Annotated in this window: 41 protein-coding genes and 1 pseudogene (1 of these 42 running past the window's edge); 18 read left to right on the forward strand and 24 right to left on the reverse strand. The window is 32.2% G+C overall.

The features are described from left to right. On the reverse strand, nt 1-10,976 hold a 10,976-nt coding region (locus AB2B44_RS06000; RefSeq protein WP_369048666.1), incomplete at its 3' end, for a DUF4347 domain-containing protein. 491 nt (nt 10,977-11,467) lie between these two features. Next, nucleotides 11,468-12,115: a rhomboid family intramembrane serine protease gene (locus tag AB2B44_RS06005; RefSeq protein ID WP_369048667.1), complete on the reverse strand. Its 648-nt coding sequence runs from the start codon at nt 12,113-12,115 to the stop codon at nt 11,468-11,470. A 124-nt stretch (nt 12,116-12,239) separates the two neighbouring features. On the opposite strand from AB2B44_RS06005, the gene AB2B44_RS06010 reads away from it, so the two are divergent. Both AB2B44_RS06010 and AB2B44_RS06015 read left to right on the forward strand, forming a co-directional pair. Continuing rightward, entirely contained in the window at nt 12,240-13,127 is an 888-nt protein-coding gene (locus AB2B44_RS06010) for a lysophospholipid acyltransferase family protein (RefSeq protein WP_369048668.1), read from the forward strand. A gap of 169 nt (nt 13,128-13,296) precedes the next feature. After that, nucleotides 13,297-13,536 carry a hypothetical protein gene (locus AB2B44_RS06015; RefSeq protein WP_369048669.1) on the forward strand — a complete coding sequence of 80 codons (240 nt, stop codon included), beginning with the start codon at nt 13,297-13,299 and terminating at the stop codon, nt 13,534-13,536. A gap of 83 nt (nt 13,537-13,619) precedes the next feature. Here AB2B44_RS06015 and AB2B44_RS06020 read toward each other — a convergent pair whose 3' ends face one another. Together AB2B44_RS06020 and AB2B44_RS06025 are read right to left on the reverse strand one after the other, a co-directional pair. After that, nucleotides 13,620-15,128 (reverse strand): FMN-binding glutamate synthase family protein, encoded by a 1,509-nt coding sequence (locus AB2B44_RS06020; RefSeq protein ID WP_369048670.1) that lies wholly within the window; start codon nt 15,126-15,128, stop codon nt 13,620-13,622. Between the two features lie 152 nt (nt 15,129-15,280). After that, nucleotides 15,281-15,532, reverse strand: a complete 252-nt coding sequence (locus AB2B44_RS06025; RefSeq protein ID WP_369048671.1) for a type B 50S ribosomal protein L31 — start codon at nt 15,530-15,532, stop codon at nt 15,281-15,283. 202 nt (nt 15,533-15,734) lie between these two features. Here AB2B44_RS06025 and AB2B44_RS06030 point away from each other — a divergent pair, with 202 nt between their 5' ends. Together AB2B44_RS06030 and AB2B44_RS06035 are read left to right on the forward strand one after the other, a co-directional pair. Then, entirely contained in the window at nt 15,735-16,772 is a 1,038-nt protein-coding gene (locus AB2B44_RS06030; protein WP_369048672.1) for a glutaminyl-peptide cyclotransferase, read from the forward strand. A gap of 71 nt (nt 16,773-16,843) precedes the next feature. After that, nucleotides 16,844-18,352 carry a hypothetical protein gene (locus tag AB2B44_RS06035; RefSeq protein ID WP_369048673.1) on the forward strand — a complete coding sequence of 503 codons (1,509 nt, stop codon included), beginning with the start codon at nt 16,844-16,846 and terminating at the stop codon, nt 18,350-18,352. A gap of 28 nt (nt 18,353-18,380) precedes the next feature. Here AB2B44_RS06035 and AB2B44_RS06040 read toward each other — a convergent pair whose 3' ends face one another. The 4 genes from AB2B44_RS06040 to AB2B44_RS06055 form a co-directional block, all read right to left on the reverse strand. Next, entirely contained in the window at nt 18,381-18,995 is a 615-nt protein-coding gene (locus tag AB2B44_RS06040; protein WP_369048674.1) for a YceI family protein, read from the reverse strand. A gap of 5 nt (nt 18,996-19,000) precedes the next feature. Next, nucleotides 19,001-19,270, reverse strand: coding sequence for an acyl-CoA-binding protein (locus AB2B44_RS06045; RefSeq protein WP_369048675.1), 270 nt, complete (start codon nt 19,268-19,270; stop codon nt 19,001-19,003). Nucleotides 19,271-19,433: 163 nt separating this feature from the next. Beyond that, nucleotides 19,434-21,344 carry a molecular chaperone DnaK gene (dnaK, locus tag AB2B44_RS06050; RefSeq protein ID WP_369048676.1) on the reverse strand — a complete coding sequence of 637 codons (1,911 nt, stop codon included), beginning with the start codon at nt 21,342-21,344 and terminating at the stop codon, nt 19,434-19,436. Between the two features lie 138 nt (nt 21,345-21,482). After that, the gene (locus AB2B44_RS06055) at nt 21,483-22,079 is read right to left on the reverse strand and encodes an NUDIX hydrolase (protein ID WP_369048677.1); all 597 of its coding nucleotides are present in this window, start codon (nt 22,077-22,079) and stop codon (nt 21,483-21,485) included. 7 nt (nt 22,080-22,086) lie between these two features. Here AB2B44_RS06055 and pyrE point away from each other — a divergent pair, with 7 nt between their 5' ends. Both pyrE and AB2B44_RS06065 read left to right on the forward strand, forming a co-directional pair. Beyond that, nucleotides 22,087-22,728, forward strand: coding sequence for an orotate phosphoribosyltransferase (pyrE, locus tag AB2B44_RS06060; protein ID WP_369048678.1), 642 nt, complete (start codon nt 22,087-22,089; stop codon nt 22,726-22,728). A gap of 102 nt (nt 22,729-22,830) precedes the next feature. Next, a complete protein-coding gene (locus AB2B44_RS06065) occupies nt 22,831-23,220 on the forward strand; it encodes an SRPBCC family protein (RefSeq protein ID WP_369048679.1) in 390 nt (129 codons plus the stop codon). A gap of 14 nt (nt 23,221-23,234) precedes the next feature. On the opposite strand, the gene AB2B44_RS06070 is transcribed toward AB2B44_RS06065, so the two are convergent. Further along, nucleotides 23,235-23,966: a biotin--[acetyl-CoA-carboxylase] ligase gene (locus AB2B44_RS06070; protein ID WP_369048680.1), complete on the reverse strand. Its 732-nt coding sequence runs from the start codon at nt 23,964-23,966 to the stop codon at nt 23,235-23,237. A gap of 96 nt (nt 23,967-24,062) precedes the next feature. On the opposite strand from AB2B44_RS06070, the gene rsfS reads away from it, so the two are divergent. The 5 genes from rsfS to AB2B44_RS06095 all read left to right on the forward strand — a co-directional run bounded on the left by rsfS (nt 24,063) and on the right by AB2B44_RS06095 (nt 29,237). After that, nucleotides 24,063-24,431 (forward strand): ribosome silencing factor, encoded by a 369-nt coding sequence (rsfS, locus tag AB2B44_RS06075; RefSeq protein WP_369048681.1) that lies wholly within the window; start codon nt 24,063-24,065, stop codon nt 24,429-24,431. Between the two features lie 25 nt (nt 24,432-24,456). Continuing rightward, nucleotides 24,457-26,427, forward strand: a complete 1,971-nt coding sequence (ftsH, locus tag AB2B44_RS06080; RefSeq protein ID WP_369048682.1) for an ATP-dependent zinc metalloprotease FtsH — start codon at nt 24,457-24,459, stop codon at nt 26,425-26,427. Between the two features lie 15 nt (nt 26,428-26,442). Continuing rightward, nucleotides 26,443-27,033, forward strand: coding sequence for a hypothetical protein (locus tag AB2B44_RS06085; RefSeq protein WP_369048683.1), 591 nt, complete (start codon nt 26,443-26,445; stop codon nt 27,031-27,033). Between the two features lies 1 nt (nt 27,034). Then, nucleotides 27,035-27,829: a phosphatidate cytidylyltransferase gene (locus AB2B44_RS06090; RefSeq protein ID WP_369048684.1), complete on the forward strand. Its 795-nt coding sequence runs from the start codon at nt 27,035-27,037 to the stop codon at nt 27,827-27,829. 115 nt (nt 27,830-27,944) lie between these two features. Next, nucleotides 27,945-29,237 (forward strand): NAD(P)/FAD-dependent oxidoreductase, encoded by a 1,293-nt coding sequence (locus tag AB2B44_RS06095; RefSeq protein ID WP_369048685.1) that lies wholly within the window; start codon nt 27,945-27,947, stop codon nt 29,235-29,237. A 92-nt stretch (nt 29,238-29,329) separates the two neighbouring features. Here the strand turns inward: AB2B44_RS06095 and AB2B44_RS06100 are convergent, their stop codons facing one another. The 8 genes and pseudogenes from AB2B44_RS06100 to AB2B44_RS06135 all read right to left on the reverse strand — a co-directional run bounded on the left by AB2B44_RS06100 (nt 29,330) and on the right by AB2B44_RS06135 (nt 39,122). Further along, nucleotides 29,330-31,738: a glycoside hydrolase N-terminal domain-containing protein gene (locus AB2B44_RS06100; RefSeq protein ID WP_369048686.1), complete on the reverse strand. Its 2,409-nt coding sequence runs from the start codon at nt 31,736-31,738 to the stop codon at nt 29,330-29,332. Between the two features lie 371 nt (nt 31,739-32,109). After that, nucleotides 32,110-33,495, reverse strand: a complete 1,386-nt coding sequence (locus AB2B44_RS06105; RefSeq protein WP_369048687.1) for an alpha/beta hydrolase-fold protein — start codon at nt 33,493-33,495, stop codon at nt 32,110-32,112. A gap of 170 nt (nt 33,496-33,665) precedes the next feature. Beyond that, complete coding sequence (locus AB2B44_RS06110; protein WP_369048688.1) at nt 33,666-34,130, reverse strand: hypothetical protein; 465 nt, start codon at nt 34,128-34,130, stop codon at nt 33,666-33,668. A gap of 900 nt (nt 34,131-35,030) precedes the next feature. After that, a pseudogene (locus AB2B44_RS06115) lies at nt 35,031-35,825 on the reverse strand (site-specific DNA-methyltransferase); the annotation flags it as partial. Next, nucleotides 35,826-36,359, reverse strand: a complete 534-nt coding sequence (locus AB2B44_RS06120) for a hypothetical protein (RefSeq protein WP_369048689.1) — start codon at nt 36,357-36,359, stop codon at nt 35,826-35,828. Between the two features lie 6 nt (nt 36,360-36,365). Then, nucleotides 36,366-37,247, reverse strand: coding sequence for a DNA adenine methylase (locus AB2B44_RS06125; protein ID WP_369048690.1), 882 nt, complete (start codon nt 37,245-37,247; stop codon nt 36,366-36,368). Nucleotides 37,248-37,249: 2 nt separating this feature from the next. After that, entirely contained in the window at nt 37,250-37,534 is a 285-nt protein-coding gene (locus AB2B44_RS06130) for a helix-turn-helix domain-containing protein (RefSeq protein WP_369048691.1), read from the reverse strand. A gap of 217 nt (nt 37,535-37,751) precedes the next feature. After that, a complete protein-coding gene (locus tag AB2B44_RS06135) occupies nt 37,752-39,122 on the reverse strand; it encodes a tetratricopeptide repeat protein (protein ID WP_369048692.1) in 1,371 nt (456 codons plus the stop codon). Nucleotides 39,123-39,306: 184 nt separating this feature from the next. Between AB2B44_RS06135 and AB2B44_RS06140 the strand changes: the two genes are divergently transcribed. Both AB2B44_RS06140 and AB2B44_RS06145 read left to right on the forward strand, forming a co-directional pair. Beyond that, nucleotides 39,307-39,648 carry a DUF2853 family protein gene (locus AB2B44_RS06140; RefSeq protein WP_369048693.1) on the forward strand — a complete coding sequence of 114 codons (342 nt, stop codon included), beginning with the start codon at nt 39,307-39,309 and terminating at the stop codon, nt 39,646-39,648. Nucleotides 39,649-39,740: 92 nt separating this feature from the next. Next, the gene (locus tag AB2B44_RS06145) at nt 39,741-41,165 is read left to right on the forward strand and encodes an L-serine ammonia-lyase (RefSeq protein WP_369048694.1); all 1,425 of its coding nucleotides are present in this window, start codon (nt 39,741-39,743) and stop codon (nt 41,163-41,165) included. Between the two features lie 14 nt (nt 41,166-41,179). On the opposite strand, the gene yaaA is transcribed toward AB2B44_RS06145, so the two are convergent. Continuing rightward, nucleotides 41,180-41,938 carry a peroxide stress protein YaaA gene (gene yaaA / locus AB2B44_RS06150; protein ID WP_369048695.1) on the reverse strand — a complete coding sequence of 253 codons (759 nt, stop codon included), beginning with the start codon at nt 41,936-41,938 and terminating at the stop codon, nt 41,180-41,182. A 355-nt stretch (nt 41,939-42,293) separates the two neighbouring features. Here yaaA and rpsA point away from each other — a divergent pair, with 355 nt between their 5' ends. The 4 genes from rpsA to AB2B44_RS06170 all read left to right on the forward strand — a co-directional run bounded on the left by rpsA (nt 42,294) and on the right by AB2B44_RS06170 (nt 48,114). Further along, the gene (gene rpsA / locus AB2B44_RS06155) at nt 42,294-44,105 is read left to right on the forward strand and encodes a 30S ribosomal protein S1 (RefSeq protein ID WP_369048696.1); all 1,812 of its coding nucleotides are present in this window, start codon (nt 42,294-42,296) and stop codon (nt 44,103-44,105) included. Between the two features lie 178 nt (nt 44,106-44,283). Continuing rightward, nucleotides 44,284-45,675, forward strand: coding sequence for a phosphoglucosamine mutase (glmM, locus tag AB2B44_RS06160; RefSeq protein WP_369048697.1), 1,392 nt, complete (start codon nt 44,284-44,286; stop codon nt 45,673-45,675). Between the two features lie 50 nt (nt 45,676-45,725). Next, a complete protein-coding gene (locus tag AB2B44_RS06165) occupies nt 45,726-46,532 on the forward strand; it encodes a hypothetical protein (RefSeq protein WP_369048763.1) in 807 nt (268 codons plus the stop codon). A gap of 97 nt (nt 46,533-46,629) precedes the next feature. Then, on the forward strand, nt 46,630-48,114 hold the full coding sequence (locus tag AB2B44_RS06170) for an aminotransferase class V-fold PLP-dependent enzyme (RefSeq protein ID WP_369048698.1): 1,485 nt from the start codon (nt 46,630-46,632) through the stop codon (nt 48,112-48,114). 68 nt (nt 48,115-48,182) lie between these two features. Here the strand turns inward: AB2B44_RS06170 and AB2B44_RS06175 are convergent, their stop codons facing one another. The 6 genes from AB2B44_RS06175 to AB2B44_RS06200 are packed head-to-tail and all read right to left on the reverse strand — an operon-like array spanning nt 48,183 to nt 56,808. Beyond that, nucleotides 48,183-51,518: a glycoside hydrolase family 2 TIM barrel-domain containing protein gene (locus tag AB2B44_RS06175; RefSeq protein WP_369048699.1), complete on the reverse strand. Its 3,336-nt coding sequence runs from the start codon at nt 51,516-51,518 to the stop codon at nt 48,183-48,185. Between the two features lie 3 nt (nt 51,519-51,521). After that, nucleotides 51,522-52,076, reverse strand: a complete 555-nt coding sequence (locus tag AB2B44_RS06180) for a gluconate 2-dehydrogenase subunit 3 family protein (protein ID WP_369048700.1) — start codon at nt 52,074-52,076, stop codon at nt 51,522-51,524. A 1-nt stretch (nt 52,077) separates the two neighbouring features. Continuing rightward, the gene (locus AB2B44_RS06185) at nt 52,078-53,775 is read right to left on the reverse strand and encodes a GMC oxidoreductase (RefSeq protein WP_369048701.1); all 1,698 of its coding nucleotides are present in this window, start codon (nt 53,773-53,775) and stop codon (nt 52,078-52,080) included. Between the two features lie 33 nt (nt 53,776-53,808). Beyond that, nucleotides 53,809-54,825 carry a UDP-glucose--hexose-1-phosphate uridylyltransferase gene (locus AB2B44_RS06190; RefSeq protein WP_369048702.1) on the reverse strand — a complete coding sequence of 339 codons (1,017 nt, stop codon included), beginning with the start codon at nt 54,823-54,825 and terminating at the stop codon, nt 53,809-53,811. A 49-nt stretch (nt 54,826-54,874) separates the two neighbouring features. Continuing rightward, entirely contained in the window at nt 54,875-55,795 is a 921-nt protein-coding gene (locus AB2B44_RS06195) for an aldose 1-epimerase (protein WP_369048703.1), read from the reverse strand. An 11-nt stretch (nt 55,796-55,806) separates the two neighbouring features. Next, nucleotides 55,807-56,808, reverse strand: a complete 1,002-nt coding sequence (locus AB2B44_RS06200; RefSeq protein ID WP_369048704.1) for a GntR family transcriptional regulator — start codon at nt 56,806-56,808, stop codon at nt 55,807-55,809. Nucleotides 56,809-57,129: 321 nt separating this feature from the next. Here AB2B44_RS06200 and AB2B44_RS06205 point away from each other — a divergent pair, with 321 nt between their 5' ends. Then, nucleotides 57,130-57,671, forward strand: partial view of a SusC/RagA family TonB-linked outer membrane protein gene (locus AB2B44_RS06205; RefSeq protein ID WP_369048705.1) — the beginning only. It continues 2,593 nt past the right edge of the window; the window shows 542 of its 3,135 coding nt (coding positions 1-542); the start codon lies at nt 57,130-57,132; the stop codon falls past the right edge of the window.

The following is a 57,671-nucleotide window of genomic DNA, read 5'->3' on the forward strand; positions in this document are numbered from 1 at the left end:
TCCTCTGTGGTTGCTGTATCATCATTCGCTACAACATCGTTATTTTCTGTTGTTGAGGTCGGTGATGGCATTACTTCTATCGTTACCGTACTGGTATCACAGGCTTGTGGCGTACCATCATCACATATCTCATAAGTAAACGTATCTGTTCCGGTAAAGCCTGCTGGTGGGGTGTACGAATAAGAACCATCTTTATTAATAGCAACTGTACCGCCTTCTGCTGAAGCTGAGTCTGAATTTGCTAGATTTACCTTTTGCGTATTACCTTCTTCATCTTCATCATTGGTCAATACATTTCCTTGTACTGTAGTATCTACATAGGTATTGTTGATATCTGGTATCGCATCTGTTGTATTAGGACAATTTGGTGCTGTTACCGTTATTGTTTGATTATCACATCCAGTATAGCTTACAGTTAAGGTTACATCATTACCAGAAGAAACATTTTTTATTAAACCATTTGCCATATCTACCGTACCCATATTAGCTATTACAGTAGCCCCTGGTATTACATCAAAATGAACATCATATGTACCTATACCATCTCCTTTACAAACTGTACCTCCAATGGTAATCATAGGGTCGCTACAAGGGTCTTTACAATCTTTAGGACTTTCAACTGTTATTTCAGAAATACAATTACCTCCATTACTAGCTTTTATAATAACATCGGTACCTATTGTACCACTTACAGTTCCGTCTCCATTATTTGTTCCATTCGTAACACTTATATCAGCCCCTGAAGTTTCAGTATACTTAAAGGTAAAGGTATTTGCATCAGTGCCATCACAAATTGCTTGACCTACTTCTAAATCTGGAATAGTACAATCTGTAGGACAGTCTTGTAATGCTGAAACATTTATCTCTGTAGCACAATCTCCATCAACAGCCTTTATTAATAAATCCGTGCCAAAAGGAACACCTGTTATCGTTTTTCCAGTCATATCTACATTTCCAGCATTTGCGGTTACAGTTGTAGCATTGGTAATAAAATTAACACTATAGGTACCTGTTGCATCATCACACATTGAATCGCCGACAGTTAAAAGAGGTAAAACACACTCTGGCGAACAATATGAAATATCATAAATTGAAAAACCAGGATTTGTTCCATTTCCATAGTAAGGTGTCGTATCAGTATTTTTAATTGTGAACTCAATTTGTATTGAATCAATAGCTGAAGGAAAATACACTCCTACTACTCCATCCGCTGAATCAGCTCCTGCTACTGATACACTAGTAGGATCTGCAGTTACGGTATTATGAGAAATATGATGAATATGAGACCCTGATAAAATTGGATTTACCAAAACTCCATCCAAATACCCATTAACAGTTACAACCTCACTCATATTAGCTGTTGATGTACTTTCACCATCAATATCAAATAAATAGAAACTCACTCCTTTTATTGGATCTCCTGTTAATGCTCCTTCAATGTTAATTGTTGCCTTAATAGAACTACCATCTAAATCTTTTGCTAATGATGATAATACTAATTGATCATCACTAGAAGATTGATTACCTGTATAAAAAGAACCTACCACTGGCAATTGAACTGTTCCTGAATTATACATAGGTGCTCCAGTAATATTAAAATCAACTTTTACATTATCTTGTATGTAAGAATTAGCCGTATCGCCTTCGCCCCATTTTCCTGAGGACGTTGTATAATTTGACCAATCAAATACTGTAGAATCAATACATGCTTTTGCTGGTAACACAGTTACTTGTCCCATAACTGTACAACTATTTTCATCAGTTACCGTAACCTCATATGTTCCTGGAGCTACTCCTGTTGGTGACGCTACATTATATATATCTACACTAGTTTCTGGAGCTGTTTTTGTCCAACTGTATGTATAGTTAGAAACACTTCCAGTACCACCAGTTACTGTTGCTGTTAAAGTACCATTGCTTGCTCCTTGAGTAGTTTCAGGTGTTGCATCAACTTCTAAATCTAACGCTTCTGCAGGTTCTGTCACCTCTTTTGAAATCTTAACAGTACATTTATTAACATCTGTTACAGTTACTGTATATGTTCCTGCCGTTAAACCTTCTTGATTTTGTTGGTCTGCTACTACGCCAGTACCTGTCCATGAATAGGTATATGGCTCTACACCGCCACTTACTGTTAAATCTAATGCTCCTGAAGCATCACCCTTACATTTTACTGGGGACTCAGCTATACTAGCTTGTAATTTTGAAGGTTCGGTTAGCGTAACCGACTTAGAAACAGTACATCCGTTTGAGTTCGTTACAGTTAATTTATAAGTACCTGCTTTTAAATCTTTTAAATCTTCGACTGCTGAAGTAAATCCATCAGGCCCTGTCCATTTATACGATGGCGAAGAACCATTAGTTACTGTTATATTAATTGCTCCTGTTGAAGAACCTTTACACGCTATATTTGTAGAAGAATCTATAGCTACTGTCATGGTACAACTAAGGGCATTTACAGTGGTTTCAGCTGTTGTTGTACATCTATTCGAATCTGTTACTGTTACGGTATATGTTCCTGGTTCTAAATTTGAAACTGTTTGAGTAGTCGCACCTCCTGGACTCCATGAATAAGTATACGAACCTGCTCCTCCTGATGCATTAACTGTCACCTCTCCCTCTGTTCCACCTACTGTTGTTTGATGGCTTGACGTTGTAGCTGTAGCGGTTAAAGCTGTGGCAGGTTCGGTTAGCGTAACCGACTTAGAAACAGTACATCCGTTTGAGTTCGTTACAGTTAATTTATAAGTACCTGCTTTTAAATCTTTTAAATCTTCGACTGCTGAAGTAAATCCATCAGGCCCTGTCCATTTATACGATGGCGAAGAACCATTAGTTACTGTTATATTAATTGCTCCTGTTGAAGAACCTTTACACGCTATATTTGTAGAAGAATCTATAGCTACTGTCATGGTACAACTAAGGGCATTTACAGTGGTTTCAGCTGTTGTTGTACATCTATTCGAATCTGTTACTGTTACGGTATATGTTCCTGGAGCTAAATTTGAAACTGTTTGAGTAGTCGCGCCTCCTGGACTCCATAAATAAGTATACGAACCTGCTCCTCCAGATGCATTAACTGTCACCTCTCCCTCTGTTCCACCTACTGTTGTTTGATGGCTTGACGTTGTAGCTGTGGCGGTTAAATTAGATGTAAAGTCATTAATAGTTACCGAATCGGTTATAGTTTGAGAACACGAAGACACGCCTACTTTAGTAACTGTAATACTAGAGTATACCCCTGATTCTAAACCTGTGATTGTTATTTTTCCTGCAGCATCTGTAGTTGGGTTTGGTGATACGGTAGTTACAGCTCCACCATCTTTAACATAACTTACTTGGTAAGCTGTATTGGCTAGCATACCTCCTTGGGTAATTTCTATTTTACCATCATTAGCTGGGTTACAAGTAGTCGGTGAAACAGGTGTTGCTGTTAATGTATTATCTAATTCACAAGGGGCTACTGTTAACTTAGCACTTTCTTCTTCAGAACAACCACTCGAAGGATGTTTTACTACCACCTTATATATGCCATCATCATTTGAAGGTGTTGCGTTACTAATTGTTAAGGTTTTGGTGGTTTCTCCAGTTAACATCGTATAAATGGTGCCTCCATCGGTACTTTTATACCATTGATAGGTATATTCTGATTCATCTACAGGAGTAGTTGTATATGGATCTGTAGAAAAATCGGTTACTTTTGTTCCTGTAACATTTGCTGTAAAGATTACTGTACCATTATAGTCAGGGTTTTGATCGCTTATCGGAGCAATGTTATACTCCACATTTTCTCTAGAAGTCCCCACCTTATATGCTGTACTTGCGGGCACCCCTTTAACTGCCCCACTTGTACCTACTGGATAATCCGCGATATTAATACTACCATCTGTTTTTAAATCGGCAGCAGAATACGGATTATCTTGACTCTCTAAAGCATCAGGACAACCATCATTATCAGAATCTAAATCAAGATAATCTGGTGTACCATCGCCATCAGTATCTCTTGGTGAACTACAAGTTTTCATTGGTAAAAAGATAATAGCATATCGCTCAGAGCTTTCTGACAAAGTTCCATACCCATCTGTATTTAACTCAAGTGTTCCTGAAAATGACTCAAGCATAATCGATTTTCCTGGTACTGTTTGAAATATAACATCTTTTCTAATCCATTGACCGCTATCAAGGAGATTAGCTTCATCTTCAGTTATAGAATAATATCCTTTTATTATATCACCATCTGTAGTTTTTAAATCAAAATCTAACTGTTCATTTATTCGGTAACTTCCTGTACTATTATTTATATTATCATAAATGTAGAAAGACAATTGAATTTCACCATTTATATCGGCAACAATATTTTTTGGTGTATGAAACTTATATAGGAAAGATGAAGCTCCTCCTTTTGAATCATACCCATTAATAAACTCAAGCGGATCGGTTTTAGCTTCAGAAGGTATATTAGCTACAGCTGCATCTCCAACATAATTAACATCTGGATACTTACCTGCCACAGATTCTGTAACACTAATATCACCATTTGAAAATTCGAGATCAAAAGGCTCACACATACCTTCATCTAAATTTAAAATACCATCATTATCTGAATCTAAATCACCACAAGCTCCGTCACCAATACCATCATTATCTGAATCAACCCATAACGTACTATCTTTATTACACATATCACATTCATCAGATTGTACAGTATCGGTATAAGCAGAACCAACACCTTGCCCTGAAGCATTTACAAGAATGGGTCTTCCATCGGCAGTAACTGAACCATCTAATTGAAGTGATTGATTTAATTGATTAAATTTAAAACCTCCTGTTCCTTCTATAGCATCAGGACAGCCATCATTATCACTATCTAAATCTAAATGATTAGGAATACCATCTTTATCTGTATCATATCCGTCTGCACAAGCGGTAAAAATAACATCTCTAATAGCTATACCGCCACTTCTACCCTCTACATCACGAAAAACCACCTTTTGCACATCTGGTACTGGATTGGGGAGGGTTAAATAAAACGGTGCACTTCCATTTGGCACCAATACATTACGTGCTCTATATAACAATTCACCTAAGCCATTATAAAAATCAATAGCTCCTATTATTTTTATCGCTTGAGAATCCGTTAAATTATCTCCTCCATTATTATAAATAATAATTCTAGATACCTTCCAAGTATATTCATTATTTAAAAACTCTATTCTATCAATCTTTTCAGAACCTGTAACGGCAGTTGTAGCCATATACGTACCTTGGTTGTTATCAATAATATTCGCAGCGGCAGAAGCAGTAAATGATAGTGTTGCATCGATAATTTTAGCTGATGTAAACTTACGCGGACCAAAATTACAAGCAGGGCGTTCATCTGTATCTAAAATTCCATCATTATCATCATCAACATCACAAAAATCACCTATCCCATCACCATCTGAATCAACCCACACCGAACTATTTGGATTACACTTGTCACATTCATCTGACTGCTGGGTATCATCATAAGCAGTACCTCCACCTTGGCTTAAACCATTATTCGGTACCCCTGAACTAGTTACATCCCCTGTTACTATTTGTCCACTTTGATCCACGTCACTATATGTATAACCTCCTGTCCCCTCTATCGCATCGGGGCAACCATCATTATCAGAGTCTAGGTCTAAATAATCTGGCGTACCATCATTATCCGTATCGATTAACAGAGGTAAATCGATACAAGGATCTTCAAATTTTATTTTTTGAAGATTTGTGAATTTTCCAGTTGATGCAGTATATCCAAAATAAACATTGGTTTCTCCTCCAAATATTTCTGTAGCAATACCTCCTGAAGAAAAAGTATGTTCTCCTGCTAAAATACCATCTACTGTATATGAAATGGTTTGAGTATCTGCATCCCAATTAATAACAACATTTTTCCAGGTTCCATCTTCCAAATTCCCTAAATCAACAGGTGTACTTAAGTTAGTCTGATCTACCGTTCTCCAAATAGTTCCATGACCTTCATAAAGAGGTGGATCTACTGAAGATTCGTGAGAATTATTATATGAATCTAATTCTAATGCTAAACCATTACTAATCCCTTTAGCTCCAATACCAAGCCCATCAATTCCTGTAGCATTAATTCCTTCATTTTGAAATACAATAGCAATACCATCAGCTCCTGCAGAATCAGTACCTAAGTATGCTTTAAATGTCATGGTAAAGCTCTCTGCAAAATCAATTTTACCTTTAGACCATGCTTGTCCAGATTGGTATTGAGCATCTGGGGTTAATATCATCTCATCGTTTGTTACGTCAGAAGCCGATCCTCTTAGGTAAAAATAATCGCTAACAGACCCTGTAAATCCATTCTCTACACAGTCTAAAATACCATCATTATCATCATCTAAGTCACACGGATCACTTACACCATCTCCATCAACGTCATTATATTCTGGATTAGACGGATTACAAGAACTACAAATAGGCGATTGCGTACTTGAATCTTTCGACGTACCTACTCCTTGTGACCCTCCTCCATTAGGAACACCATTGTTATCTACCGTTCCTGAAATAATAACCCCATTGGCATCTATATCTGAATAATTATAATTCCCTGTACCTTCTAACGCGTCTGGACAACCATCGTTATCTGAATCTAAATCAAGGTAATCTGGTATACCATCTTCATCGGTATCAACTATCTCACATGTAACAGCTGGTTTTAAGCCAAAACCTACTACAGGGTTACCACTATATTGAGTTCTATTTGCCGTTGTTCCATCTGCAAAAGCTCCTCCTGGATTATGCCCTGTATGATATATTAAATCATTATTATCTAGAATTGCTGTTGAGAAATGTCCTCCAGAGTGTACCCAAATTACATGACCTTGATCAATTCCTAGTGCCAATTTAGGTAAAGAAGTATCTGCTACCGAAGTTGAACCAACGTCTCCATCTCCTACGGCATATAAATAGCCTGTAGAGGTAATAAAATTTAAAAAAGAGCGATTTCTATCATTTTCATTGGCTGATATAAATGTTACATCTGTCATATCACTTGCTCCTGTAGGATCTTTTAAAGTAGTCCATGTATTTTGCAATGTTGCTCCCCCTGTACCTAATTCTCCTCCATAATTAGCGCCTAAAACATATACTAATCCATTAGATCCTAACACATAATAACTTGGTCTATGAGAAATATCTTGACCAATAGAAACCTGTACTACACTTACTCCCTCAGGTAATGGATTAATCATAGGGGTTGCGTAATTTCTATTAGTCAACCCTGTACCATCACCTATAACTGATTGTACTCCCCATGTATAGAAAGTATTATTGTCTTCATTATAAGCGATTGCCGTAGAGCCATTATGGTCAAAATAATTGTATATACCCGTTAATGGCGTACTCGAATCTATCATCACTTGCCCCCATTCGTTTAGAGTAGGAGAAGCCCCTCTACCATACGCTTCTTTAAAACGAGATAAAATATATACTCTTCCTGTATTGGTAACAATCCAAGTAGACCCTATATCTGAATTTAATTCTCTAACTTGAGATGGGGTTACGCCTAACGGCATATTAACACTCAACATTGAAACTCCTCCGCCTAAAAATCCAATTTCCGACCTACCTCCATGTACATATAAACCATCTGTAGTAAGTACAACAAAGGCTCCTACATTATTACCTCCCGTAGTAACAGTCAACACATCTCCTGACAATGTAGGATAGTTTGTAGAATTAACTTGTACTGCCGTTGTTGCCACAGTATTATCGCTATTAGCTTGTGATCCTGCTAAATAGTACAGACAATCTGCCCCCATATAGGATGCACTGTGAAAAGAAGCATCCATGTAATTTGGATCATTATTAAAAATATACTCATCACATGTATACGCAGCATCTTTAGGCATACACCCTCCATTTTCATCTATATCTAAAATACCATCATTATCGTTATCTAAATCACAGGCATCACCAACACCATCACCGTCTACATCGTTATATTGCGGATTAGATGAATCACAAGAACTACAAATAGGTGATTGTACAGTTGAATCAACTGAAGTACCAACTCCTTGTGATAATCCCCCATTAGGTACACCATTGCTATTTACCGTTCCTGTAGCAATAGCCCAATTACCATCTAAATCTGAATAATCATAATTTCTTGTTCCTTCTATCGCATCAGGACAATTATCATTATCTGAATCGGCATCAAGATAATCTGGCATACCATCTCCATCGGTATCTCGTGATATACATCTTGTTAAATTATTAAACACGGCAATATAACCACCTTGCGATGCCGTTTTACTTTTCATTGTATATTGAACCTCAATAGACTTAACATTTTTTAAATTAGGGTGTACGGTTAAAATAGTACCTGGGTCTTCCTGAGGAGAACCACCTCTAACCCCCATAAATTGATTTCCTCCTAAATACGTAACAGTATTTCCCATAGTTACATCTGATTCCTTTAAATTATACAAAGTTCCATCAGACAATTTAATTATAACTGTTACAAGTTCATTATTAAAATACCCAGCATTGGTAGATGTTCCTCCATCAATATCACCAATTTGAAAACTAGATAAATCGATAGGGATACTAAAATTAAGCGTAGCAATTATAGGTGTATCTGGATTTTGATTATCATGAACCAACTTCCAAGCTGTAAAGGTTCCGTTACTACCTGTTGCTGTATAAGTACTACTATCAGATGTATTATCAATTTGTTGAGTAGCAGTAACCTGAACATCTCCAAAAGCATAAGAACCGTTACCTGGAACATTTGTATTAGGAACTGGCCAATTAAACACTTCTGATGTTTCACAATAACCTTCATCAGTATCTAAAATTCCATCATTGTCATTATCTAAATCACAATCATCTCCCACCCCATCTTTATCTATATCTTTAAATAAACTACTTGTTTCATTACACGAATCACATTCGGCAGATTGTACAGTCGAATCAACTGAAGTACCGACCCCTTGCGACAAGCCTCCGTTAGGAACACCATTACCATCGACTACTCCAGTAACAATAGATCCCTTACCATCTAAGTCTGCGTAAGTATAATCTCTTGTTCCCTCTAATGCATCTGGACAACCATCGTTATCAGAGTCTAGGTCTAAATAATCAGGAACGCCATCTCCATCGGTATCTGGCTTGATATTATATTCAGGTGTAGTTACCCAACCGTCTGGAATACATGGATTAAAATTTATTGAATGTTTTGATGGGTTGCCTGGATATTGTGTAGACCCCAACCTTATATCAAATTCACTTGTACCATAATAAAACCCTGAAGCTTGTATTTTAATAGTTCCTGTATCTATACCTGGTGTATTTACGCCATTCCCTACATACCCTCTTTCAAAAGGGGTTCCTGAGCTATAAGGAGTTTCATCAGTAGGCACATCTGTATAGGTTTCAGCAACTTTATTACTATAACTTATTGTTTCATAATTATCATTATCTACTGATGTTACAAAATAATTCATCTTAGCTGCAGGTGTAGTTGTTCCTGCCTCTACAAATTTAAAATTGAAATCAACATAACTATTTGTTGCGTCATGGTCTATCCACGGTTGAAATCCTTCATCATACCCTGCACCAGTATAATCAATCTCTTTAATTTGTATATTTGGTGAAGACATATTGGTAATTGTAATTATACAATCAACACCAGGCATTACACTCTTATATAAAAACTGGTCTCCAAGTTGTGGACTAAATGGGTCAGAGCCGTCGACACTATTAGGGCCTTGTGCCGCCCCAAAGAGAGGATAAGCCATGTCTTTACAATCTACAATAGCTGTTTCATCTGAATCTAAAATTCCATCATTATCATCATCTGAATCACAGGCATTTCCTATACCGTCACCATCGCTATCAAGATACCCTGGCGAATCAGGGTCACATGGATCCATAGGATCTATCCAAATTCTAAATCCAGAATTTGTACCATCAGCCGTTGAAGAAACTGTAAAATTAATAGCATTAGACACATTAGTTAACTGCCACACATAATCATTTTGATTATTAAAGTTGGAATCACTATTCGTGTTTTCAACTCCCCATTTATACGTGCTAGGATGCACATAAACTAAGCCTGAAGACAAAGTACCATTTAAAAAGGTATATTCTTGATTATTGTCACTCTGAAAAAAATCTGTTTTTCCAGGGTTAATTTTTCTACCATGTGCCACAGTTATCTTTGCACCAGCACCAACCTGCACAAAAAATGAAGACTTTCTATCACCTACATCTATTAAAGACCAAGTTATCGGCGCTCCTGTTGTCATTTGCCTAGTATCTACCCCTACTAACTTAATTTTAACACTACCCGAAGGCAACCCTAAATGACTACTGATATCGTCATAAGTTCCATTAGAGTAATCTGTTTGCTGCCCAGTAATTCCAGCAAACATATCTGGTGTAATCTCTTTCCCGTACTGTAAAGAATATTTATAATTGGTAAGCGCTATAACATTAACTGACTTACCCACTTCTAAATCCCAATCACCACCAACACCCGTTATATCATCTGATGCTGAAACAGAAATACCTAATGCAGATTCTAACGTTAAAACTGCTTGTTTCCCTCTTTCTCCCTTGGCAAACTCACACCCATAAATATTTAGATGCGTAATGTCTTTACCCGAAATGAGACTTGTTATAAAACGACTAAGAGAATCTCCTGAGAGCCATTTACCGTCTAACAATAACTCACCAGGCTTACCATGTGAAAAAAGCTGAAATACAGACAAATTTTGATTAACCTGTTTATCTTTTAATAAACCTTGTATGTTTTTTACATCTTTATCAACATACACAGAATTATCACACCCTTTTATTGTTTTGCTAAATCTATTTGTATTAGCAAAAAAATTTTGAGTACTAAGTAAAAGAAGAAATGTAATAACTACCGAAGAAAGTCTCTGCTTTTTAGCGAAGATATAATATTTGCCCCCCATAATTTTGTTTTTTTAGAAATGTAGTTTATTCGTTATTCTGACAATTTTTTTTAATAATTAATCCAATGTAAAGAAAAACTGGTAATTACGCAAACAAAAGTATATAAAAAAAATAAAAAAATCCCATACACAATGCATTATTTTTATATTTTTACCAATTTTCATTTATTTATTCTCTTGGTTTACCTATTGCTCTCATTCACTACGCAATACTTGTTTTACAGTAATTAAAAGCAATAGAGTAAACACATAATAATCGACTTTTAAAGGTTATGACACTTTTTTTTGATATAGTCACTGATTTTTATCATTTATAAATAAAAACAATTTTATTTTTTTTCTCATAAATAATTATTATTTAAAAAAACTTAAAATAAGGCTTTAGAAGTCTTTTTCTTGTTTTTAACATAGTTTATATTAGTTAAACTAAAAAGTATGTTAAAATAGCTCGATAAGAGTTTTAGTGTAATTGTGACAAAAACACAAAGTCATTAAGATGCTTTTTTTAGCTTATCACCAAAAATTAGCAAACCTATTATTGGCACAGCAAACAAAATTAACATCATTTTATTTTGCACAAATAATTGAGGATACAATAATAAGGTCAACGCAAAACCACCAATAGCACCTCCTAAGTGAGCAGAATGACCAATGTTACCCAGTTGGTTTTTCATTCCGTAGATAGAATACAATAAATAACCGACACCAAAAATATAACCCGGTATAGGAATAGGAATAGGCAACATAATCAATTTCATAGTTGGATTTAACATGATTGCCGAATAAATTATACCAGTAACCGCCCCCGAAGCTCCAACAGCACTATAATAAGGTTCTTTTTTATGATAGTATAATCCGTATAAACTTCCTGTAAACAGACTACCAAAATAAATAATTAAAAAATTACCTGCTCCTAAATTATTAGCCACTATATTACCAAACAAATACAAAGCATACATATTAAAAAAAAGATGCATATAATCTACATGCAAAAATGCCGAAGTAACCATTCTAATTTTTTCGCCATCCAGTATACTTTTTATTTGAAATTTGTACTTTTCTATAAAGCTAGAATCGCTAAATCCTTTTAACGAAACCACCACCGTAGCAACTATAATTAGTAAAACAATATGATTCATACGCTATTTAAAAAAAGAAAACTAAATTGAAGTAAGCTTTCTAGGTGTTTAATTTATTGAGTAAATCTACATAAACTTTATCAATTTTAAATAATTATGTAAGATATTTGCATCAAAAAAAACGATGCAATTTCTCAGTTACATAATTGTTTACCCATTAATCTGGCTTATCTCTATATTACCATTTAGAATTCTATATGGTTTGTCAGACCTGTTTTTTATACTATTATATTATGTAATTGGCTACAGAAAAAAAGTAGTATATGCTAATTTAAAATTGGCTTTTCCTGAAAAAAGTGAAGAAGAGCTAAAAAAACTAACCAAAAAAACCTTGCACCATTTTACCGACTTTATTTTTGAAAGTATAAAAACCTTTACCATTTCTAAAAACGCTATAAAAAAAAGATACAAATACAAAAATATAGAGGTATTAACCGCACTAGAGAAAGAAAATAGAGGGGTTATTTTTACAGGAATACATTACGCAAATTGGGAATGGGTAATTTACTTAGCCCAACTTACAACGTTGCTACCTGTTGGAGTTTACACAAAGGTAGAAAACAAGTATTACGAAAAAATGATAAAATCGTCTAGAACCAAATTTGGAGCTGTTTTAAGACGAACCTCTGACACGATAAAAGGAATTATCACTGACAAAAAAAATAAAATTAACGGACTTTACTTTATGCTCAGTGACCAATCGCCTCAACTAGACAAAGCCAAATACTGGACCACCTTTTTTGGTGTTGAAGTTCCTGTAATTGTAGGCCCTGAAATGTTAGCAAAAAAACACAATTTTATTGTGGTTAATTTTACTGTTTTTAGAGTTAAAAGAGGTTTTTATGAAGTAGAGCTCGAAACTATTACTACTGAACCTAAAAAATTTAACGATTTTGAAATTACTGATATTTATTTAAAAAAAGCAGAAGAACACATAAGAAAACAACCTGAATTTTATTTATGGACTCACAAACGGTTTAAACATAAAGACAAAAAACCACAACAACTTTAATATTTTTTAAAACAACTAACCTAGCTATCTCTCATATAATTATGATTTAATTTTTATCAAAAAAAGAGGAAAATTTTAATTATTTTTTAAGATAAAAATACAAAATTAGGTGTTATCATTGCATTTTATAATTATATACTATATATTTAGCCTAAAATCGCAATATAAAATGCAAACAGTAAATATTAAAGATTTAGTAAACGAAGCTATTGAGTTTGAAAATAATGCAAAAGAGTTTAAAACTAGAAACGATAAAATTATAGCTTCTCATAAGGCAAAAGAATTAATACTATCTATTAACGAAGTTTATAAAGAAACTAAAGAAACCGAATTGATGGATATTATGAAACGAATTACCGCAATAAAACAAAAACTAGAAAAAAGATTAAAAGGCAGGCTAACTCCTTAATTTTAAATAAATTAAAAAAGGCTGTCTGAAAAGGCAGCCTTTTTTTGTCAATACAAGTTCGTAATAGCTTTTTTAAAGCTATATTACGAAAAGTAAATTTTATCTAAAGAGGTAATGTCACCTGCTTTATTTCGTCTAAAAATATCTTTAGGTTCAACCTCTTGTATAGCATTTTTACCCATAGCCGCAATCATTTCTTTTACACTTGCTATTGTTTTATCGTGATAATTTTTAACTCTACTATTTTTATCTTCAACTACTAACGCCTCAACCAACTCTTCATTTTGAGTAGCCACACCAACAGGGCAAGTATCTAAATTACACTCTCGCGCTTGAATACAACCCAAACTCAACATAAAACTACGCGCCATACCAATAGCATCAGCCCCTAAAGCTAAATATTTAACAACATCAAAAGTATCAATAGCCTTACCACTTGCAATAATTTTTATTTGATCTTTTAACTTATATTTCTTTAACAATTTATACACAAAAGTTAATCCTTCTAACAATGGCGTTCCTACATAGTTAGAAAACTCTAACGGAGCTGCTCCTGTTCCGCCTTCACCACCGTCTACCGAAATAAAATCTGGATAATTATTTGCTTTAGAAAAAGCCTGAATCATAGATTCTATTTCATCATTATCTCCGACACAAAATTTAATCCCCACGGGCTTACCACCAGACAATACCCTTACTTTTTCAATAAAAGCAATCATTTCATCAAAATTAGAAAAAGCAGAATGACCTGGAGGAGAGTCTACCTCTGTAAATGGTTCTACAGCTCTAATTTTAGCGATTTCTTCAGTATTTTTCTTAGCAGGTAAAATACCTCCATGCCCAGGCTTAGCTCCTTGCGAAAATTTAATTTCTACCATTTTTACTTCAGGTCTAGTAGCATTAGCCTTAAAAATTTCTTCATCAAAAAAACGTTTACCATCAATACTTTTTCCTGCTCCAAAATATGCTGTTCCAACTTGAAAAATTAAATCTCCGCCTTGTAAATGGTAGGGCGAAATTCCGCCTTCACCCGTGTTATGAGCAAAATTACCCATTTTTGCACCTTGATTTAATGCCATCACAGCATTTTTACTTAGCGAACCAAACGACATCGCAGATGTATTAATAATTGAAGCATTATATTTTTGCGTACACTTATCTGAACCAAAAATTATTCTCTCTCCTTTTACGTGCTTATGATCTGTTGGAAAAAGTGAATGTTTTACAAACTCATACCCTTTGGCATATACATTATGCTGAGTACCAAACGGCAAAGTTTCTATTTCTTTTTTAGCCCGTTGATATACTATACTTCGTTTTTCACGATTAATAGGAGTTCCATTTAAATCATCTTCGATAAAATATTGCTGAATTTTTTCACGCTCATCTTCAAAAAACCACCGTAAACGAGCTACTAATGGATAGCTTCTTAGCAATGAGTGATTGGTTTGCATGCTATCATAAAGAGCAATTAAAGATAAAACACCACTTATAGAAACTAAAATTATAGTACCTGTATCAGGTATAAAATATACTAAAATTCCAAATAACGCTGTAATTGTAAGTAAAATAGCCAATATAACATTTCTCATTTCTAAATTTGTTTTTATCAATAGTTAAAAGTACAAAATTAGCTACAATCAAATAAAAATATACTTACACAAATTTAATTTTTAAAAAAATTAACCACAAAAAAAGCTCCACATATGTTGGAGCTTTTAAATCATTAAAATTCTAAAAAAAATTATTTTTTGAATTTAGCGTATTTATTTTTAAACTTATCGATACGACCCGCTGTATCTACTAATTTAGATTTACCAGTATAAAACGGATGTGAAGTTCTAGAAATTTCTAATTTAATTAATGGATATTCAACACCTTCTACTTCTAAGGTTTCTTTTGTGTTAGCAGTAGATTTTGTTAAAAATACATCACCGTTAGACATATCTTTAAAAGCTACCATTCTATAATTTTCTGGATGTATTCCTTTTTTCATCTTAAATCACTTTTAAATTTTATTATCTTTATTTTTTTAGTGTAAAGTTGGTAAGGTTTTACACCAACAAACAACTTTTGTTGTTCGAGGGTGCAAATTTAACCCTTTTTTTTTATTTCCAAACAAATAATTTATTTTATTTGTACCCTAAAAGAACAATTATTTTGTTCGTAGTATCTTTTTTTATTTAATAACTTTTAAAATGCGTATCTACAACCTGTGCGTTGCTTTGTTAATAGCAACAATTATAACTTCTTGCAAAACAGAATATAAATTTAAACTTACTACCACAAAAAAAGTAACTTTAGGCGAAAAAGCACAAGCCTCTTTAGTTGAAGAAAACGGGGTATCTATAGACTCTGTTAAGTTTTTCTTTAACGGAAAACCGATTATTTCAAATGGCAATACTGCTGAAATAAACACAGCTAATTTTGGAGTAGGTAAGTATTCAATTACCGCGATTGCTTTTTACCCTAACAAAGCAAAAAAAATAAATAACTCTATTGAAATAGTTGCTAATAAGGCCCCTACTGTTTACACTTACAAAATTGTTAATTCATATCCTCACGACACCAAAGCCTATACGCAAGGACTAGAATATAAAGATGGGTTTTTATACGAAACAACAGGAAGAAGAGGACAATCATCGTTACGAAAAGTAGTAATTAAAACTGGCAAGGTACTTCAAAAAGAAGATTTAGACAGTCGCTATTTTGGAGAAGGAATGACTATTTTTAACAATAAAATATACTGGTTAACCTGGCAAGCCGGTAAAGGATTTGTATACGATTTTAACACCTTTAAACAAGAAAAAGAATTTCCTTATCAAAAAAGTATTGAAGGTTGGGGGTTAACACACAACGATACCGAGTTAATAAAATCTGACGGCACCAATAAAATTTGGTTTTTAGACCCTGAAACCCTTAAAGAAAAAAGAGCTATTCAGGTATACACAAACAAATATTCAATTGCTGAGCTAAACGAACTTGAACTTATTAACGGAAAAATTTACGCTAACAAATGGCAACAAAATGCTATTGTTATTATAGACCCTGCTACGGGGGTTGTAGAAGGGGTTGCTGACTTATCTGGATTAAAAAAATTAGTAAAACAAACTCAAAAATTAGAGCCTCAAGACGATGTGTTAAACGGAATAGCCTACGATAGTGCAAACAACCGATTATTTGTTACAGGAAAACACTGGAACACTCTTTTTGAAATTGAGTTGCTAAAAAAATAATAATCAATTAAATTTAAAGTTATATTTTAGAGACAATTATTCATTAAAATATAACTTTAAATCAAACAACAATGCGTAACCTTTTAGTAATTATTTTACTAATTTTTGGTCTTTATTCAATTAGTTCTTGCAGAAAAGATTTTAGCACCATACCAAGCTTTGGACAACTCCAATTTTCTAAAGACACCGTTTTTTTAGACACTATTTTTAGCAATATTGGCTCTGCCACTTATAACTTAAAGGTCTACAACAACAGTAATAAAGCTATTACAATACCCACTGTTAAATTAAAAAACGGAAGCCAATCATACTACCGATTAAATGTAGATGGAATTGCAGGAAATACATTCGAAAACATCGATGTTCTTGCTCATGATAGTTTATATATTTTTATAGAAACCACCATAAACTACAACAATGTTTCTAACCCTCTTTACGTTGATAAAATTTTATTTGACAATGGTAATAATGAGCAAGAAGTAAATTTAGTGACTTTAGTGCAAGATGCTGTTTTTTTATACCCTGATAAAGACCCAATTACAATGAAAATAGACAGCTTAACCTTAGATGGTGAACCAACAAATATTCAAGGGCGCTTTTTAAAAAATAACGAATTGGTTTTTACTAAAGATAAACCCTATGTAGTCTACGGATATATTGCTGTGCCCAAAGGAAAAACAATGCAAGTACAAGCAGGTACAAAAATATATTTTCATAACAATTCGGGTTTAATTATCGATAAAGGCGCAACGCTAAAAACCAATGGAACTCTAGAAGAAAAAGTTGTTTTTGAAGGTGATCGATTAGAACATTATTTTAATAACATAGCAGGGCAATGGGGAACCATTTGGATGCGACCAGGAAGCGTGAATAACCAACTAAAAAACACTCAAATTAAAAACGGAATTATTGGTGTTTTAGTAGATAGCATTAGCAATGCAACCACCCCTACTTTAACCTTAGAAAACACAGAAATATACAACAATGCTACCTATGGCATTTTAGGTAGAAATACCCATATAAAAGGAAAAAATGTTGTTATTGGTAATGCTGGACAAGCTTCTTTAGCCTGTTTAATGGGCGGAACTTATAACTTTACACATGCCACCTTTGCCAATTATTGGAACACTGGTTATAGACAATTACCAACGGTATTAATCAATAACCATTTTTCGTACACTAACAATAACGGAGAAACAACAACCAAAGCATACGACTTAACTGAAGCAAGTTTTACAAATTGTATTATTGCAGGAAATAATGACGTTGAATTTATACTCGATAGTGCTAAAGGAACAGAATTTAATTATTCCTTGAAAAACTGCATGATTAAATTTAACGATGTCAATAATACTTTTACCAACAACAACGAGTTAAATTTTGATAATAGCAACTATGAAAACATTATCTTAAACGGAACAACCGATTTTAAAAACAGCCGAAACAATGAGTTTATCATTGGTCAAAAAAGCGATGCTATAAATCACGCTTTACCAACCTCTGTAAATGAAGATATTTTAGGTATTAGCAGAGGGGAAAAACCCGATATTGGAGCCTATCAACATATAAATTTTGAATAACCCCTCTCCTAACAACTTGTTTTTTTTATTAAAATTTTGAAGAAATAGTAATCGCAACTTCATCCCAAGTTTTTGAAACACCATCGGCACCTTTATGTAAATCTTTACACGCCTCATTTAAAGATTGTAGTGCTTTTTCTGCTTTCCAATCCGATATTTTCATGGTTGCTTCTAATTTAAATTCGTTCTCAGAAATAGTATAAGCAAAAGGTAATTTATGGGTAACACCATTCATGGTAATATCTGCATATCCAGTGGCGTCATTTTCTAAAACCAATTTTCCTGTTAATAATGATGTATTTTCCATTATACCAAAAAAGAACTCTTTAAGTTTCGAATCTCTACTGGCTTCATTCGTAAAAATACTACTTACAGGAATAGAAAATTCGGCTCCATTTACAGCTTCTTTAATAGTAGCACCCTCGCCACCAGCAGTAATAGTTACCTTTTTAAACTCGCCTTTAACAGGTATTTTTTCAGTAGTTTTATACGCTGTCCAATTAATCGAGTTTTGAGCATTTTTTAACGAAAAAGCTAACGCTTTTTTCTCTGGTTGCTTTGTTTCTTTTTTATTTTCTGATTTACAACTAATTACTAATAAGCTAATAGTAAAAACAGCGAATAACACAAATACTTTTTTCATAATGATTATTTTATTATTTTATTGACTAGGTTAATATATTCTTTTTTTGCTTGTTCTTTACTCATCCCTCTCATTTGTATCCATGCATTAAATTTAAAGGCACTTCTAACATCATAATTGGTATTAAACGAAGAGTTATCTCCAGCAGTAGCCTGTTTATAATACGCGTATAACTGAAGCATGGTGTCTGGAGGAAGTGAAACTTTAGTATTCGATGCTTTTTCAAACGCTTTGTTAAAAGCCACATCTAAACTATTTACAGTATTTTTTTTCATTAAAAAACCATTGCTATTCTAAATACCTACAGGTAGGTGTTTATAGGTCGAACAAATTTAGTAATAAATTTGTTTTTTTATAAAATAGATAATTAAAAAATTAAATTATAAAACAAAAAAGACTGTTAAATAACAGTCTTTTTTGTTTTGAATTAAGCAAGTTTTATTTTACTTCTTCAAAGTCTACATCTTCAACATTATCTCCTTGCGTATCATTAGCACTTGCATCAGCAGAACTTTGTTGTGGTTCTCCAGCACCAGCCTGAGCTTCTTGTTGTGCTTTATACATTTCTTCTGAAGCAACTTTCCAAGCCTCGTTTATCTTTTCCATTGCCGTATCAATTTGTGCAATATCTTTAGATTCATGTGCTTTTTTCAAATCTGCTAAAGCGGTTTCAATAGGTTCTTTTTTATCAGCAGAAAGCTTGTCGCCAAATTCTTTTAATTGTTTTTCTGTTTGAAAAATCATAGCATCTGCACCATTAATTTTATCAGCAGTTTCTTTTGCAGCTTTATCGGCTTCAGCATTAGCTTCGGCATCTTGACGCATTTTTTCAATTTCTTCTTCGGTTAATCCTGAAGAAGCCTCAATACGAATATTTTGCGACTTACCTGTAGCTTTATCGGCTGCTGAAACATTAATAATTCCGTTAGCATCAATATCAAAAGTTACTTCAATTTGAGGTATACCTCTTGGTGCTGGTGGAATACCATCTAAATGAAAACGACCAATAGTTTTATTATCTGCCGCCATAGCTCGTTCACCTTGTAAAACATGAATTTCTACAGACGGTTGATTATCAGCAGCAGTAGAAAATACTTGCGATTTTTTTGTTGGTATGGTTGTATTAGCGTCAATTAATTTGGTAAACACATTTCCCATAGTTTCAATACCTAACGATAAAGGAGTAACGTCTAATAACAATACATCTTTTACATCACCTGTTAAAACACCACCTTGAATAGCAGCTCCTAAAGCTACCACTTCGTCTGGATTAACCCCTTTACTAGGTGCTTTACCAAAGAATTTTTCAACAGCATCTTGTACCGCTGGAATACGTGTTGACCCCCCTACTAAAACTACCTCATCAATATCTGAAATGCTTAAATCAGCATTTTTTAAAGCGGTAGAACAAGGCTCAATCGTTCTTTTTACTAAATCGTCTATTAATTGCTCAAATTTAGCTCTACTTAAAGTACGAACTAAGTGTTTTGGTCCGCTTGCAGTAGCTGTAATATACGGTAGGTTAATTTCGGTTGATGTTGTGCTCGATAATTCAATTTTTGCTTTTTCAGCAGCTTCTTTTAACCGTTGCAAAGCCATTGGATCTTGACGTAAGTCCATATTTTCATCAGCTTTAAACTCTTCTGCTAACCAATTAATTATTTTTTCATCTACATCATCTCCTCCAAGGTGAGTATCTCCGTCAGTAGCTAGTACTTCAAAAACGCCGTCACCTAATTCTAAGATAGAAACATCGTGTGTACCCCCACCAAAATCAAATACTACAATTTTTTTATCGTCGTTAGATTTATCTAACCCATATGCTAATGCAGCTGCAGTTGGCTCGTTAATAATTCTACGAACTTTTAATCCTGCAATTTCACCAGCCTCTTTCGTTGCTTGTCTTTGTGCATCATTAAAGTATGCAGGTACAGTAATTACTGCTTCTGAAACTCCTTGACCTAAATAATCTTCAGCAGTTTTTTTCATTTTTTGTAACACCATTGCAGAAATTTCTTGTGGTGTATATAAACGACCATCAATATCTACACGAGGTGTATCGTTGTCTCCTTTAACAACTTTATAAGGTACTCGCTCTATTTCTTTAGTTACTTCAGAAAACTTATTCCCCATAAAACGTTTAATCGAATAAACTGTTTTTGTTGGGTTTGTAACTGCTTGACGTTTTGCAGGATCACCTACTTTACGCTCTCCGCCTTCTACAAACGCAACCACCGAGGGTGTTGTTCTTTTTCCTTCAGAATTCGGAATAACCACTGGCTCGTTTCCTTCCATCACAGAAACACAAGAGTTGGTAGTACCTAAATCTATTCCTATAATTTTACTCATAATATTTATTTTTCTAGTTTTTAATTCAACTTTATAGCTACTTAATTGTCAAAGTGTATGCCAACAGGTATTTTTAAAAGATTTGGCAGTAATTACATTTTAAATGCCAAAATTAATGACAGGATGACAGCGTAAGGTTTATTTTTTTTGATATTCTTGATATACCATTATAATATTGGCATACGTATTTTTTAAAGCATTTTTTATAGCTCGTTTATTTTTAAAAACAGCTTTAGTAATACCCTCCTCTGTTTGTGGCGTTAATTTTTGATTATATGTTGTATGCATTAAATACCAACTTGTTTTTTTTAATATTAGTTTTGTTCCTACATCAAAAACATGATACGTACACATCAAAAATTTAATTACAGTAAGATTAGCAACACCAGATTCTTCTTCAACTTCTCTAATGGCTGCATTTTTTATTTTTTCACCTTTTTCTATCTTTCCTTTCGGAAACTCCCATTTACCAGAACGATAAATAAATAAAATTTCACCTTCTGAATTTTCTACTAAGCCTCCTGCCGCTTTAACAAGTTTAAATGCTTTTTTAAATTGCTTCCAAGCACTAGAAACATCCAAAGTATATAACCAGACACCATCTATAGATTCATTTTTTAATTTATACACAATTTCAGCTATCGAAACTTGGTCAAAATGATAAATGGGATATTTATTTTTTTGCTCAGAATCTGTTATAATAATTGGCTTATTTTTTACAAAAACTTTATACATTTGTAAAATGAATTTAAACAAAGATACTTCAAAAAAAACAGCTGAGCTACTTTTGCAAATAAAGGCTATAAAACTTAGCATCGCCTCGCCATATACTTGGGCTTCGGGATGGAAATCCCCTATTTATTGCGACAATAGAATTACGTTATCTTACCCGCCTGTAAGAAATTTTTTAAAAGAAGAATTAGCAAAATTAGTAGAAGAAAAACATGGTAAACCTGATGTAATTGTTGGGGTGGCTACTGGAGCAATTGCAATTGGTGCATTAGTTGCTCAGGATTTAGGAGTATCGTTTGCCTATGTACGTCCAAAACCTAAAGGTCACGGAATAAAAAACCAAATTGAAGGTCATATTGAAAGCGGTCAAAACGTGGTAGTTATTGAAGATTTAATAAGCACAGGTAAAAGCAGTTTACAAGCCGTGAAAGTTTTAAAAGAAGCTCATGTAAATGTTAAAGGAATGGTAGCTATTTTTTCATATGGATTTGACGTTGCTAAAGAAAATTTTAAATCGGAAAACGTAGAACTAACTACTTTAACAAATTACGACTTTTTATTAGAGCAAGCTTTAGAAAGCAACTATATTGATAGTAAAGAATTGTCAACCTTAAAAGACTGGAGATCAAACCCTAGCAACTGGGGAAACTAAACAACAATTATACATCTTAAAATTTATTACCTTACAAAAGGTAACAAACAGAATTGGGTAATTGTTTTAAAAAAGATAAATATTTAATGTAATTTTATTAGGGTGAATATAAACGGAACAGCTATAATAGTAGAAAAATCTAAACAACAAATGTTTGAATTTTTAACTGATTTAAATAATTTCAAACAATTAATGCCCGACTCTACTGAAAAATTTGAAGTTGAAGGTGATTCATTTGTTTTTGCTTTAAAGGGAATGCCTGAGATTCGTTTAACAAAAAAAGAAGTTACCCCTTATTCGAATATAACTTTAGGGGCTGCTAGTAGCAAATTAGACTTTATGTTAGCTGCAGATATTGAAGAAATTAACGAATCGTCTTGTCAAATTCAACTTAATTTCGATGGTAATTTTAACCCAATGATGGCTATGATGGTAAAAAAACCACTAACTAGTTTTATTAATACGCTAACAGAAAACCTAAAAAAACTTTAGCCTATTTTTTAATTTTATTCGAAAGAAACCTCTTTAACCCCAAAGGTTACAATAGATTTATTTTCTAATTCTATTTCAAGTTTGCCCATTTCAGATACTCCTATTATTTTACCCAAAAACAACCTGTTTTGATTATCTTTAAACAAACTAACTATGTTTTTTTTGTATAGTTGGGCTAAATAAGCTTGTTTTAAAATTGTAAACTCACCTTCAATTAAAAGCGTTATATTTTTTTTCAGGTAAAACAACAAATCCTTTAAAAGTAAATCTAAATCTACATTTTTTTGTATTTCTTTTTTTATTGAAGTAACTTTTGTTAATGTTGAAGAAAACACTGTTTGGTTGACATTAAGACCTATACCTATAATACTAGAAAAAACAGTACTACTTTGAATACTATTTTCAATTAAAACGCCACATATTTTCTGCTCTTCTGACAAAATGTCGTTAGGCCATTTTATAGCCAAATTGGGTAATTTATATTTTTTTAACGTTTCAAAAATACTTAAACTCACAGCATAATTTAAATAAAACTGATATTGTACCTCTAAGTTTTGAAAGCTATAAAAACAGCTGAACAACAGGTTTTTATTAGCCTCAGAGAGCCATTGAGTATGCATTTGCCCTCGCCCATTAAGTTGTTGTTTGGCTACAACTGTGGTAAAGTTTTTTAGCGACGTATTTTGAGCCAACTCTTTTAAAAAAGAGTTTGTAGAATCAATGGCATCAAGTTTGATTATTTCCAAGTCTAAATGTTTATGTAAGTTTGTGTAAACAAGTATCAATATTACATAAATTAATTGCAAAAAAGTAATAACTTTGCTAAAATTTAAATTTTTTTAATGACCAAAAAAAAAGCAAGTACAGACGACCTACTCGCTGTAATTATAAAGGGGATTGATGATGTAAAAGGTGAAAACATCCTACTACTAGATTTAAGAGAAATCGAAAACACTGTATGTGATTATTTTGTAGTATGCTCTGGAAATTCGAACACCCAAGTAAAAGCCATTTCAGGAGCAGTACAAAAAACCGTAAGCAAGACTTTGAAAGATAAACCATGGCATGTTGAAGGAGAAGCAAATGCTGAATGGGTTTTAATAGACTACGTAAATATTGTGGTTCATATTTTTCAGAAACAATCTCGCGAATTTTATGATATAGAAAGTTTATGGGGAGATGCGATAATAACCGAAATAAGTCCCGCTTAAACCTTAATTTTTTGATAATACGATAATGACAAATAACAATAATAACGACAAGAAAAAAACCACCTTTAAGTTTAATTTTTATTGGGTTTATGGGGCTATTTTTATGCTCATTTTAGCGTTCCAATTTTTTGGCTCAGGAGATTTAGCGTCTAGAAATCTTTCTAAAAACGAGTTTACCAAAATTTTAGAAAAAAACGACATCAAATATGTTCTTGTAAAAAATAATGTAGCCCAAGTTTTTTTAACAGAAGATGCGCTAAAAAAAGACGATTATAAAAAACAAGTAAATTCACCATTTTACAGAGAAGGTTCTCCTTTGTTTACCTATCGTTTTGGTGATACACAAAATTTTGAAAAAGACGTAAAAGCCACCAAAGAAAAACTTAATTTAAGTGTTGACATTCAATATATGGATCCTACTAGTTTTATGGATACCATACTTAATTTTCTCCCTATAATTCTATTAATTGGCGTTTGGTTATATTTTATGCGACGAATGTCAGGAGCTGGAGGCTCGGGAGGTCCTGGAGGTCAAATTTTCAACATAGGAAAATCAAAAGCAAAACTATTTGATAAAGACACTAAAGTAAAAACAACTTTTGAAAATGTAGCCGGTTTAGAAGGCGCAAAAGAGGAGGTTCAAGAAATAGTTGATTTTTTAAAAAATCCAAAAAAATATACTTCCTTAGGGGGTAAAATACCAAAAGGAGCCTTATTAGTTGGTCCTCCTGGAACAGGTAAAACACTTTTAGCAAAAGCAGTTGCTGGTGAAGCTGATGTTCCATTTTTCTCATTATCAGGATCTGATTTTGTAGAAATGTTTGTAGGGGTTGGTGCCTCACGTGTACGAGACTTATTTAAACAAGCACAACAAAAATCACCCTCTATTATTTTTATTGATGAAATTGATGCTATTGGTAGAGCTAGAGGAAAAAACAGTATGACAGGTGGAAACGATGAGCGCGAAAACACCTTAAACCAATTGTTAACCGAAATGGATGGTTTTGGTACCGACACAAATGTAATTGTTTTGGCTGCCACCAACCGGGCAGATGTATTAGACAGCGCCCTTATGCGTGCTGGACGTTTTGACCGTCAAATCTATGTTGACTTACCTAATATTGTTGAGCGTGAAGAAATTTTTAAAGTACACATAAAGTCTTTAAAACTAGCCAGTGACGTTAATATCAAGTTTTTAGCACAACAAACCCCTGGTTTTTCTGGTGCTGACATTGCCAATATGTGTAACGAAGCAGCTTTAATTGCTGCCAGAAACAATAAAAAAGCGATTCATCATCAAGACTTTTTAGATGCTGTTGATAGAATTGTAGGCGGTTTAGAAAAGAAAAACAAAGTTATTACTCCTAAAGAAAAAGAAACAATTGCATTTCACGAGGCGGGTCATGCAACGGTTAGTTGGATGTTAGAACATGCAGCACCTTTAGTAAAGGTAACAATCGTACCTAGAGGACAATCATTAGGCGCCGCTTGGTATTTACCTGCTGAAAGAATGATTGTACAAACCGATCAAATGCTAGACGAAATGTGTGCCACTTTAGGAGGTCGGGCGGCAGAAAAAATAATTTTCAATAAAATTTCTACAGGAGCCCTAAACGATTTAGAAAAAGTAACCAAACAAGCTCGAGCTATGGTTACTATTTACGGATTAAATGAAGAAGTAGGTAATATTACCTATTACGATTCGTCAGGTAACGATGCTTTTGTAAAGCCGTATAGTGAAGAAACTGCAAAGCGAATAGATATAGAAATTACTAAAATGATTGAAGAGCAGTACAAAAGAGCATTAGACTTATTAACGCTTCATAAAGAAAAGCTAACAACCTTAGCCCAATTATTACTAGAAAAAGAAGTTATTTTTAAAGACGATTTAGAAAAAATATTTGGTAAAAGACCTTTTGAAAAAGAAGAAGAGGAAATTAAAGACCAAAAAAATAACACAACTACAACAAAAGAAGAAGCAACTGTAGAAGAATAATATCTTTAATTTTAAATGAATTTTTTAAAAAAATTATTTAACCTATCAATAACATCATCTAAAGACGATGAAATAAAAGAGCAAGTTGTTAATTTGTCTTTGGAAGATTCTTTTGTACATAATTTTATAAAAAAGGGCGGTAAATTTTTATATGCTACCAAAACAGAAGAGGTTATTACTAATATTAAAAACATTCTAATCGAAAACAATTGGAATAAAATAACCTGTACCGATATTGACTTACTAAAGTTTTTAAGAAATATTGATGTAGCCATTGGAACTAATTTTAAAACAGCTAACCCTTTTTTTACCACCTGCGAACATTTAATTGCTAGTAATGGAGATATTTTGTTTTCGTCAAATCAATTAAAAAGCGACAAGCTTCCTGAGCTTTCTAAAGATTTTATAGTATATGCCACAACTAGTCAGCTCGTTAAAAATAATGGGCAAGCATTAACAGGTATTAAAACCAATTTTAAAGGCAACATTCCTACCAATATTAGTGCTATTAGAAATTATTCAATAAAAAATGATGACGATAATTTCTTAAATAACGGAAGTAGTAATTCAAAAAACTTATATTTGTTGCTGTTTGAAGATTTATAGTATGAGCAACTTTATAAAAAGAATTACCTCTGGAATTATTTACGTTCTTCTTTTTATTTCGTTTGTTTTAATTTCTAAAGAAACCTACATTATTTTAATAAGCGTTTTTGGCTTTCTATGCATTTGGGAGTTCTCAAAAATGATTTATTTAAAAAACATTGTTCCCTACATACTATTACCTATTGTAATGGTTTATTTTTACTATTATGGTTCCGATAAAAATAATTTACTTTTATTAGGCATTACGTTATTGTGCTCTGTTAGGTTAATTTATCATTTATTTTCTGAAAATAATACTTACCCTAAAACGTTTATCAGTAAATTAGATTTATGTATCCGATATATTATTTTTCCAATATCATTTCTAATTTTACTTCCATTTACAAATAATCAATACAACGGCACATTTGTAATTTTTATTTTAATTATTTTATGGGTAAATGATAGTTTTGCCTTTTTAGTGGGTAAAAATTTTGGTAAGCATAAGTTATTTGAGCGTATTTCACCAAAAAAAACAATTGAAGGTTTTGTTGGAGGAGCAGTTTTTTCTGTAATCACAGCTAGTATTATAGCAAAATACACGACCACTTTTTCTACACTCAATTGGATTTTTATTGCTTTAATTGTGGTGATTTTTGGTACTTTGGGCGATTTAGTTGAAAGTAAATTTAAACGTCAAGCCAAAATAAAAGATAGCGGAAATATTATGCCTGGGCATGGTGGCATATTAGATCGTTTAGATAGTTTACTTTTTTCGTCTCCTTTTATTTATCTATACATCCATTATTTAATGTAACCCGCAACAATTAGCTTTTTATAATTTAACACTAATATAAAAGACAAATTTTAGTAAACTTACTTGTACTTTTAACTAAATTTGTACTTTCTTAAAACTAAAAATACCGCATTTTATGAATATACCGCAAATAAGTATTCCAAGAGTTGTTATTATTGGCGGAGGCTTTGCTGGGTTAGCCCTTGCAAAAGGACTAGAAAATAAAGAAATTCAAGTAGTTTTACTAGACAAACATAATTACCATACATTTCAACCCTTATTATATCAAGTGGCAACTGGAGGGTTAGAACCAGACTCTATTGCTTTTCCTATTAGAAAATTATTTAACAACCTAAAATATTACCATTTTAGATTGGCAGAAGTAACTAAAATTAACCCCGATAAAAATGAGGTTATTACTAATATTGGAAACTTAACCTATGATTATTTAGTAGTTGCATCAGGATCTAAAACTAATTTTTTTGGAAACAAAAACATCCAAAAATATGCTATGGAAATGAAAAGCATTCCACAAGCACTTAATATTCGAAGTTTAGTTTTAGAAAATTTTGAAGCCGCTTTATTAACCTCTAATTTAGAAGAACGAAATGCTTTAATGAATTTTATTATCGTTGGTGGTGGTCCAACAGGAGTAGAATTAGCGGGTGCCCTTGCCGAAATGAAAAAAGGTATTTTACCTAAAGACTACCCTGATTTAGACATTAGAGATATGCAAATCAATGTAATTCAAGGTACCGACAGATTAATTGATGCCATGAGTAAAAAATCTTCAAAAAAGGCCGAAGATTTTTTATTGAATTTAGGTGTTAATGTATGGAAAAATCTTCTCGTAACAAATTATGATGGTAATACTGTAACCACCAATTCAACCGAAACGTTTAAAACCGCTACCGTAATTTGGGCTGCTGGGGTACAAGGCGAAACAATAAATGGGCTTAAAGAACAGTGTATTGTAGAAAGAGCAAACAGAATTAAAGTAGACACCTATAACAAAATAGAAGGATATAAAAATATTTTTGCCATTGGTGATGTAGCGCTTATGTGTTCAGAAAAAAGCCCCAAAGGACATCCAATGATGGCTCAACCAGCCTTACAACAAGGTAAATTACTAGCCAAAAACTTGTTAGCTGAAATTAAAGGAAAACAAAAAAAACCATTTATTTATAAAGACAAAGGTTCTATGGCAACTATTGGTAGAAATAAAGCAGTGGTTGATTTACCAAGATGGAAATTTCAAGGTGTTTTTGCGTGGTTTGTTTGGATGTTTGTTCATTTATTTTCACTAATTGGCTTTAGAAATAAAGTAATTGTTTTTATGAACTGGATTTACAATTACATCCGTTTTGACAGAGAAACCAGATTAATTATTCGACCTTACAAAAATAAAAATAGCGAATCTTTTAAATAACAACAACGTATTTTAAATAAAAAAACTTCCGACACTTTAAAGTGTCGGAAGTTTTTTTATGATTAATCAATTTTGATTCGTTAATATGTAAATTATCCTTTTAACGGAAAATACTCTTTACCTTTTTCTGTATTTAAAAGTATCTCTTTTCCTTTGTAATCAAGCTTACAAAGCCCTCCGTTTTTTGAAAACACTCTAACATAAGTTAAGTTATTTGACTCCCATTTTAAATCAATTACAAAACCTCCTCTAGCACATAACCCAGTCACTTCTCCATCTTTCCAATCTTTAGGTAAAGCTGGCAACAATCTAATTTCTCCTGATTGACTTTGAATTAACATTTCTGCTATACCTGCTGTTGATCCAAAATTAGCATCCATTTGAAAGGGTGGATGTCTTGCAAATAAATTTGGAAAAATTTTCTTATTTAAAATACTATTTAAAAAGTTTTCTGCTTTTTCACCATCTCTTAGTCTTGCATATTCATTAATTAACCAAGCGGCACTCCAACCTGTATGCCCACCACCATGTGAAATTCTATAATCTAACGATTTTCTTACAGCTTCAGCAAATTTAGGCGTTTTATCAAGATCTATTTGGTATCCTGGGTACAATGCAAATAAATGCGAAATATGTCTATGACCAGGTTCACGTTCTTTAAATTCTTCTCTCCACTCCATTAAACGACCATCTGTTCCTATTTTAGGCTTCGCTAATTTTTTTTGAGCCTCAATAACTTTTTGTACATACGAGTCATGAATTCCTAATACATCTGATGCGTCTATAAAATTTTTAAAAAGCTGCCAAATAACTTCTTGGTCATGTGCTGGCCCCATTGATATTTGACAAACCGTTCCGTCGGGTGCTATAAAAGTATTTTCTGGCGATACTGACGGCCCTGATATTAATTCTCCTGTTTTAGGGTCTGGTATTAACCAACCCATATAAAACTCTGTTGATTGCTTTAAAATTGGATATCTTTTCTTAAGAAATTCTTTATCTAAAGTAAAGTAATAATGCTCCATAATATGCGTGGTTAACCATGCCCCTCCAGTAACATGCATTCCCCAACTAGGATTTTGCCCAGGTGAAGTAAACCCCCAAACATTCGTCGTTGGGTGAACTACCCAACCATCAAGATGATATTGTTCTCGCGCGGTTCTATTACCTGGTTTTCGTAACTCTTCCGTAAAATCAAATAAAGGCAAGTGCATCTCTGATAAATTCGTAACTTCTGCTGGCCAATAATTCATCTCTACATTAACATCTGTATGATAATCACTATCCCATGCCGTTAATATCTTATTTGCCCAAATACCCTGTAAGTTAGCAGGTAATGAACCCGGTCTTGATGAAGAAATTAATAAATAACGTCCGTATTGAAAAAATAACTCTGTTAAATGTAAGTCAGGTTTTTTGTTGTCAAATTGCTTAACCCTTAAATCAGTTGGTATGGTATCAGCTAAATTTTTTGTTAATTTAAATGCTACACGATTAAAATATTGTTGATATTCTGCTTCGTGTTTTTTTAACAATTCTTCATACGGTATTTTTTCCCCTTTTTCTAAAGTTGTTTTTGTAATTTCTTTATACGGTCTACCTTTGTATGTAGGGTATTTTAAAAGATAATCAGTAGAAGCTGTTAATAAAAGAACAACTTCATCGGCATTTTTAACAATTAAACTTGAATCAACATATTTTACCGTTCCGTTTTTATTAATAGCAGACAAACGTGCCATATATTCTAATCCATCACCACCTTTTCCATCAAATAGCTTTCCTTGCATAATCAACTGATCTTTTGCTGCTTTTGTTTTGAATCTTTCAGGTCTAGTTAACGTGCTTTTAAAAGAAATCATTCCAGGTTTATCAGCAGATATTTTTATAACTAGCAAATTATCGGGTTCACTTGCAAAAATTTCTCTTTTGTACTTAACACCATCTTGAGTATAAGTAACTTTAGCAACCGCATCTTCCAAATCTAATTCACGATAGTAATTTTCATAAGGTTGTTTTTTTTCAAAATCAATCCATAAATCGCCTAAGGTTTGGTAGCAACCAAAAGGAACCATACCTTTTTTACTCCCCCCTGTACCAGGACCTTTACAAATTTGTGTTTTTTTAGTAAGTTCGGAAGCTTCTTTATATTTTCCTTCAAAAAGAAATTTACGAATTTTTGCTTGTGCTGGAAATGCCTCTGGATTGTTATCATTACTCGGGCTCCCTGACCACACTGTTTTTTCGTTTAATTGAATTCGTTCGTAGTTAACACCTCCAAAAACCATTGCACCTAAAGTACCATTTCCTACTGGCAAGGCTTTTAACCATTCAATGTCATCTTTATTTCTATTAAAACTTGCATCTGGTTTCTTTGGATTTGCTGGCTGTTTATACCACAATTTTAAAGGAGGAAGTTGTTGTTGCTGTTTTGTTGCTCGAATACTAGAGCACCCAAAAACAGATACAGATAATGTTAAGAAAATAATAATTACTTTTTTCATCTTTGTGAGTTATTTTTGAATATATATAGTAAGCATGAATATAAACGTAAAAAATACATTTTATCGCGCCACAAGATACATAATAATTCGATAACTATAATAACTAAATTTTAAACCTCTGTAATTTTTAAAAAAAAGAGGCAAGATGCCGTGAAATAAGTACAAAACTTTTTTATTTCGGTTTCAACTTATACAATTTTAAATAGTTTGTTCTTTTTGGCCGTAATACTGTTTTTTATGATACAACAAAGCGCTAAACGTATTTGGTTTAGCACATAACTTTGAAAGACACACCAATCTGAAAATTCTTGCGAATTTTCAGAAGTAGGCGAAAACAAGCAATTACTTATAATCATTACTACCAGTATTTTTCACATATTTATTTTTTTTAATTTGTTTTCAATTTCTTTTGCTTTTTTCAAGTTTATAGAAAAACCTTCTTGATAATTATTTATATATTCCTGAATAGCTTTCAATCCATTTTTTATTTCAGAACCACTTTCTAAAGCTATATTTGCAATTTTTAAGTTGAAATACGATGAAAATTCAGGTGATTTTTTTTTCCATTTTTCTGCAAATGCAATTGCCTTTTTAGGTTGGTTCATTTTTTTATAAAGCAAATCTATTGGTCTTCTGTAATAAAAGAAATTTGTAATTTCTTTATAATGTTTTTCAAGATTTACAGACCAATAATCTAATGCCTTATCATAACTTTTTACATACTCATAAAATTGAGCATATGTTGCGTAAAATTCTTTAGATATTCCCAAATGTTTTATTTCAAAATCCTGAACAGCCTTAATATCAGAGTCATTTTGAGTCATTGCTTGCATTAAACTTAAATCATCTTGATTAACTTTAAAGTCTATTCCATAAATAGTCTTCATTTTTTTAGAATGTTCTTCTATGAAAGTTAGTGGACTTATATTTTTAGAGATTAAAGAATCAATTAATTTGTCGTTCCAATCATTGTAGTGTTTGTACTCTGAAAACATATGAGAAATTCCATTATTAAGGCCTTTTCCTGCAATTCCACTATGGTCGGCATCGTATAAAACATGTTTTGCTATGATGTTCGTATTTATATTTTTTTTGAACAAACTATCCAATTGCATTCCCGATTTCAATCTTGGAGTAGCGTCTCTTGTTCCTGAAGCTACAAAATAAAAAATTGGTTTTTTGATTGTTTGTTTTGTGAACCGAATATATTCTTCCAATTGTGTTCCAAAAAGATTTTGACTTAAAGCGACAAAACCCTCAAAAGGTTGTTCTTTTTGGGTTATTACTTTTGCACAAAATGTTGCTGAATTGGAGTGTCCAATTAAAACGTTAAAGCCTGAAGAAGGGTATGTTGTATTTATTTTAGGAACGAGTTCTTGATTTAAAAAATTAAAAAACTTTAAACTGTTCTTTTCAAACTCTCCTGTTTCCCAATTAATTCCTAAATCTTTATTTCTGTTTTTATGAAAAATACCTATGATAATTGATTTTGGAATAACTTCAAAATCCATTAAAATTTTCGATTCAAAAACTGTTGGTTCAAACATCCACTTACCATCTAAAACGTAGATTATCGGATATTTTTTATTTTTAGAATAATCTGTAGGTAAAAATATTTTTATCTTTCTATAATCTCCAATATTAGTTGAGTAAATCGAATCTACTATATATTTATTTTTTTGAATTTCTAATTTTTTATTCTGTGAATAAATAATCAGATTAATAGTTAAAAATAATATTAAAATTGTGTTTTTCATTTAAGTTTGCAATGTTTTTTTTAATTACTGTAAACGGTCTCGTATAACTGCCAGTACGGTTAAATATAGCAATTGTTTTTTAGATTAAGAACTAGTTTTAGCAATCCCAAGTGGATTCTAACATAGTCGAATTCACCATAATTTCGATTATAGATTGTAGTATAACGTTATTATTCAATTTCTATATTCAAAACAGGTTTTTTTAATCTAAAATCGTCAGCTTTTATTAATTCAATTTCTACGATGCTTTCAGATGCTATGCTTTGATTTTTATTTTCAATTAAATATCCGTTAACATAAATATCATTTTTCTCATTCAATCCAAAAAAAGCATTCAACTCTTTTTGCGATTTGAATTTAAATTCGTGATTGACATTCGCACTTATAATTCCTGCGCTTTTTTTGCTTTTAACAAATAAGGTTGTAGCTCCTAATTTTCTTTCTTTGAATATTTTTAGTTCAAAAACCTTGTCAGAAGATATTTTGTTCAATAAATTAACGCTACCAATTAAAGTGTCGTTTATTATTAAAATTGGCTTTTCAGTTTTCATTATGTTTATTTCCGAATGCTGGTTTTGAGCAAAAATTGAAAATCCTATTGTTAAAATTAAGAAAAGTGTTAATATATATTTCATTCCGTTTTTATAATGCTTTACAACAAAATACTAAATGTAGTTCTGCTTTGAAAGAGTAAATATAATAAATTTGAATAATCAATACTAGTGATATGTACTAGGGTGTTGATTGTTAATCACCTGTATTGATTCGACAATAGGTTGCCTTTGACAACCGTTATCTGTCAAATTTATTATATTGGGAGTTTGAAAAGTAGCGCCAAATTACATTTAGCATACGTTGTAAATAGTTTAGGCTCGATGCCCGCCAAAGAGGAGGTTTTTTTTATATAAAAAAATGTTGTAATTTGGTTTAACGCTTGCTCGCTATTGCGTTTTATACATTGTTCTCTGCTGGCTTTCTTCGTCCGTTGTTTTATCGTGAAAACTCTTTGCAATTGCAGGAACGAGGATTGTAATGTGCTTGAACTATGCGTCGGCTAAGCGTTCAATTTTTTCCTTTGTTGTAACTGCCGGCAATGATTTTCTAAACAATTCAGCATTTACTTTTTCATTTTTGTTAAATATATTATTTGGTTTTATTTCAATTCCTGCTTTACCATTTAGAGTGAAATTTGTTTTTAAATTCACTTCATAATAAAATTCGATTCGTGAATTTTCTTTCCCTTTAATTTTTGATTTGTGTTTTAATTCGATTTTTTCAATCTCTCCGTAATGCCCAGTCAGTTTTTTAGGCTTACTTCTTGCTCCTTCATACAAATAGAGCCATTTGGCATCTAATATTTCCGTTGGAAAATCTTTTACATTATTGCTTTGACCAACTGCATGAAAATAAAATTTATTCGTTTTGGATAGCTTTGAAAGTTCCTTTTTTCTACAAAATCCCAACGCTACTTTCTCTTTTGGCTTAGGCTCATTTTTTAAGAGTTTTTCGAATTGATATTTAGTTATAAATCCACTAATTTTTTTACGATAAGTTTCAGCAATTTCAGGGTTTTCAATTTCAGTTTTTCGTTTCTTGCTAATCTCTAAATATTCTTTTTCTTGATCAATTCCTACAAATCTTCTATTTGCTAAATTTGCAGCTATTCCCGTTGTGCTGCTCCCTGTAAATGGGTCTAAAATCCAAGCATTAGGTTTTGTAGAAGCCAATATTAAACGAGTTAAAACGGAAAGCGGTTTTTGTGTTGGATGTTTTTTACAAGACTTTTCCCATTTGGCAATGGCAGGCAAAGTCCAAACATCACGCATTTGCTTATCTCCATTAAGTTTCTTCATTAATTCGTAATTGTAATAATGAGGAACTTTTTTAGACTTTCTTGCCCAGATGATTTGTTCAGTAGAGTAGGTAAAGTACCTACACGAAAAATTGGGTGGCGGATTTGTTTTTTGCCAAGTGATAATATTCAAAATCTTAAAATCAAGTTCGGTAAGCAATTGTCCAATACTAAAAATGTTGTGCATTGTTCCACTTATCCAAATGGTAGCATCTTCTTTCATTAACTCCCTAACTTGTTTAAGCCACTTTCGATTAAATTTGTTTACATTATCAAAACCTTTTGATTTATCCCATTTTCCTTTGTTTACAGAAACAATTTTTCCATTTTGGATCGATAAGCCGTCATTTGATAAAAAGTAAGGTGGGTCTGCAAAAACCATATCAAATTTATGTTTGATATTTGGCATAATATCCATACAATCTCCTTGTGCCAAGTAGAAATTTTTATCTGTGGATATGTGGTATGGTTTAATCATTTATTCTGGCAATCCTAACCATTTCAATGGAATTTTGTTAAATAGATAATGGCAATTCATACTATTAATATATTCAAGAGTGTCTTTGTAACAGGCTTGTTTAAACCAGTCATTTAGGACGTAAACATATTCTACTTTCCAATCTAAAGTCTGTACAAGTTTTGAGTATTGCTTTCTTTTAAAGTCACAAGTTTGTAGTTTTTCATCCACCGATCCACTGACTTCCTGAAACTTAATCTCAATAATGAATAACGTGTCTCTCACAATTACTAATAATCCATTATCAGGCAAGAGTCGTTTTGAAAGATAATCTCTCCAATCTATTTTGTATTCCTCAAGAAATCTATAAAACTCATGTTTTTTAAAACATCTTGCTACTTTTTCTCCGTTGTAAGTAACGATTACTCCTGACTTGTTTTTAGTTGGAATAACATCGTACCCATCTATAGCATCTAATACTGTTACAAAATCAACACGTTCTTCAAATACTAAACCAGTTTTGGTATGACCTCCACCTTTTCCTCCTTTTATCATATTAGTTTAATTAGTTATCAATAATTCGGTTAATTTTCCTCTTTTTTCAGGGTTGGCATTAATACTTCTTCTTGCATTCACTCTATGTATGTTGAAGTTAGCATATAGATCATCAAAGAAGTTATTATTGGGGTCTTTTCCTTTAACATCAGAGTTGCTTAATATCCAACTATAATTTTCATTGTTCAACCTTTCACAAAACTGAGCTAAACGAATTTGTTCGTTGTCGCAAAATTCATCTTTTGAGTAAGAATTAAAACTTGAAGTTTCACTCAATGGTTTGTATGGTGGATCAAAGTAAAAGAATGTATTTTCGTTAGCGAACTCAAGAGTTTGAGAAAAATCTCCATTCAGAATAGTTACATTTTGTAGTGCATTGGAAACCAATTTTAAGTTTTCGACATTACAAATTTGAGGCCTTTTATAGCTTCCCATAGGTACATTAAACTCATTTTTTCGATTAACTCTGTAAAGTCCGTTAAAACAAGTTCTATTCAAAAATATAAACAAAGCACTTTGTTCAGTTTGCTCTAAATTTCTTTGATTGAAGAGTGTTCTTTTGGTGTAATAATATTCCTTTTTTTCTTCTTGGTTGTCGGATAAATTGTGGAGCTCAAATTCCCATTCAGCTAGTATTTTGATTAGATTCTCTACTTCGTTCTGAATTGTTAAATAGCAGTTTGTGAGATCTGTATTTACATCATTGATTACAGCATGTTCAAGGTTAGGAAAATTGTCAAGCATCCAAAACAGCATAGCACCACTTCCAACAAATGGCTCAATAAATGTAAATGGTTGTTCAATAATATTTAGCGGTAATTGTTCTCGAATTTGGTCAATTAATTGGGTTTTACCACCTGCCCATTTTAAAAAAGGTTTTGCTCTCATTTTTATATTTTTAATGATTTTAGTGCTTTTTGCATTCCTTTGAGAGCAAAAGGTTCGTTTTCTACCGCATTTAATAATTTATCGTGTACCCAAAGGATAAGAAGTTTTTCTTCCGAGATTTTATAAAAGTCTGCAATTTTTTGTACTTGTTCACGTTGGATATTTCGTTCTCCTCTTTCAATTTTACTCATCATAGCTGTGTCAATATCCAAGACATAAGCAACTTGTCTAAGCAAAATATTTTTACTTTCTCGAATTCTGCGAAGTTCGTAACCTAATTTTTTCATTTTACCTCAAATGACTTGTCAATAATTGTCAAATATAGTCAAATTATTCAAATGTAGCATTGGATAAAAAGCAATGTGTGATAGCACTCTTTGTTTTTTCGGATCGAGTTTTAGCTTACAGAGAACGGTGAGCTATCACAAATTTGAATATTTTATACCTTTAAGAAAAACACCTAAACCCTTTATACACTAAAACCAAACAGCTACAATATAATTATCACTCCATGGCTTTTTTATAATCAGCAATTATTTTTTGTATTTCTTTATGTTCAAATACCGTTGGGTACAGCTCTTTTACGATGGTATGGTATTCAAAATCAATTTTTATTGCTTTTTTAAAATGCGCTATGCTATATTTTTCTTTATGTAAAATCATAAACAACCCACATAAACGATATTCTATTTCTGCAAATTCTTTATAGGTTTGTTCTGCTTTAATTAAAACTTTTAAAGAATCGTTAAAGTCTCCTATAAACAACAACACATCGGCAAGCGCAATGTAAATTTCAATAGCCACATCTTCCAAATCTAGACATTTATAAAAAGCTTTTACGGCTTCTTCATAAAAATTTAATTTTAGGTTAATATCGGCATATTTACGCCAGTACAACACATTAGCATCATCAATTTCTAATGCCTTACCAATATAATATAATGCCTTTTGATAATCTTCTTGTTTATAATACAGATGGGTTAACAAAATCCACCCCCTATCTAACAAAGGATCTTCGTGTACTGCTTTTCTATAATATTGAATAGCGCTATCTGCCATATCTAATTTTTCAAAGCACTCCCCTATTCTCACATATGCAAAAGCTGTTGGATCGTCTAACTCTAATGTTATCATATAATGATCTATCGCTTCTTGATAGCGTTCGAGCTGTTCTAGTGTTTTGGCTTTTTCTAAATATCCTCCAATAAAACAATCATCTATAAGTATTGCATAATCAAAAGACACTAAGGCTTCTTTATACATATTTAAGATAAAGTATTGTCTTCCTAGCTGATGCCATGCTACCTCAGAGTATGGGTTTTTATCGATATAAGCATTTAAAAATAGTATTGCCTCTTCATGACTGCCCTCCATATCAAAACAATACACAACGTTATAGAGCGATGAGTAGTCTTCATAATCAACATCAATACACTTTGCAAAATTTAAACGAGCATTTTCAAAATCGTCTAAATACAGATACTCCATACCAATCATAGACCAAATATCTGCAGGATCTTCGACATACTTAAGCGACTCTTTTAATATTTCAATAGACTCTTGATGCTTGTTTTTTTTAGACATAATAATTGCTTTTTGAATAAAAACCTCATCATTATGAGGCTCAATAGCCTCAATTTCAGAAAGAAGCTTAATGGCTTTTTTTAATTTGTCTTCAAAAATTAATAATTCTACTTGTAAAAGTTTTAGAACTACAGAAGTAGGGTGTTGTTGTAATCCTAAATTCACTGCTTTTTGCGCCAAAGAATGTTTTCCGGTATCTAAATAGTGTTGTATAATTTCTTCAAACTCAACTGAATCAAAAAAATACACGCTATTTGTTTTAAGCATTGATTCAAATTTTGATAAAGACATAGGCATCAATTTACATTTACTCTTTAAATGTACTAAGTCTGGATACACAATTTACAAAAAAAATATTTGTTTTTAACAAATTAATTAACAAAAACTTCTCTTTGATATTAATTAATTATTTCTTTATATTTGAAGAATATATTTTTGAAACAAAAAAAATAACCATATTTAAAAACAAAAAATCATGAGTAAATTCGACGAGAAAGTAGCATTATACAAAAAGTTTATGGACGACAGAAACTTACGCTCAAATACTGATTTATTAACTGCAGTAACTAAAGGTTTAGGTCCTTCTATATACAAAAAAGATGCTGAAACTGTTTCTGGTTCTGATCCTAAAGAATTAGAAACTGTAAAAAAGAATTTTTTAATTAAAAAATTAGGCTTAAAAGACAGTAATGAATTAGACGAAGCTATTGCTGAGGTTATTGAAAAAATTGGCAAATCTGAAAGAAATAAGTACAGAGCTGTTGTTTATTACATGTTAGTTAAAAAATTCGATAAAGAATCGATTTACGGAATGTAAAAAACTTTCTCAAAAAAAAAATAAAAAATCTCGTATTGATTGTGTATCAATACGAGATTTTAGTATTTTAGTTCATACATAAAACTATACTCATGTCTCAATTTATTAGTGTTTTTGATATGTTGAAAATTGGTGTTGGACCATCAAGTTCACACACCCTAGGCCCATGGAGAGCAGCCGAACAATGGATCAAAAAATTAAAAGAAACACAATTATTTAATACTATTGATGGTATTAAAATTGATTTATACGGCTCTTTATCTTTAACAGGAAAAGGACACGCTACTGATTTAGCCGTTATGCTAGGGTTAAGTGGTGCCGATCCAGAATACACTCCTGTTGAAAACTTAGGCAATATCATCAACCAAATCAAACAAACCAACAAACTACATTTTAACGCAGAAAAATTCATTCTGTTTTCTATCGATAACGTTGTTTTTAATAAAGATTTTTTACCTTTTCATGCTAACGGACTTACCTTTAGAGGTTTTTGTAAAGGCAAAGAAGTATCAACAGAAACATACTATTCTATCGGGGGTGGATTTATTATTCAAGAAGAAGATAACCTATCCGAAGAAATTGAAATCAGCAAACAAAACTTTCCTTTTCCTATTAATAAAGCTGAGCAATTAGAAACCTATTGCGAAAAAGAAAATTGCTTAATCTCTGACATCGTACTAAAAAATGAGTTAGAATTAAAAACTTTAGACGAAATAGATACTGAACTTGGCAGAATATGGAACACCATGCTAGAATGCGCATACATAGGATGCCACACAGAAGGAAAACTACCTGGAGGATTAAATGTAAAACGAAGAGCTTTTGATTCTCATAAAAAATTAATTAAAAATGCAACTTACAACAATCCTACTGAATGGGTTTCTGCTATTAGAAACACCGAAGTAAAGTTTAGAGAAATATTAAAATGGGTAAGTTGTTTTGCTTTATCGGTTAATGAAGTAAACGCCTCTCTAGGAAGAGTTGTAACTGCCCCCACGAATGGTAGCGCAGGTGTTATCCCTGCAGTTTTAATGTATTATTTAGTTATAGAAAACCATGAGGCTAATTTTGAGCATATTAAAAAATTCTTATTAGTAGCAGGTGTAATTGGAAGTGTTTTTAAAAAAAATGCAACAATTTCTGCAGCCATGGGTGGCTGTCAAGCTGAAATTGGAGTTTCTTCAGCGATGGCAGCAGCAGCATTAACCGAACTATTAGGCGGCACTGCCTCGCAAAGTTTAGTTGCTGCAGAAATAGCTATGGAACATCATTTAGGTCTTACTTGCGATCCTATTCAAGGGTTAGTTCAAGTTCCTTGTATTGAACGCAATGCTATGGGAGCTATTAAAGCGATTCATGCTGCTGAATTGGCTTTAGAAACCAATCCAAAAGAATCACTAGTTTCGTTAGATAAAGTAATTGATACCATGTGGAAAACAGCTAAAGATATGAACCGAAATTATAAAGAAACCTCAGAAGGCGGATTAGCGGTTACCGTTGGGTTAGCTGACTGCTAATCTTATGTTTTACCTTACCTAATAAATACCAATTCGGTTTCTGTAGACATTTCAGTAGAAAAACCATACCCTTCAACGTTAAATCCTTTTAACTCTTGAAGGGTTTTTATATTATTATCAATAATATAACGCACCATAAGGCCACGTGCTTTTTTGGCAAAAGTCATAATAACCTTATACTGCCCATTTTTTAAATCTTTAAATACAGGTGTAATCATGGGTACTTTTAGTCTTTTTTTATCCAATACCTTAAAGTACTCTAAACTTGCCAAGTTAATAAACAACTCATCATCATCCATTTCATCATTTAAAGCATCCGTAAGGGTAGTACCCCAAAACTTATACAAATTTTCTGCCTTACCAACCTTTAAACGAGTACCCATTTCTAAACGATAAGGCTGTATTAAATCTAAAGGCTTTAACACCCCATACAAACCCGATAAAATTCGTAAACTATTTTGTAAAATGGGTAATTTTTCTTCAGGTAATGTATTTACAGCCAACCCTCTATATACTTCACCTGTAAAGGCATATACTGCTTGTTTTGCATTTTGTGATGTAAATGGTAATTGCCAACTTTGATTTCGTTCGTAATTTAAATCAGCTAAATCATTAGAAATTTTCATTAGCTCTGATAATTTTTTACGCGAAAGGGTTTTTAATTTTTTATTTAGTTTTTCTGATTTATCTAAAAACTGAGGCTCCGTATATAAACTTGTCGGCACTTTTGATTCAAAATCTAACGATTTAGCAGGCGAAATAATAATTTTCATAAAATGATTTTAAAAAATTTAAAACGATAAATGTACAAATCATTATAAAAGTTTTCAAATTATGCACTATTAAAAAACTATTGATACTATCTAATTTTTATGCTTTGCTTTCATAAAAACAACAATTTTATCTCTTAAAAACACATCTCACTATTTTTTAACGTGACTAACCAATTGTTTTTAAAGCATCTAATACTTTAAATTTATTTTATTTAAAAAAAATTCGTATCTTTGCACGCCTTTTAACGAGAGCAGATTTAAAAAGGATTATTTAAAATTAATAGTTTAATTTCTCTTAAGTGTTAATATCGTTAAAAATCTGATTAACAATTAAGATACAAAGTATTTTTTCAGAATGTCTGAACAAACACAAAACGCAGATACTAAAGAAGCAGTAATTGCACAAACTGAACCGGTAAAAGAAGCTACCAACACTCAAGAATTTTTAGATAACTTTAACTGGCACAAATACGAAGAAGGTATTGATGAAGTTGACGACGCTAAATTAAAAGAATTTGAAACAGCCTTAGAAGGTACCGTTGGATTCGTAAACGAACGCGATGTTATTGAAGGTGAAGTAGTTCGTATAACCGATAGAGATGCCATCATTGATATCAATTCAAAATCAGAAGGTGTTATTTCGTTAAACGAATTTCGTTACAACCCTAACTTATCAGTTGGTGACAAAGTAGAGGTATTAGTAGACAAAAGAGAAGACAGTTCTGGGCAATTAGTATTATCGCATAAAAAAGCGAGAGTAATAAAAGCTTGGGATCGCGTAAACAACGCCCACGAAACTGGTGAAATCGTTAACGGTTTTGTAAAATGTAGAACTCGTGGCGGTATGATTGTTGACGTATTTGGTATCGAAGCATTTTTACCAGGTTCTCAAATAGATGTTAAACCGATTAGAGATTACGATCAATATGTAGAAAAAACAATGGAATTTAAAGTGGTGAAAATTAACCATGAATTTAAAAACGTTGTAGTTTCTCATAAAGCATTAATAGAAGCTGATTTAGAAGACCAAAAGAAAGAAATTATTGGTCAATTAGAAAAAGGACAAGTATTAGAAGGTGTTGTTAAAAACATTACTTCATATGGTGTATTTGTTGATTTAGGAGGTGTTGATGGATTAATTCATATTACCGATTTATCTTGGTCTCGCATTAACCACCCGAATGAAGTGGTTGAGTTAGATCAAAAATTAAACGTAGTAATTTTAGATTTTGATGATAATAAATCAAGAATTCAATTAGGATTAAAACAATTATCAGCTCATCCTTGGGAAGCTTTAGATGCTAACTTAAAAGTTGGCGACAAAGTAAAAGGAAAAGTAGTTGTTTTAGCTGATTACGGTGCGTTTGTAGAAGTTGAAGAAGGTGTTGAAGGGTTAATTCACGTATCAGAAATGTCTTGGTCAACACACTTACGATCTGCACAAGACTTTGTTAAAGTTGGTGATGAAATAGAAGCACAAATTTTAACTTTAGACCGTGATGAACGTAAAATGTCATTAGGTATAAAACAATTACACCCAGACCCTTGGACCGATATTACCAGTAAATACCCTGTAGATTCTGTTCACACAGGTACTGTACGTAACTACACAAATTTTGGGGTATTTGTAGAATTAGAAGAAGGTATTGACGGATTAATTTATATTTCTGATTTATCTTGGACTAAAAAAATAAAACACCCATCAGATTTTGTAACTGTTGGTGATAAATTAGAAGTTAAGGTATTAGAATTAGACGTAGAAAACCGTAAGTTAAACTTAGGACACAAACAAACTCAAGAAAACCCTTGGGATGTTTACGAACAAACTTACGCTATTGACTCTATTCACGAAGGAACCATAAAAGAAAAGAACGATAAAGGCGCTACTGTTGTATTTGCAGATGGTGTAGAAGCATTTGCCCCTAGCCGTTTATTAGAAAAAGAAGATGGTTCTAAATTAGGTAAAGGCGATACAGACCAATTTAAAGTAATCGAATTTAATAAAGATTACCGTCGAATTGTAGTATCACACACAGCAATCTTTAAAGCTCAAGAAGAAAACAATGTTAAAGCCGCTACTAAAAAAGCTGCTGAAGCAGAAAAAACAACATTGGGTGATATTGAAGGTTTAGCTGAATTAAAAAAGAAAATGGACGCAGAAAAATAATTGCAACAAACCCATTGAAACGCAAAAAGTCGCTACTTACGTAGCGACTTTTTTTTATTAATTCTCTAAAAAAAAAGAAATTGAAAAGTACAATTCCATTTTATTAACTATACCATAAAAACATTTTTTAAACCCAAAAGATTCAAGTATTTTTGTAATTCATCAACCTTAGTAATAAATGACTCTTATAAAATCAATTTCTGGAATTAGAGGAACCATTGGAGGCACCGTAAATGACAACCTTACACCTATAGATGCCGTAAAATTTGCCGCAGCCTATGGTTCTTTTATCAAAAAACACAATTCAAACAAAAAAATAACAATCGTTATTGGTAGAGATGCTCGTATATCTGGCAAAATGATAAGTAGCTTAGTTGCAAACACATTAGTGAGTTTAGGTATCGATGTTATTGATTTAGGGTTATCAACTACCCCAACTGTTGAAGTTGCTGTTCCTTTAGAAAAAGCAGATGGAGGCATTATTTTAACCGCATCACATAATCCTAAACAATGGAATGCTTTAAAATTATTAAACAATAAAGGAGAGTTTTTAAATGGTGCCGATGGAAATGAAATTTTAAAAATTGCCGAAAAAGAAACTAGCATTGAGTTTAGCGAAGTTGACGATTTAGGAAGCTATACAAAAAAGAAAAATTATATCGAAAAGCACATAAAAGAAGTATTAGCTCTAGATTTAGTAGACGAACAAGCCATTAAAAAAGCTAATTTTAAAGTGGTGGTTGATGGCGTTAATTCTACTGGAGGCATAGCAATTCCTGCTTTACTAAAAAAATTAGATGTCGAGTGTATTGAATTGTACTGCGAACCCAACGGTCACTTCCCTCATAATCCTGAGCCTTTAAAAGAGCATTTAACCGATATTTCTGAATTAGTTGTTAAAGAAAAAGCTGACTTTGGTATTGTAGTTGACCCTGATGTAGACCGCTTAGCTTTAATTTGTGAAGATGGGTCTATGTTTGGAGAAGAATACACCTTAGTTGCTTGTGCTGATTATGTATTAGATAAAATGAACGGAGGCAATACCACCTCTAACCTATCTTCTTCTAGAGCCTTACGCGATATAACTCAAAAATATGGCGGAACCTATTCTGCAAGTGCTGTAGGCGAAGTAAATGTAGTACAACAAATGAAAGAATCTAATGCTGTAATTGGAGGAGAAGGTAACGGAGGTATTATTTATCCTGCCGCACACTATGGTAGAGACTCATTGGTTGGTGTTGCTTTATTTTTATCGCATTTAGCACATAAAAAAATATCGTGTAAAGCCTTAAGAAATTCGTACCCAAACTATTTTATGAGTAAAAATAAAATTCAGCTTACCCCTCAAATTAATGTAGATGATGTATTAAAAAAAATAGCAACTAAATACAAAGAAGAGCAAGTTACTACTATAGACGGGGTAAAAATAGATTTTGAAAACCAATGGGTACATTTACGTAAATCAAATACTGAACCTATTATTAGAATTTATACCGAAGCTACTTCGCAAAAAGATGCCGATAATTTAGCTACCCGATTTATAACAGAAATTGAAAATATAATAAGCTAATTTTTAAATCATTGAAAACAAAAATAACACTTATTATTGCAATACTCTTTATCGGTGTTTTATCAGTAAAAGCACAAGAAAAAGAGCTTTATCGAAAAAATAAAATAACCAACAAAAATAAGTTTTTTGTGTATTGGGGTTGGAACTGGGCTAACTACTCAAACTCAGATATTAACTTTAAAGGTGAAAATTATAATTTCACTTTATACAACGTTGAAGCCGCCGATCGACCTACCAAATTTTCTTTTAACGATTATTTTAATCCTACTCGGGTTACCATACCACAAACAAATTACAGAATAGGTTATTTTTTTAAAGAAAACTATACTATTTCTATTGGAGTAGACCATATGAAATATGTAATGAAGCAAAATCAAACAGTAAAAATAAACGGAAATATTAATGTAGGTAGTAAATATGATGGGATATATAAAAATGATGATATTACGCTATCAGAAGATTTTTTAACCTTTGAACATACCGATGGGCTAAATTATTTTAATACTGAGGTTAAACGTTTTGACGACATTAGTCATTGGTTTAATTTAAACTTAGAAAATCTACAAATAAATTTAACTGAAGGTGTTGGTGTGGGTATTTTATACCCCAAAAGCAATACAAAATTATTAGAAAAACAACGATACGATCAATTTCATTTAGCTGGCTGGGGAGTATCTGCAGGAATAGGATTAAACATTACTTTCTTAAAATACTTCTTCATTCAATCTGATTTTAAAACAGGATATATAAACTTACCTGACATACGAACAACGGCAAGCACTACCGATAGTGCTTCACAAAGTTTTTACTTTTTTGAAAACAATTTTTTAATTGGCGGTAAATTTAGATTGTTTTAATAAAAACTAAAAATACCGTGTGTATTAAAAACCAAAATATAGTTTTTTCAGACTTATATAAAACTGAAAATAAAATGTTTAACTTAAATTTATTGGTTTGAACACAATAGCAAAAAACACATTAGAACATTATTTTGATGAATTTAGAAACAATATAATTGGTGTTGAACAAACATTTGTTTCGCCATATGGTAAACAAAAAATTATTTATGCCGATTGGACCGCAAGCGGAAGAATGTATAAACCTATCGAAGAAAAATTAATAAATGATTTTGGTCCTTTTGTAGCAAACACCCACACCGAAACCTCTACTACAGGTGCAGCAATGACACTTGCTTATCATAAAGCAAGAACCATTATAAAACAACATGTAAACGCCAATAGCAATGATATTTTAATTACAGAAGGCTCTGGCATGACAGGAGTAGTAAATAAATTTCAACGTATTTTAGGCTTAAAAGTTTCTGAAAATTTAAGAAAGTACACCACTATTCCAAAAGAATTAAAACCTATTGTTTTTGTTTCGCACATGGAACATCATTCTAATCAAACATCATGGTTAGAAACAATTGCCGATGTAGAGGTAATTCCGTGTAATAATTTGGGGTTAATTTGTTTAGAAGCCTTTGAGAACACTTTAAAAAAACACAAAAACAGAAAATATAAAATAGCTTCGATAACAGCTTGCTCTAACGTAACTGGCATTAAAACGCAATACCATCAAATAGCCCAAATAATGCACCAGCATAACGGGTTGTGCTTTGTAGATTTTGCCTGTTCTGCCCCTTATGTAGATATTAATATGCACCCACAAGAAGAAGATGCTTATTTAGACGCCATCTTTTTTTCGCCTCATAAATTTTTAGGAGGACCTGGTAGTTCTGGCGTATTAATTTTTAATAAAAAACTATATAAAAATTTAGTTCCTGACAACCCTGGTGGCGGTACGGTTAGCTATACCAACCCATGGGGAGGACACAACTATTTTGAAGATGCAGAAACTCGTGAAGACGGAGGTACTCCTGCCTTTTTACAAACTATAAAAATAGCCCTATCTATACAATTAAAAAATAAGATGGGGGTAGCTAACATAAAAAAAAGAGAAAATCAAATTAATGCAAAATTATTTGAAACTTTAGAAAAACTAGATGGCGTACATATTTTAGCTCCTAACCACAAAGATCGCCTAAGTATATTTTCATTTTATTTTGATAACTACCATTTTAATTTAGTAGTAAAACTACTTAATGACCGTTTTGGAATACAAACCCGAGGCGGGTGTTCTTGCGCAGGTACTTACGGACATTTTTTATTAAATGTAAACATTGAAACTTCAAAAGCTATTGAAAATCAAATTTTAGAAGGCTGCAATGTTGAAAAACCAGGGTGGGTACGCCTGTCACTTCATCCTACTACTACCGACAAAGAAGTTACCTATATTTGTAACTCTTTAAAAACACTACATCAAAATATTGAACAATGGTCTAAAGATTATCATTATGATGCAGCTAAAAATGATTATATTCATAACACCACCCCTCCTATAGAAAAAGAAATTATTAGTAATTGGTTTTCATTATAACTAAAAAAATAAGGCTTCTTTAAACAGTACTGTTTAAAGAAGCCTTATAAATATAATTTTACAAGTTATTAGTGAGCGTTATAAAACTTTTTTGAGTTATTGATAAAAAATGATTCACCTTGATTAGAAAACGGAATCATATAAAACGAGTAGTGATGCTTTTTATCACCTTTTAAGGTGTATTTTTCTTCTGGTCGAGCACCCCAACTATTATTTCCTCCAACACCTCGTTGTGCTAAATCTATATTTAGTTGCACTAAATCTTTTTCAACAACATCTATGGTATGCTTGCTTTTATTAATAACAGACTTATCATTTTCTTTAGGTATTCCTTCAGGAATTATATCTCTATAAATTAATCCTGTACTACAATCAAATTCTTCATTTGGCATATGCAACGCACTAAAACCAATATTTTCAGGGTTGTTTTTAGAGGCTACAAAAAGTAATCCGTTTTGTTCACTATCTTCTAAAGCAAACCAACGCACATCTGATTTATATCCATTTTCTTGAGGACGAATATATGGCACATATTGTTCTGAAACAGTTGACTTGTATACATCAACAAAAGCAGAAGTATTTCTATCAACATAATTTTCCCAAGGCCCTCTACCAAAATAAGTAAGTTGTTCGTATTTTTTTGGCAATTGCAAACGCATACCTATTCTTGGTATATCTGCCTTATAATCGGTTACCCCCAAAGTATTGGATACTTTTATGGCTCCTGATGAAAAGATGGTATATACCGACGTATATTCTGTATTTACCCCTGGCAAATTATATACAATTGTAACCGTAGGCTCTTGCTTTTCACTTACAACAAAAGAGCTTACAGTAGCTTCTAAAGAAGCTTTTTTCCATAAAACATTTTTAATATCCATTCGGTTACCAAGATCGTTATCGGTAGGTGCTCTCCAAAAATTTGGTCTAGGGCCTTTACCGTCTTTTAAAAGTTCTTCTCCTTTATAGATATATGAAGTAATTTGTCCTTTTGCTTTATCAAAAATTATTTTAAAATCTACTCCAGAAAAGGTAACCGCACCACTTGTTTCACTTGTGTTTACCGACGAGTTCGTATTAACTTCTGTTTTTTGCCATTTTATCTTATTTTTTAACAGTATTTGCTCATGTGCTACTTGAAAACCTTTAGGTAATAACCCCCATTTATCTTTAGTTAATGCTTCTATTTCTAAAAAATACTCTGTATTAGGTTTAAAAGTTATTCCATCTAAAGGAATTCTAATCATTCTACCTATATGGGTTTCTACATCTACATCGTCTACTGTAAAGGTTTTAATAACTTTTCCATCGGCTTTTATGCTTCCTTTAAACACAAACTGATTTAAGTTCGTAAAATCATATAAGTTTTCGAGATAAATACGTTGTTCGTTAAATTTATTAATTCCTGAATTTTTAAAATTAATATATTCATGTGCTTTTTTCACTTCAAAAAGTCCTGGATGTGGTGTTCTATCAGGAAAAACAATACCATTATTTAAAAAGGTATTAGAACTAGGCATATTTTTACCAAAATCACCACCGTAAGCATAGTACTTTTGTCCTTTTTCGTTGGTTTTCCATATTGATTGGTCTACCCAATCCCAAATAAAACCACCTTGTAGGTTTTCATATTTTTCAATTATATCCCAATAATCAGCAAAATTACCCGTACTATTTCCCATGGCATGAGCATACTCACTAGGTATAAATGGTTTGTTTGATTTGTTAGACCCCATAAATTCAAAAGTTCCTGGAGAAGGGTATTGGGGTACAATAATATCGGTATTCCAATCCATATCAAGCAACGAGCCATCTCTTTCTTTATAAGAACGCTCATATTGTACAGGACGTTTTGATTTATCAAGAGCTTTAATGGTTTTATAGCCTACAAAAAAATTGGTACCGTTACCTGCTTCGTTACCTAAAGACCATATAATTACTGAGGGATGATTTTTGTCTCGGGTAACCATTCTTACCATTCTATCTACATGAGCTTTTTCCCATTTTTCATTTTTAGCAAGAGAGTGTTTGCCATAATACATTCCGTGCGATTCTATATTCGTTTCATCAACCACGTAAATTCCGTATAAATCACATAAATCATAAAACATATCTGGTCGAGGGTAGTGACTTAAACGAACCGCATTTATATTATTTTCTTTCCACATTTTAATGTCTTCTATTATCGACTCTTTAGTAATAACGTGTCCAGTTACAGGGTCATGTTCTTGCGTATTAACTCCTTTTAAGGTTATATGCTGGTTGTTTAATAGCAATATTCCGTTTCGTATTTCTATGGTTCTAAAACCAATTTTATTAGCCGTAACTTCTATTTTTTTTCTTCTTTCTTTTGTAGTAACTACTAAAGTATACATATTAGGGTGTTCTGCCGACCAAAGCTTTGATCCTTTAATAACATCATTAAAATTAACAACAGCTGTTTTTTTAACTTTTACTTCTTTGGTTTGAGAACTAACTACCCTACCCTTATCATTTAATAGTTCATACGAAACGTTTAGTTTTTTTGTTTTAGTTGTGTGATTTTCAAGTGTTATATTAACATCTAACACTCCGTTTTTATAAGTATCATCTAATAAAGAAGTAACCTCAACATCTTTAATACGTATTTTCGGTTGTGCATATAGGTATACACTACGCTCAATACCACTAATTCTCCAAAAATCTTGACATTCTAAAAACGAACCATCTGTCCATCTAAAAATTTGAAGAGCAATATCATTTTTACCTTCTTTTAAATAAGGGGTTACATTAAATTCAGCAGGTAATTTACTTCCTTGCGAATACCCTACATATTGACCATTAACCCATACAAATCCACCAGATTTCATAGCTCCGATATGTAAAAAAACCTCTTTATCTTTCCATGAATAATCTACAGTAAAAGTACGTTTGTATGAACCAACAGGATTATAATCGTGAGGTATTTTACCTGGGTATTTGGGAATAACCCCAACAAACTCTATTTCTTTTGAAACAGGAGCTTTAGAATCGGCAAATTCGTATTGTTGGTTGATATAAATAGGCACTCCGTAACCTTCTATTTCCCAGTTACTAGGTACTTTTATATTGTCCCAATCATTTGTGTTAAAAGAAGTTTTGTAAAAATCTAAAGGTCTATCCGAAGGTTTTTTAACCCATTTAAATTTCCACATTCCGTCTAACGAAAGATAATTTTTAGTATGTATATAATCATTTTCTATCGCTTGATTAGCTGTAGCATAGCTATAAAAAGTGGCATGTGCATCTTCTTTGTTTTCTGATATAACATTTTGATTTTCTATATAATCATAGATGTTATTAGGCGATTTATTTTGCCCTATAACAGGACAATAAACAACAATTGCTATAATTGTTGTAATGAATAAAATAAGTTTGTTTTTCATTTATTAATAGTTTAAATGGTTTTTGTCGTACGTTTTAGAGGTATAATAACCTAATAAAACGTACTTTCTTGTGGTAGTTAAAAAGTGATATATAGCAACATTTTCTCTTTCATTTGCTTTAATACGATTACTAGTTAAAGTAAGTTTTTCAAAAATGTTTTTTTGTTGTTTTTCTGTGATTGAAAAATAAGTATCTACTAATTGTTTATATTCTGTTTTATTGCCTTTGTCTGCTTTTTTTTGATATTGATTCGTAAATGTTTTTTCAAAGGCTTTACTGCCTTTAGTAAAATATTCTTTCTGAACAGTATCATCTGTATAAAAAATCATTTTATCTATAAAAGGCACAAGCTTAACCGCTGTTTTTTCTTCAGGGCTTATCGGTAAAATAATATCTGCTAAATGAGTAACCATATAAGCCTGCGTTGCTGTAAAAAAATGGTATTTATTATCAGAAACATCAGAAGAGCAAGAAGATAAAATTTCAAGCAATGTAGGTGTTGCTATTGTAACCCCTAATCCCAAAGCAATATTTTTAACAGCTTCTCTACGTTCCATTTTACAGTAATCTATTTTTTAATTGTTCTACAGCATGATTTACTGCTCTAGCAGTTAAGGCCATATAGGTTAAAGACGGATTTTGATTTCCAGAAGACGTCATACAAGCTCCATCAGTAACATATACATTAGGTACTGTATGTATTTGATTGTTTTTATTTAAAATTGAAGTTTTTACGTTGTGCCCCATACGAGCTGTACCCATTTCGTGAATAGCATGCCCTGGCACCAAAGTTGTATCGAAACCTGTTACTTTGGTAAAGCCACAACGGGTAAGCATTTCAATAGCCTGTTGTTGCATATCTTTACGCATTTGCCTTTCATTTTCTTTAAACTCACAATCAAAAGTAACAGTTGGAAGCCCCCATTTATCTTTATTTTTATAGTTTAACGTCATCTTATTATCATGATATGGCAAACACTCTCCAAAACCAATAATTCCTATTTGCCAATCACCTTGATGCGTTAATTTTTCTTTTAGAGGTTCTCCATAACTAAGTTCTTTAATTGCTCTTTTCCAATCGCCTCTTCGAGCTGCCCCCTGAAACGAGTAACCTCGTAAATAATTTTGCTTAGTTGTCTGTTTACTAATATTTTGAAATCTCGGAATATGAAAACTGGTAGGGCGATTTGAAAAATAAGGGATGTCTTTAAACCCATTATAAGTTGCTGTAGCCCCTACTCTAAAATGATGATCCATTAAATTATGCCCTAACTCTCCACTATCATTTCCTAACCCCTTCGGAAATCTTTTTGAAGTAGATTGTAATAAAATACTAGTCGTAGCAATAGTTGAAGCACAACAAAAAATAATTTTTGCTGAAAATTCTATTTTTTCATTTGTAAGTGCATCAATAACTTTAACACCCGTTGCTTTTTTTAACCGATCATTGTATACAATTTGATACGCAATCGAATGAGGGCGTAAAGTCATATTACCCGTGCGTTGAGCGGCTGGTAGTGTTGACGAATTACTACTAAAATATCCTCCACTAGGGCAACCCCGCATACATCGGTTTCGATAAGTACAATTTGATCTTCCTTGGTGTGTTTCGTTACCTGTTAAATTAGCAAATCGCCCCATAGTTAAACAACGATCAGGAAAATGTTGCTTTATTTGCTCTTTAAATTTTTGCTCTACCACATTTAACGGAAAAGGTGGCGAAAAATATCCGTCAGGTAATTGAGGCAATCCCAATGGTTCACCACTAACACCTATAAATTTTTCAACTTTAGTATACCAAGGGGCAATATCTTTATACCTAATGGGCCAATCAACACCTATATTCTCTTTTTTATTGGCTTCAAAATCAATATCACTCATTCTCAGTGTTTGTCTACCCCAGGTAATTGATCTACCACCTACATGATAGCCTCGTATCCAATCAAACCGTTTGGTTTCGTTATAAGGATGTTCTATATCATTTACAAACCAATGTTTTGTGGTTTCTTTAGTTACAAAACCCGTTCTGTTTTGCTTATACTGTTTTTTAACCTCTTGAATGCTTGGTTTTTGTCTAAACTCAAAATCCCATATTTCTTTATTCGCCGTAATATAATCTTTAGGGTGCTCTACCATTCTACCTCTTTCGAGTACTAATGTTTTTAACCCTTTTTCGCATAATTCTTTAGCCGCCCAACCACCAGAAATTCCAGTACCAATTACAATAGCATCATATGTAGTAGGGTTTTTAGGCATTATTTATATTATAGCTTTACAATTACAAAAAAATTAGATTAAATTTTTTAAAATTTTTGCAGCACTTTCAGCAGTAATATCTCTTTGAGGCATACCAAACATTTCATAACCTACCATAAATTTTTTTACAGTAGCACTACGTAATAACGGTGGATAAAAACTCATGTGCCAATGCCAATGTTCATTGTTTTCGTGATTTGTTGGTGCTTGATGAATACCGCTAGAATAAGGAAACGATGTTTTAAATAACCTATCATATGCTTTAGTAATTACCGAAATACTTTCTGCAAAAAAATGGCGCATTTCTGGTGTTAAATTTTGAATGTCTTTTGCTGATTTTTTAGGAATTATCATTGTTTCGTATGGCCAAATTGCCCAAAACGGAACCAAAACAACAAAAGCTTCGTTTTCAAAAATAATACGCTCTTGTTTTTGTATTTCTTGCTCAACATAATTTTCTAATAACGTTTTTCCATGTTGGGCATAATATTTTTTTTGTTGAATGTCTTTTTTTAAAACTTCATTTGGCACTGACGATTCACTCCATATTTGCCCGTGCGGGTGCGGATTACTACATCCCATAACAGCGCCTTTATTTTCAAAAATTTGCACATAATTAATAGCCGCATCTTTAGCTAAAGTTGTAAATTCGTTTTGCCAAACAGCCACTACTTTTTCAATGTTACCAACCGACATTTCTGCTAAGCTTTTAGAGTGATCTGGGCTAAAACAAATTACTTTACAAATTCCTCGTTCGCTTTCGTAAACAAACAGATCTTCATTTGATGAAAATGAAGGCGAGTTGCTTTGTAAAGCTGCAAAATCGTTTGTAAATACAAATACATCGGTATAATTTGGATTTACCTCGCCATTAATTCTTTTATTACCAGCACATAAATAACAATGCTCATCATAAGATGGTCGTTTTTCTGTATTTAAAACTTCTTCTTGTCCTTGCCAAGGTCGTTTCGCTCTATGCGGTGAAACTAATACCCATTCGCCTGTTAACATATTAAATCGCTTGTGCGAATATTCTTGTAGATTTTCCATATTATTCAAAAAAATTAACCCTTAAAATGTGTTACTAATGTTTATTCTTTTAGTTTATATTAGGTGTGTTATTTGTGTTTTCAAATTCAATTTTCCAGCTTATTTCGTAAGTTTTATTTGGATCTAAATATTGTAACCCTAGTTTATTATTAAAACTATTTGAAGGCGCTGTAACAGGCTCAATAGCTACTGTATCTTTTTCGTGTTCGGGGGTATAAACCTGTAAATATCTTTTATTTGAAGAAGATTTTATTGAAATATTATACTCTGGCGTTGTAAAATTAACCTCGTTATTGTTTAATAAAAAACAATCGTCTAGTTTTTTATTATTGATTTCAAACCCAAACAATGGGTCTGTATCTTTTTCTTCTATAGGTATTAATGTTTCGTCAAAAATCACTTTCTTACTACTTTCTAGTTTTAAGTAACTTTTACCTAAATTACTACTATAGAAAAAAGGATGCCATCCTATGGTAAATGGAAATGGATTTGTATCATCATTCTCTATAGCAATATCTAATGATACTGTGTTTTTAGTAAAGGTGTAGCTTAAATTAACAGAATACTTATACGGAAATCCGTCGATTTTTTCGGTTTGTTGATACGCCAACTTAACTATTGCGGTTGTTTTTGATTTGTATTCATCAACTAAAGAAAAAGGTTTATTATATAAAAACCCATGTAAAGCATTATTATTACCTTCTTCATTAATAGGTAATTGGTATTTTACTTCATTAAATTCGTATTTACCATTATTAACCCGTCCTGCAAATGGAAATAAAATAGATGAGGCATAGGTTTTTTCAGGGCTATCGGGTGTAAATTCTTTTATAACTTTTTTATTGTCAATTTTTAGCGCTTGTAAACTAGCACCTCTAATTAAATCAATTTTTGCGTATACACCATCATTAAAATTTTGTATTTCTATGTAATGCTCTTCTCTTTTTTCTGTGTTTTTTATCGTATACAATGTGTATATTTTTATATTGATTTTCTTATAATTAATGTGCTTTCATTTTTTTCAGAAACATGTTCTTTATTTGAAATCATTTCTGCCAAACGTTTTCCCATCTTAGTAAAATTAGTTGTAATGGTAGTAATACCTCCTTCGAGGATATCTTTTATTAAAGAATCGTTGTATGCTATTATACCAACATCTTTACCTATACTGAAATTGAGTTCTCTTATTTTTTTGATAACTGAAACTAAGTTTCTATTATCAGGAATCACATAAACCTCTCCTTTTTTAAGAGTTGCCTCACTTGCAGAATTTATAATTTTATATGGAAAATGATACGTATTACAAAACTCTTTAAAACCTTCAACCATCCCTTCTGGTTGTTTTACTTTTTCAAAAACTAAGGTTAACGAGTTGTATTTTTTTAGTAGCTGTAAGGCATTCTCAAGCCCATTAAAAACATCTTCTTTAAAGCTTTGATATATAGCGTTATAACCAATCAAATCGTTATTGATTTGATCTAATATATACACTTTTTCTTTTGGTAATTTATCAATAACTACTTTGATGTTTTTTAAATTAGCAGGCATTAGCACATAATAATCATAATAACCAATATTGTCATAAACCAACTTGCTAAACACATCGTAATTGAAATTATGAAAGTAAATATCAACCTGCACATTATCTTTATCGATACTTCCTAAAAAAGAAGTATATAAATCTTCTTTAAAAACATTAAGTTCATCAAATAGAAGAAACACTTTTTTATGAGTTTGTACATTATTGCTTTTAATATAGTATCCTTTACCTATTATAGACTGAACAATTCCTCTAATTTTTAGCTCACTATAAGCTAATAAAACAGTGTCTCTAGAAACATTATACTTATTTCGAATACTATTTATCGAAGGTAACCTATCGCCTTTTTTTAACTCTTCATTTAAAATACCATCCTCTACACTCTCTATTATTTGCTTATAAATAGGGGTTTTTTGTTCTTTATTAATGGTAATTAAACTCATCTTTAACTAATGTAACATCTAGACAAGACAAAGATAGACAAAAATTTAAAAAAAAACACAGGTAGGGAGTAGTTGCTTTTTTAAGTTAAAAATATTATTTTTGCTAACAACATATGAATATTTTTCATACTAACAACTAACAAAAAAGATGTTTAAACAGTGTTGCCAGACTAGTATTACAGCTAAGAAACATTAAAAAAATAAGTTATTTTTTTACCTTTTTTCAGCTATAAAACGCTGATTAAATTTTTTTTCTTACCTGAAAACGAATCAAACAAACACTTTACAAACAGCTTAAATTAACTCAAAAAACTTACTTACATGAAAAACGTATTACTTGTATTTATGTTGTTTTCTTTTTGCCTCATACACGCACAAGAGAAAGCAATTGAAGGAATTATTACAGATTCAGAAACAGGCGAAACTGTAGTGGGAGCTGCTGTAGTTGTAAAAGGAACTTCTAATGGCACCTCAACCGATTTTGACGGTAAATTCACCATCAAAACCAAAACAGGAAGTATTTTAACGGTTACCTCTCTGGGATATAAGCCCAAAGAAATAACTGTGGGTACATCAAATAAAATTACAATTTCATTACAACCTAATGTTTCTGTTTTAAACGAAATAGTAGTGGTTGGTTACGGTACACAAAAAAAGACCGACATTACATCTGCTGTTAGCAATGTTAAAGTTGATGATGTTTTAAAAGACCGCCCTATCACTAACGTATTAGAAGCTGTACAAGGGGTAGTGCCTGGTATGCAAATCACATCAAATTCTGGAGAACCAGGCGACTTAGGACTATCGGTTAATATTAGAGGTTTCACCTCTATAAATGGAGGCACCCCATTATTTTTATTAGA

The sequence above is a fragment of the Tenacibaculum sp. UWU-22 genome (assembly GCF_041021355.1).
Classification (GTDB): domain Bacteria; phylum Bacteroidota; class Bacteroidia; order Flavobacteriales; family Flavobacteriaceae; genus Polaribacter.

What these genes read in the sequence shown, in the direction of transcription:
- AB2B44_RS06005 (WP_369048667.1), bottom strand. Translation starts at nt 12,115, where the DNA reads ATGAATCATATTGTTTTACTAATTATAGTTGCTACGGTGGTGGTTTCG.
- AB2B44_RS06010 (WP_369048668.1), top strand. Translation starts at nt 12,240, where the DNA reads ATGCAATTTCTCAGTTACATAATTGTTTACCCATTAATCTGGCTTATC.
- AB2B44_RS06015 (WP_369048669.1), top strand. Translation starts at nt 13,297, where the DNA reads ATGCAAACAGTAAATATTAAAGATTTAGTAAACGAAGCTATTGAGTTT.
- AB2B44_RS06020 (WP_369048670.1), bottom strand. Translation starts at nt 15,128, where the DNA reads ATGAGAAATGTTATATTGGCTATTTTACTTACAATTACAGCGTTATTT.
- AB2B44_RS06025 (WP_369048671.1), bottom strand. Translation starts at nt 15,532, where the DNA reads ATGAAAAAAGGAATACATCCAGAAAATTATAGAATGGTAGCTTTTAAA.
- AB2B44_RS06030 (WP_369048672.1), top strand. Translation starts at nt 15,735, where the DNA reads ATGCGTATCTACAACCTGTGCGTTGCTTTGTTAATAGCAACAATTATA.
- AB2B44_RS06035 (WP_369048673.1), top strand. Translation starts at nt 16,844, where the DNA reads ATGCGTAACCTTTTAGTAATTATTTTACTAATTTTTGGTCTTTATTCA.
- AB2B44_RS06040 (WP_369048674.1), bottom strand. Translation starts at nt 18,995, where the DNA reads ATGAAAAAAGTATTTGTGTTATTCGCTGTTTTTACTATTAGCTTATTA.
- AB2B44_RS06045 (WP_369048675.1), bottom strand. Translation starts at nt 19,270, where the DNA reads ATGAAAAAAAATACTGTAAATAGTTTAGATGTGGCTTTTAACAAAGCG.
- dnaK (WP_369048676.1), bottom strand. Translation starts at nt 21,344, where the DNA reads ATGAGTAAAATTATAGGAATAGATTTAGGTACTACCAACTCTTGTGTT.
- AB2B44_RS06055 (WP_369048677.1), bottom strand. Translation starts at nt 22,079, where the DNA reads ATGTATAAAGTTTTTGTAAAAAATAAGCCAATTATTATAACAGATTCT.
- pyrE (WP_369048678.1), top strand. Translation starts at nt 22,087, where the DNA reads ATGAATTTAAACAAAGATACTTCAAAAAAAACAGCTGAGCTACTTTTG.
- rsfS (WP_369048681.1), top strand. Translation starts at nt 24,063, where the DNA reads ATGACCAAAAAAAAAGCAAGTACAGACGACCTACTCGCTGTAATTATA.
- ftsH (WP_369048682.1), top strand. Translation starts at nt 24,457, where the DNA reads ATGACAAATAACAATAATAACGACAAGAAAAAAACCACCTTTAAGTTT.
- AB2B44_RS06085 (WP_369048683.1), top strand. Translation starts at nt 26,443, where the DNA reads ATGAATTTTTTAAAAAAATTATTTAACCTATCAATAACATCATCTAAA.
- AB2B44_RS06090 (WP_369048684.1), top strand. Translation starts at nt 27,035, where the DNA reads ATGAGCAACTTTATAAAAAGAATTACCTCTGGAATTATTTACGTTCTT.
- AB2B44_RS06095 (WP_369048685.1), top strand. Translation starts at nt 27,945, where the DNA reads ATGAATATACCGCAAATAAGTATTCCAAGAGTTGTTATTATTGGCGGA.
- AB2B44_RS06100 (WP_369048686.1), bottom strand. Translation starts at nt 31,738, where the DNA reads ATGAAAAAAGTAATTATTATTTTCTTAACATTATCTGTATCTGTTTTT.
- AB2B44_RS06105 (WP_369048687.1), bottom strand. Translation starts at nt 33,495, where the DNA reads ATGAAAAACACAATTTTAATATTATTTTTAACTATTAATCTGATTATT.
- AB2B44_RS06110 (WP_369048688.1), bottom strand. Translation starts at nt 34,130, where the DNA reads ATGAAATATATATTAACACTTTTCTTAATTTTAACAATAGGATTTTCA.
- AB2B44_RS06120 (WP_369048689.1), bottom strand. Translation starts at nt 36,359, where the DNA reads ATGATAAAAGGAGGAAAAGGTGGAGGTCATACCAAAACTGGTTTAGTA.
- AB2B44_RS06125 (WP_369048690.1), bottom strand. Translation starts at nt 37,247, where the DNA reads ATGAGAGCAAAACCTTTTTTAAAATGGGCAGGTGGTAAAACCCAATTA.
- AB2B44_RS06130 (WP_369048691.1), bottom strand. Translation starts at nt 37,534, where the DNA reads ATGAAAAAATTAGGTTACGAACTTCGCAGAATTCGAGAAAGTAAAAAT.
- AB2B44_RS06135 (WP_369048692.1), bottom strand. Translation starts at nt 39,122, where the DNA reads ATGTCTTTATCAAAATTTGAATCAATGCTTAAAACAAATAGCGTGTAT.
- AB2B44_RS06140 (WP_369048693.1), top strand. Translation starts at nt 39,307, where the DNA reads ATGAGTAAATTCGACGAGAAAGTAGCATTATACAAAAAGTTTATGGAC.
- AB2B44_RS06145 (WP_369048694.1), top strand. Translation starts at nt 39,741, where the DNA reads ATGTCTCAATTTATTAGTGTTTTTGATATGTTGAAAATTGGTGTTGGA.
- yaaA (WP_369048695.1), bottom strand. Translation starts at nt 41,938, where the DNA reads ATGAAAATTATTATTTCGCCTGCTAAATCGTTAGATTTTGAATCAAAA.
- rpsA (WP_369048696.1), top strand. Translation starts at nt 42,294, where the DNA reads ATGTCTGAACAAACACAAAACGCAGATACTAAAGAAGCAGTAATTGCA.
- glmM (WP_369048697.1), top strand. Translation starts at nt 44,284, where the DNA reads ATGACTCTTATAAAATCAATTTCTGGAATTAGAGGAACCATTGGAGGC.
- AB2B44_RS06175 (WP_369048699.1), bottom strand. Translation starts at nt 51,518, where the DNA reads ATGAAAAACAAACTTATTTTATTCATTACAACAATTATAGCAATTGTT.
- AB2B44_RS06180 (WP_369048700.1), bottom strand. Translation starts at nt 52,076, where the DNA reads ATGGAACGTAGAGAAGCTGTTAAAAATATTGCTTTGGGATTAGGGGTT.
- AB2B44_RS06185 (WP_369048701.1), bottom strand. Translation starts at nt 53,775, where the DNA reads ATGCCTAAAAACCCTACTACATATGATGCTATTGTAATTGGTACTGGA.
- AB2B44_RS06190 (WP_369048702.1), bottom strand. Translation starts at nt 54,825, where the DNA reads ATGGAAAATCTACAAGAATATTCGCACAAGCGATTTAATATGTTAACA.
- AB2B44_RS06200 (WP_369048704.1), bottom strand. Translation starts at nt 56,808, where the DNA reads ATGAGTTTAATTACCATTAATAAAGAACAAAAAACCCCTATTTATAAG.